We start from the raw sequence: 57,671 nt of genomic DNA, 5'->3' as shown, positions 1-57,671 counted from the left end.
TACCTGGTCTTTTCGCAATAGGAGAAGCAGCATGTGTTTCTGTACATGGTGCAAATCGTTTAGGTTCTAATTCATTACTTGACTTAGTTGTTTTTGGTAGAGCTGCGGCTATTAAAGCTAAGGAATTAATAAAACCTGGAATGTTGCATGCTCCTATAAACAAAGCTAATGAAGAAAAAATAATTGCTCGTTTTGATGGAATAAGGTTCGCTAAGGGAAGTTTACGTGTTGCAGAAGTACGTAGTAGAATGCAGCATGTTATGCAAAATCATGCAGCTGTTTTTCGCACAGCAGAAGTGTTAGATGAAGGAAAAGTCAAGATTAAGGATGTAGCTAAACTTATGCCTGAGATTGTCATACAGGATAGAAGCATGATATGGAATAGTGATCTGGTTGAAGCGTTAGAGTTAACTAACATGATGCCACAGGCAGTTGTAACTATGGAATGTGCAGCAAACCGTCAGGAAAGTAGAGGAGCTCATGCACGGGAAGATTTTCCTGACCGTGATGATGAAAATTGGATGAAGCATACTTTAGCTTGGTATGATGCTAATAATTGTTCTGTAGAAATCAAATATAAGGATGTTGCTAAGACGACTTTAACAAGTGATGTTCAATATTTCCCTCCGCAGAAAAGAGTATATTAGTTATCCGTATAGGAATTGTGTAAAAGGGTTTGTTATGGTTCAGTTTTTTTTACCTAGGAATTCTAAGATTAATAAAAATGGAGAAGTATATGATGCTCCTGAAGGTGCAAAAAATGTAAAGTGTTTTAAAATATATAGATGGTCTCCGGATGATGATAGTAATCCAAGAATTGATAAATTTTTTATAGATCTTGATCAATGTGGACAGATGGTTCTTGATGCGCTTATAAAAATAAAAAATGAAATTGATTCTACATTAACATTCAGGAGGTCGTGTAGAGAAGGTATATGTGGTTCTTGTGCAATGAACATTGATGGTACTAATACTCTAGCATGTACAAAAGCCATATCAGATATTAAGTCAGATGTTGAGATTTATCCTTTACCACATATGGATGTCATTAAGGATTTAGTACCTGATTTAAGTAATTTTTACAAACAATATGAGTCCATTACTCCATGGATGCAAGCTGAGGAACCTAGTCATGATAAGGAAAGATTGCAGAGTATAAAGGACCGGAGTAAGTTAGATGGAGTTTATGATTGTATATTATGTGCATGTTGTAGTACTAGTTGTCCTAGTTATTGGTGGAATCCAGATAAATATTTAGGACCGGCTGCGTTATTACAAGTATATAGATGGTTAATTGATAGTCGAGATGAAGCATCAGATAAGAGGTTGAGTATGCTTGATGATGCATTTAAATTATACCGCTGCCATACTATTATGAATTGTACCAATACTTGTCCTAAGGGTTTAAATCCTGCTAAGGCGATTGCTAATATTAAGCAAATGATGGTAAGAAGATAGAAAGAGTAATTGAATCTAGGTTGTTGTCGAACGTTTTTATTATAATAATTCTACTGTTGTATATCTACTCATCAATTACATTACATGAGAATTATCCCGTAAATTATTTATTATGTACTATAGTAGTGTTTTTTCAAGATTTGGGTTCTGTTAAAACAATTATTTAGTATTGGATGATAATGTGCCTTAACATGAAACATCTGGGTAAATTCTTATATATATTATTGGTAGCTTTTGTGAGTAGCTTTATAGCTTTTTTGTTAAATACTTAATAACAATCTTTAATTAGGTGTAAATGAGGTGTAATATTATGTAATGTGGGTATGCAGTCTTTATCTTTACTTATTTGATATGAAGTATATGTATATTTATTATATTTATATGGCATATTAGTATAAGGTTTAAATTTATATATAGTATATTTCATGTAAGGTGCATAAATTATTGGTCTTAGCTATGTGGGTGTGTATATGTTAGGATTAGATAGGTATTGGTAGTTTGTTTATAATACATTTCTGGATATGTGTAAGGTTTCTATTTAATCAACATTTGAAATATAGGTAGTATAAATTTGTATAGAACTTATAAAAGTAGTAGGATGTATACGCTATAAGTTATAGTTGTATATGTTGGACTTAAGTAAGTACAAGTAATTCTTCGTATTTTACATTTCTGGATATGTGTAAGGTTTCTATTTAATCAACATTTGAAATATAGGTAGTATAAATTTGTATAGAACTTATAAAAGTAGTAGGATGTATACGCTATAAGTTATAGTTGTATATGTTGGACTTAAGTAAGTACAAGTAATTCTTCGTATTTTACATTTTTGGATGTGTGTAAGGTTTCTATTTAATAGACATTTGAGATATAGATAATATAAGTTTGTATAGAACTTGTAAAAGTAGTAGGATGTATACACTATAAGTTATAGTTGTATATGTTGGACTTAAGTAAGTACAAGTAATTCTTCGTATTTTACATTTTTGGATGTGTGTAAGGTTTCTATTTAATAGACATTTGAGATATAGATAATATAAGTTTGTATAGAACTTGTAAAAGTAGTAGGATGTATAAACCATAAGTTATAGTTGTATATATTGGACTTAAGTAAGTACAAGTAATTCTTCGTATTTTACATTTTTGGATGTGTGTAAGGTTTCTATTTAATAGACATTTGAGATATAGATAATATAAGTTTGTATAGAACTTATAAAAGTAGTAGGATGTATAAACCATAAGTTATGGTTGTATATATTGGACTTAAGTAAGTACAGGTAATTCTTTGTATTTTACATTTTTGGAGATATGTAAGGTTTCTATTTAATCAACATTTGAAATATAGATAGTATAAATTTGTATAGAACTTGTAAAAAGTAGTAGGCTGCATAAACTATAAAGTTATAGTTGTATATGTTGGACTTAAGTAAATACAGGTAATTCTTTGTATTTTACGTTTTTGGATATGTGTAAGGTCTCTATTTAGTAGACATTTGAGTTTTAAAGTATAGATTCCTGTAGGAAGATTGTGAATATTAGTGAAATACGTAAGTTATGAGTTATAGTTGTGTGTATTGAACTTAAAAAAGTATAGTAATTTTTCTTATTATGCATTTGTATGTGTGTGAAATATTCTATAATGTCTGGTTATATTTTTAAACTTGATCTAATGTAACCAATTGTTAGTATTAAGTATTAATAATTAAAATATGGCAGGTTATGGAGTCAGAAATTACAAAACGTATAGTTGTTCCTGAATTGGAGGAGATACTTTATAAGGAATATAAGGTTTTAGACCAGGGGTTTGTCAGGTTAATAGATTATATGGGGTCTGATGAATCTGTAGTACAAGCTGCTAGAATATCCTATGGAAGAGGAACTAAAAGTGTAAGCCAAGATGCTGCATTAATTAATTATCTGATGCGTCATTCGCATACTACACCGTTTGAAATGTGTGAGATCAAGTTTCATATTAAATTGCCTATATTTGTTGCAAGACAGTGGGTACGTCATAGAACTGCAAATGTTAATGAATATTCTGCTAGGTATTCTGTTTTGGATCATAAATTCTATGTTCCTGAACTTGATCAAGTAGCCACTCAATCTGAGGATAATGCGCAGGGTAGGGGAAATAGTTTATCTGATGAGGATGCTCAATATGTGATTGACCTTTTGAAAAATGATTCTAATATGGTCTATGAAACTTATAATAAGTTTTTAGATAAAGGTGTTTCAAGAGAAATATCGCGTATTAATCTTACTCTAAATTATTATACTGAATGGTATTGGAAAATAGATTTACATAATTTATTACATTTTCTGAGGTTGAGGTCTGATGTACATGCTCAGTATGAGATTAGGGTTTATGCACAGACTATGTTAGAAATTGTCAAAAAGTGGGTACCATTGACTTATGCAGCGTTTGTTGAATATTGTTTAGAATCTCAAAGTTTTTCAAAAAGTGCATTAAATGTTGTAAAAAAACTAATTGCAGGAGAAGAAGTTGCTAGGGAAGATACTGGCATTGGTAAAAGAGAATGGAGAGAATTAATGGATGTTTTAGCATCTAAATAAAATGGTATTTATAGTGTGTAGACTTGTATAGGACAGTTCAAAATGGTAACTTGTTATTAGGTGGATAATATGAAGTAGGTGCTTGTAAATTACAGAGGTAATGTAAAGAAAGCTGGCCCTATATTAAAAAGCTGGGTGCTTTGTTATAGTACGTAAACTGATTAATGTGTAAAGTTGAGTTATTGTGTATATAGCTGGTCTTTGCACTTGTAAAAGCTTGTTGCGGAAGGTTTGTGTAATAAATATGTAGTATACAGGTTGTATTATAAACTTAAGTAATGGTCATTTTATAGTGTATTAATCTGTTGTTATTGCAGAATTATTTAGTTATGTACTGTTATAAAGGAATATTGTGGTACATTTAAGTAGACATTATGATACTGTATGAGTTGTATAGTATAATAGGTTAAGTTTTTAGTAAGAGTCATTGGTATGGATAGTGTTTTTGCAAGAGAAAACCCTGCAGCAAAAGAGTATACATAGGACTTGGATATCAGTTATTTTGAATATGTATGTTTAGGTATGTAAAACCACAATCCTATAATATATAGGTATGTTTGAAAAAGGATGATCAATATAATATGTTTTATAGGAAGAACTACATTGGCAAGTATTGTAATGTAAAAAGACTTTTTAGAAATAGTTTTGCCGTACAAGGTAATTAAAGAGTGTTGTATGGACTTTAATAATTGAAAGTTATTTAAATATGTAAGTTATAGTATGTGAAATTATGATCCTGTAGCATATCATTATGTTTAAAAAAGGATAATCAATATAATATGTTTTATAGGAAGAACTACATTAGCAAGTATTGTGATGTAAAAAGACTTTGAGACATGGTTTTGTAGTACAAGGTAATTAAAGAGTGTTGTATGGACTTTAATAATTGAAAGTTATTTAAATATGTAATTATAGTATGTAAAATTATGATCCTGTAGCATGTCATTATGTTTAAAAAAGGATAATCAATATAATGTGTTTTATAGGAAGAACTACGTTAGCAAGTATTGTGATGTAAAAAAACTTTTTAAAAATGGTTTTGCCGTACAAGGTAATTAAAGAGTGTTGTATGGACTTTAATAATTGAAAGTTATTTAAATATGTAAATTATAGTATGTGAAATTACGATACTGTAGCATGTCATTATGTTTAAAAAAGGATAATCAATAATAATATGTTTTGTAAGAATGGCTACATTAGCAAGTATTGTAATATAAAAAAACTTTTTAGAAATGGTTTTGTCGTACAAGGTAATTAAAGAGTGTTGTATGGACTTTAATAATTGAAAATTATTTAAATGTGTAAGTTATAGTATGTGAAATTACGATACTGTAGCATGTCATTATGTTTAAAAAAGGATAATCAATAATAATATGTTTTGTAAGAATGGCTACGTTAGCAAGTATTGTGATGTAAAAAGACTTTTGAGACATGGTTTTGTAGTACAAGGTAATTAAAGAGTATTGTGTAGGCTTAATAGTTAGAAATTATTTTTAGTATGTAAATTGTCTGATATATAAGATTATGATCCTGTAGTGTACATTGTGTTGATAAAAGAAATTATCAGTTTGGTATTTTTAATAAGATATGTATTGCTTATAGTTATGTTGTAAAGTGAGTACTATTGATTATAGCTTAGTCATCTCTAATGGGATATTTATATATTATAAAGGGAATATCATAATATATATAAACATTTTGACATAGCAAAGTGTTAGGATATTTATGTAATGTAGTACATTAACCCAGGCATAATTTTTTTGTGTGGGTAACTAACAGTTATCAATTATATCACGAGAAAAAAGTATATATAGTATAAAAGTAGATATGTAATAAAAAATATAGAATTCATAATGTTGTACTTTTTTATTAATTTTGTATAGTTCAAGCGGATATTTATAATTAGTTTATTTTACTGATATTGTACTTTTACCGATTAAATAGTATTATGCTTATGTTGTTAACTTAAGTTTTATATGTAAGTACTATTTTTATTGTGAATAATATGTATAATTTAGCATAACCATAGTTTTGTGGGAGTAGTGTTTTTTATACTGCTGGTGTTGTTTTTCTATTACTATGTTACATTAAGATGAAATTAAGCCTAGCTATTATAGCTTTGGCTTATGCTAGTGTTATGTTATTAATTGAGGGTTTAGTTTTTTATTTATGAAAATTTTTAAAAGGAATATTTTAGTTCTTATTATTATAGTGATAGTGATGGCTGAGATGTCATCAGATATATATTTGCCTAGTTTACCAAAAATTAGTGATTTTTTTCATATAAGTTATTCTGTTGCACAACTTACAATTAGTTTTAACTTAGTTGGACTTTCTATTTCAGGTTTGTTATATGGGCCCCTGTCTGATTATTATGGACGTCGACCTGTTATGTTGTCAGGTATTATGATATTTACTATAGCAAGTATAGCATGTTGCTTTGTTCATGACATTATAATGTTAATTGTTGTGCGTTTTATTCAGGGCTTTGGCACAGGTGTTGCTGGGGTTATTGGGTATGCTATTGTTAAGGATATGTATTCAGGTGATGAATGTGCTAAGAATATTTCTATAGTAAACATAGTAACTGCATTTTCTCCAGTATTGGGACCGATTTTAGGCAGTACAATAATATCTTATGGATATAATTGGAACATACTTTTTATAATAATATCTATAGTATCTGTGATAGTATTGATATGTTTGTTTGTTTTTCTAAAAGAAACATTGGTTGTTGATCGATCTGGTAGTAATATTTCTTTTCGATCAATTATGTGTAAGTATAAGGGACTTTGTTGTAACTACAGATTTTGTGGCTTTGCTTTAATTCATAGTCTTACTATTATGTGGATTTGGGCATGTGTAGCTAGTCTGCCATTTATTTTCATAAATGATATGAGTGTACCTGTTGGTTACTATGGTTACTTTGTTGCGATTAATGTAACAGCATATATTATAGGAGCTGTGATCAACCAAAGGTTTGTTACAAGATTTGGGATGAGTAATATGTTGATTCTAGGTTTAGTTTTAACTACTTTATCGGATTCTGGTGTTCTTATTTTATACCAGATGTTTGAAATAACTCCTCTGCTAGCAGAAATTATGTGGATTCCATCTGGTATGGGTATTGCATTTATTCTTGGAAATAATATGACTTGTGCTTTTTCTGAAATTAAAGAGACAGGTATAGGTTCAGCGTTTATTTTATGTTTGCAAACGATTTTTGGTGCTATTGGAATTTATATTTTAAGCTGTTTCTATAATGGAACTTTAGTTCCTGTAGTAATCTTTCCTATAGTTTGCTCTATACTATGTATTGTTGTGTACGTAATTCTTAAGGTAACCAACAAGAGATCTCTAGATGTAAAAATTTAGTCCTATTTTTGATAATGTTGTAGATTCTAGTAGGTTTTTTAAACGCCTCAAAAATATTAATCTATTATGTTAGTTGTGAGAAGTCGAGTTGGGTGGTTTAAATTAAAATATTTAGTGTGTAGTTGTTATAAATTTTCATAATAGTTGTTGTGAAAAAGTGTAATTGTGTGGTGTATAACATTGTGATATTAATATTAAGAGGGTGGTATAGTATTTAAGGTACTGTTTTTTATGTTATTGTAATCTGATTGTTATTAAAATTATTTTAGTATGACTTTTTAATCGCTTAATGTTGTTATAGCATATTAGTTATTAAAGGTACTTTATGGAAGAAGGTTTTTTTAGTATTACAATGTTAGAAAATTTTGTTATGAGTTACTGTGTATTAGTATAAGTCATATTTTGTGTCATTTTGACATAAGGTGTTAAGTAAGTATTGTTTTATAATTTTAGAAATTAAGTTGGCTATTTATCGATAGTCAATAATTCAAGGCATTTATAGGTATATATTATTTAGGAATCTTGTTTTTAAATATTGCAGAGCTGCTTGTAAACTAGTGGGAAAGAATATAAATGTTGTATTCTTAGGGTTATAATGAGTTAATGTTTTTGTACAATGTATTTATAGCTGGTGTAGTATATTCTCAATTGATGTATTACTGTAAAATCTTAGTATGTTGTGGTGGAATAGCTATTATGATTGTTTATTTAAATATTATAGAGCTGCTTTTAAGTTAGTGGGAAAGAATATAAATGTTGTATTCTTAGGGTTATAATGGGTTAATGTTTTTATACAATGTATTTATAGCTGGTGTAGTATATTCTCAATTGATATATTACTGTAAAATCTTAGCATGTTGTGGTGGAAACTATTGTGGTTGTTTGGTTAAATACTATCAAGTTACTTTTAAGCAGGTGAAGATGGATAGGAATGTTGTGTTCTCAGAGTTATTATGTGTAAATACTTTGACAGTGTAGTTAGTGTGTATATTATGAGTTTATGTATTATTTTGAAATCTTCTGTATTGTCATGAGGGCAATTACCTAATTGTTAGAACTGTTGTTAAAGAAGTGTGACTGGTGTTTATATTGATTATTTTAAAATCTGGTTATATTTATATAGTTGTATTATATATTCTAGAGTAGAATATCCGTAAACTTAGTATATTGTAGCAAGCATTTTATAGGAATATGGTACTTAGTGTTTAAAAGTCTATATGAATCTAAAAGGTATTTAAGTTTGTATATAAATCTGTATGCAAAAGTTTTGTGAGAGATATTTTATATATTACGTAGTTACTTGTAATATTGGTTAATGTATATGAGTGTTATGGTATTACTGTTTTTGTATGGAGTATATGTAGTCAGTAGAACATTAATTGTATATATCAGGTAATACTTTATCTATAATTTTGTGATGATATTTAGTTATGTATTATATATTTGTTCGTTTAGATAAGATATTGCTTTTTGGGTGATTATCCTACCACGTGGTGTACGTTGTATAAAGTTTATTTTGATTAAATATGGTTCTATAGTTTCTTCTATGTTGCCAGTGTCTTCTGACAGTGCGGAAGATATGGTATCTATTCCTATTGGATTATTAGCTTCATGTATAAATTGTAGATATTTTATATCTTGTCTATCTAGTCCAAGTTTATCAATGCCCAGGCGTAATAGTGTCTGATCAGCAAATTCATGGGTTATGGTATCTTGTTTTGTAACTGACATGAAATCTCGAATACGTCTTAGTAATCTTAGTGCAATTCTGGGTGTACCACGTGATCTTAAGGATATTTCTTCTGCTCCGTTACTAGAAATATTAGTTTTCATGACTTTTGCAGCACGTTTTATTACTTTTGTTAACTCTTCAGTGGAATAGAACTCTAAATGCATTGGTATTCCAAAGCGATCCCTTAAAGGATTTGAAAGTAACCCTATTCGTGTTGTTGCTCCTATTAATGTGAACGGTGGTAAATCTACCCTTAAAGTTCTTGCTCCACATCCTTCACCTACTATTATGTCTAAAGAAAAGTCTTCCATTGCTGCATATAATATTTCTTCTATATTACGGTTTAAACGATGGATTTCGTCAATAAATAATACATCTCTAGCTTGTAAATTGGTTAATATTGCTGCTAAATCTCCTGCTTTGCTCAATAGTGGTCCTGCTGTTGATCGAAAGTTTACTTTTAGTTCTTTAGCTATTATATGTGCTAATGTTGTTTTGCCAAGCCCTGGTGGTCCGTATAGCAAAATATGGTCTATTGCTTCTTTTCGTGCATAAGCTGCATCTATAAAAATTTTTAAATTACTAACTACACTGCTTTGCCCTATAAACTCATCAAGAAGATTTGGTCTCATTGAAATATTTTGTTGATCTTCTATACATTCACTACTTTGCAATATATCTTTCATAAATGCTCATTATTTTGTTATGATTGTAACTTTTTGTATGATAGCACATTAAATTATATTTTATATCTTAAGTTTAAGATGTTATTTTTATTAATTTATTATTGAATAATAGATCATACTAATTAATACATATATAAATAATTTGGCTTTTTGTAAGCAGAATTTAAGAAAACAAATCTCAATTTCTTTTTACATATAGGTGTAAAAAGTGCAAGTACCTATAATGCTGTATAATTACAACTTAGTTATATTGGTCTTCAGTGTATATATTATTGTATTTTTTGCTTTCTAAAACTTATAATATATTCAATTAATATAAGCCTATACTTATATCATTATAGGAAAATTGTTATTAGTGATGTGTCTATGTTTGTGACTATTAAACATATTTTTTTAATTGTAAGAATAATGTTAGTGGGTATTTTTATAGAAAATAACCGGAAGTTATTGCAGTGTATTTGTGATAAAATGTGGAGTATTTCTATTATTACTGTAGTGGTTGTGTAATATTGAGAATCAGCTAAGTTTTTTAAATAGTTAAGTTATATGCATGATTCACAATAGTTGGAATGTATTGTAGTGTATTTATTATTGGGTTGTAATGTACTTTGTCACTGTAGTGGTTGTGTAATATTGAGAAGCAGTTAAGTTTTTTAAATAGTTGGGTTATGTACATGATTCACAATAGTTGGAATGTATTGTAGTTTATTTATCATTAAGTTGTATAGTACTTTGTCACTGTAATGGTTGTGTAATATTGAGAATCAGCTAAGTTTTTTAAATAGTTAAGTTATGTACATGATTCACAATAGTTGGAATGTATTGTGGTTTATTTATCATTAGATTGTCATGTACTTTGTTACTATAGTGGTTGTGTAATATTGAGAATCAGCTAAGTTTTTTAAATAGTTAAGTTATGTGCATGATTCACAATAGTTGGAATGTATTGTAGTGTATTTATTATTAAGTTGTAATGTACTTTGTCACTGTAGTGGTTGTGTAATATTGAGAAGCAGCTAAGTTTTTTAAATAGTTAAGTTATATGCATGATTCACAATAGTTGGAATGTATTGTAGTGTATTTATTATTAGGTTGTAATGTACTTTGTCACTGTAGTGGTTATGTAATGTTGAGAATCAGCTAAGTTTTTTTAATGGTTAAGTTATGTGCATGATTAGCAATAGATAGGATGGCGTTGTAATTTATTTATTATTAACTATGTAATATTTTTATTATTGTACCAGTGGTGTTTGAATGACAAATTAATAACTGCATTTTTGGGTAGTTAGAGGTTGTGTACATTATTAAACAATAATATTTTATGAAAATGAGTAGTAAATAGATTTGGTCCAAATTTGTCATGTATGTATTAAGTAATTCAGTGTAAAATTGTACTGTTCTTCACTGTAGGAAATGTTATTGAAGCAAAATACTTATTATTATTTAGAGTATTCTAATTTTTTAATGTATTTTCTATTAAGAAAGCTTTTGTAATGCTTTACGTATTAGTTCTTGCGTGTTAGCACCTGGAAATTGGGATTTTATCCCCTGTATTACATTAAAAGCTTTTAGTTTTTCATATCCTAAGCTTATAAGTGCAGCTAGGGCATCGTCGTTTTCTATTGGGAATGTCTCTTCTATAGGTATTTTATTGATTTTATATTGTAATTCAGTTACTATACGTCCTGCAAGCTTATCTCCTATACCATTCCCTTTAAATACTGCTTTATCATTATTTACTACTGCATAGAAGATCTGTTCAGGTGATAATTTACTTAGTATTGAAAGTGCTGTTTTGTAATTAATACCATTTATTGTGACTAGCATTCTTAAGTAATCTTGTTCTTGCCTGTTTAAAAAACCATATAATTGTGTTATGTTGTCTCTGTTAACGTAAGTTTCTATGTAGAGTTTAATATTATTTCCTATTTTGCAGGTTTGTAGCACTTTGTGTGAAATGTATACTATATACCCTATGTTACTTACGTTTACTATAATGTAAGTATCATGTATTTCCTCAATAGTACCTGTAATACTACCTATCAATGTTGTCCTCTCAAAACATATTATTTAGTAAAGCAAGTCTGCAATTGATTTTTCTTAAGTTGATTAATGTATGTGATCTTAATATTAATAATATACAAAACAATAACCCAAGTGTTATGAACATCGAAATAAGAGGCATAAGCATTGAAATATCTATAGCTATACCATTTTTTCGTAATATGCTTGCAGGTTGATGTAATGTTGTCCATATATTGACAGAAAATTTTATAATTGGAATGTTGATTGCGCTGAATATTGCAAAAATGGACGCAGCTTTTATTGATCTTGCTTCATTATCAAAAAAATGCCATAACGATAAGTATCCTAAATAAAGAAAGAATAAAATTAACACTGATGTTAATCGTGCATCCCAGACCCACCATGTACCCCAGGTACATTTGCCCCATATGCTGCCTGTAATCAAACATATGGCTGTAAACACTAAACCTAAAGGTGCAATTGCATGTGATATAATTCCTGCTATAGTGTTTTGCCAAATTAACACTGCAAAGCTTAACACTGCTATCAATGTATATGAGCCTAGGGATATCCACGCGGATGGTACATGTATATACATAATTCTTACGAATTCTCCTTGCTTATAGTCTGCAGGAGATGCAATGAATACCATATATAAACTACATACTAGACAGATAATAAATAAAAATACCACATATGGTAGAATTAGTTTTGTATAACGAACGAAACTAGTCATAGCATATAAACAAGGTAGTAATGGTAGGTAAAAGTATCACAGATTGTAATACCAAGCAATGTATAAATATGTAAATAAAAGTTATATAACTAGCTATTTTATCTTTTAACTTGTAAGTACAATGTATAATGTATATTACAATTGTGTTTTAGAAGGATGGTGTAGATTTAAAACATAATTGTTGTCTTTTAGTTTAAGATAGTAGAGAGTTTAAATCTTTAATCTGTATTGATTTAAATACTCATGATTGTTATTTCTGTATTTATAATGTCTGGAGTATTATTTAATGTATCTTACTAATATTAAGATTACATACATTAATCAACTTAAGAGAAATTAATTGTAGGGTTGTTTGATTAAATAAATATTTATGTGTAGTTATGAATAAATCAAAGTTACTTGTTGTAAGTTTTGTGATATTGGTAAGATTTGTTATCGTATATGTGTGGGTTTAATTTGTGGGTGTGATGTACGTGATGATGTGGTTTTATATATATGAGAATAATGTATTCAGTAATTTAGGTTTTATTCGTAAGTGATAATCATGGTAGTGTTGTGAGTGATATAATGTTTCAGTAGGCCTACATTGATGTAATTGGTGATGTAGTGTGATTAAGTGTTAGGTTACCTACTACTGTTTATAAAAGTATGTACTTGTAACAATTCTTAGTTTTGTAAGGTAAGAAATGTTTTTGACAATTTTTAAATTGTGTAATGGTTAATCAACTAATGGAATTTATAATGTCTATTTAACACATAAGATATTAAGTATATACATATTTAGTGGAGCATTTGCTACTATAAAGATATGTATTTTTATATGAATAAAGAGTTTCTTGATATAACAATTATTTGATTCTAGAATAACAGGGTAATAAAACACATTCAATGAGCTTTACATATGTTGCGTTGTATTGCAAAATAAAAAATATTTTTTAATCATGGTTTTAGTTTGCAAGAAAAAATTATATAGACAAAAATCATGAATAATTTTCTTTTTGTTAAATAATTTGTAATGTACTGTATTATTATATGAGATTGTATTTATAATCGTAGTAAATCTTTTATCAGGAAGTATGCAGTGAATAATAATCTAAAAAGTAGGGGTGTCTTGTTAGTTCTTTCTTCTCCTTCTGGAGGAGGTAAAACTACTATATCACAGTTATTAGTTAGTGAATTACAGGATGAGATTGTTCGGTCAGTTTCTGTAACTACTCGTGCACCTAGAGATGAAGAAGTAGAAGGTAGGGATTATTTTTTTGTTAGTGAAAGTGAGTTTCATCACTTATGTAATGCAAATCAGATGTTAGAATATGCTAAAGTTTTTGGAAATTATTATGGTATTCCTCGTAGATTTGTCATGGAGAATATAAATAATGGTATTAGTATATTGTTGAGTATAGATTGGCAGGGTGCATTTAAGTTAATTGATATTATGAGTGAACATGTAGTGAGTGTTTTTATATTGCCTCCATCTATTGAAGAATTGAAAAGACGTCTATATAATAGAGGTGGGAAAAGTGAGATAATTGATCAAAGATTAAAAGAAGCTGCATTTGAGATTAGTCATTGTTATCGTTATAACTATATTATTGTTAATCACAATATTGAAGAAAGTGTCCAACAAATAAAGAGTATTTTTATTGCAGAAAAGTTAAAGACACACCGTAAAATGTGTCTTGAACAGGTTGTGAGAAGTTATTACATGTAGTTTGTAGTTGAGAAATAAGTTTTCTGTATATTTATAAATAACGCTAGTTGAAGAAAAATTTAATGTTTTGTTGTTTATCCTTTGATGTAGTAATTTTTGAAAAAGATCTTCTAAATTTTATTCATTCTCTGTAATTCAAGGAAAAAATTTTCTCTATTTTAACTATAAAATCTCTCCTATAAATATTGGTATAATTGTACTGTGTGATATTGTGGAGGCTTTTAAAAATAAATTTTTGTATGGTTAAAAAGCTAGATATTTATCAAGTAAACTTGATTTATTTACTATCTCATAGTTTTTTATATCAACGGAATTTTACTTATTTAATACATGCTTGAGATGTGATTCAATGTTATCATTACCTTATATGTTTTATGATGCTTATAAAAACGATGAATTTTTAGGTGATTAGAATTTATCAAGTATATAATATGAGGTCTATTATTTGATAATATTGTGTAGAATGTATAAGAAATTGAGATTAGATGAGTTTGTTATGTGTTTATCAATCAGAAATGAATTTATAGAATTTCAGTGATCAGTAAAGATGAGTATAATGCTTGGGTTGTATAATATGTATTACCTTGTTTACATGGTATATTTGTAAAATGGGATTAGCATGTTGTGAAACGTACTACACTAGTTTTTGGACAATACATGAGTAATTGAAATTTTGGTACTATAAATTATTGTTATGATGTGATTATGATAAATAATGGTAATTTGTGTATAAAGTAGGATAAATTATAATGCTAAATAACGTTATCAAAATATTTTTGTATTATATAATTCTATGGATAATGTAATTTAATGATAAAATGTTATATATGTAATGTTGTAAAGTGGTGATTTAATATATTATTATTATAGCATATAAAATCTGATTTATGATTATTATAAAATATATTGTTAATGTTTATTGAAATTTTCTGTAAAATGCACTAACCTTTAGGTTATGTGGTAAAAATGTTTAAGCTCTTATGACAGGGAATATTGTAAGTGGAAAGGCGGTTGGTGATAGTATTACCAGCACTCTTGCTACGTGTATTAGTGATTTAAAGGTGCAGCATAGTCTGACACCATGTTTAATAGTTGTACTTGTTGGAGACGATCCTGCAAGTCAATTATATGTGCGTAATAAGCAGAGAAAAGCAGAAATGTTAGGGCTTAAATCTGAAACTATGGTACTTCCTAGTACAATATCTGAGAGTAGTTTAATTGAAAAGATCCATCAGCTTAATAATGATGATGGTGTCCATGGGATTTTAGTACAGTTACCTGTGCCTAAGCATATTGATAAGAATCTGATTATTAATACTATTGATCCTAAAAAAGATGTTGATGGTTTCCATAATGAAAATGTGGGTAGGTTATTTACTGGGCAGAAAAAAGATTGTTTAGTTCCTTGTACACCACAGGGATGCCTTTATTTAATAAAAACTATAACTCGTAACTTATCTGGGGCTGATGCTGTAGTTATAGGAAGATCAAACATAGTAGGAAAGCCTATGGCTTGCTTGTTATTAGGTGAAAACTGTACAGTTACTACTGTTCATTCAGCTACTCGTGATTTGCCAGATTATTGTAAGAGAGCTGATATTCTTGTTGCTGCTGTAGGAATACCTCGTTTTGTTAAGTATTCCTGGGTCAAACATGGAGCAATTGTTATAGATGTAGGTATCAATTCTATAGAAGAAGATGGAACTAAAAAATTTGTAGGGGATGTAGACTTTGATGAGGTTAGTAAAATAGCTTCAGCCATTACTCCAGTTCCTGGTGGTGTTGGTCCTATGACTATTGCATTTTTAATGGTTAATACCATTATTGCTGCATGTAATCAGTCAGGAATTCATGGTTTTGTTGAAAAATATTTGGATTTATAATTCTTTAATTGCAGTTAAACTATTTATAGTTTATAAAGATATGTGATAGGGCGATTAGCTCAGTTGGTAGAGCATCTCGTTTACACCGAGGAGGTCAGCAGTTCAAGTCTGTTATCGCCCACTCTTGATGTAAGTCTAATTGTGCTTTGTATACTTAATAATTGTAACACTATAGTAATTGTTTGCATAAACATTCAGGTTGCATTTGTCCTCTTGTTACTTTTTTTAAGTATTATGTGATTGCGTAAATGATTTTATAAGGTTCTAGATTACTACAGTTATTATAAAGCATAAGATATTAGTATTGTAAGCAGTGTTCGTGTTTTTCTAAGTCACTGTTGTTAGTTATTAATTGTATCATGACTATATGTCTTAGAGTTTTTTAGTTGTTCTTTTTAAGAAGTTATCACCATATAGTGTAGTATAAAATATTTTTTATTAAGAGTCAGTATATGGTATCAATGTGTTGTATAAGAAAAAGTAACTTAATGTTGTATGAAGTATAATTGGTTTTTGTTCTTTTTAAGAGGTTATTACCATGTATAGTTTAGTATAAAGTATTTTTTTATTAAAAGATCAGCAAGTGGTATTAACATGTTACATAAGAAGAAGTAACTTAATGTTATATGAAGTATAGTTGATTTTTGTTCTTTTTAAGAGGTTATTACCATATATAGTTTAGTATAAAGTATTTTTTTATTAAAAGACCAGCAAGTGGTATTAACATGTTGTATAAGAAGGAATAACTTATATATATACTTAAGCTAGATTTTGTATGAAGTCTAGATTTGGTATACATAACCATTTATTGAGTAATGGTTAATTTTAATAGGTGTGTTTGTGATTATTGGGATGATAATCTTGCACGAAATATAAGCGATATAATATTGCTTATAAAAAATGTCTAAGATTTATTAAAATAAAAACATTTTTAAGTACTATATAGTTTTAAATAAATTACTTATAATTTGTTTCAGCTGATGTATTTTCCTAAGTACTTGGGTAACAATGAATTAAAAGACGTATGGGTTATACTTGTATGGTATAAATTGGGTATAGTTTGTATAGTGATTATTAAGATGTAATTATAAATTTACAACTTAGTATTATGTTACTTTTTCATTGCTTAGGTTTTGATTATTTCCTACTGGATTTTACTTTGCTTATAATATTGCTGCCATTGTAGTTTTATTTAATATTAAAGGGATAATTGTGATTTGGGAGTAGTTCTGATTCAAAAATAGTGATAAATAACTTTATAATTAGCAAAGGATTACTGTATGGATGTTATAAATCTCAACGTGTTTTTTTGTATTAAACATAAAAAGTTATAGAATCTGTTTTTTCATATAAAAGACTATTATGTGTTGTTAAATCCTAAAATTACTGCTTCAAGTATTGAGATGATGTTCTGCATTTTTATAAATCTTGTTAGGAAATTGAAATATTATCTAAATTATATGTTACTAAAAAGCCATGTTATTTGTTGACTATAGTTAACTATTATATTACCCTAGAACGATACGATTATAGTTAGTTATAAGCTAGAACTGCAGAATAATATGGATGGGTTTAATTTCAACAAAAAGATTACAGCCATTTTGTTTGCGTCATTTATCGTGTTGTTTGTTAGTAATGTAACGGATTTATTATATAATCCGAGTACCCATACTGAACCGGCAAGAGGGTATAAGGTAGACATAGAACAAGAACAGAATGCTTCTGTGCAAGATGCAACTGCTGCTAATGTGCAAGTAGATATTCAGGCTCTTATAGCCCAAGCTAATATAGCAAAAGGGAAGGAAGTTTCAAAAAAATGTGTGTCATGTCATACTTTTGAAAAAGGTGGAGCAAATAAAGTAGGTCCAAATTTGTGGCATATAGTAGGTAATAAAAAGGCTCATTTAGGGGATGCTTTTAATTATTCAAAAGCAATGCTTAGTGCTGGTGGAACATGGGAGTATCAAGATTTATTTCAGTTTTTAACGAAACCTCAAGCTTATGTTAAGGGTACGCGTATGGCCTTTGCTGGGATTTCGAAACCTCAAGATATAGCAGATTTGATAGCATATATAAAATCCTTAGAATAAGTTTTTGTGTGGAGTAATGATATATGTTAAATAAGGGAAGGTTAAAGTTATCTTATGCACCAAACTTGCATATAGCATATAAGCAATTAGTTACTGATAGTAATGTATCTATTGTCTTCTTTTCTGGTTTTCAAGCAAATATGCAAGGTGCAAAAGCAGTGGCATTGTATGATTATTGCAAAGCCCATAATTTTAATTTGATTTTATTTGAATATTTAGGACATGGTGAATCAGATGGACAACTTTCTGATTGTTCTATAAGTGATTGGTATAAAAACTGTGTAGATGTTATTGATCAGTTAACTCCTCCTGATAGTAGCCACATTATTATAGGATCTAGCCTAGGTGGTTGGATGATGTTTTTATTTGCAATGTCTCATCCACATAGAGCATCTTATTTAATTAGTTTAGCTGGAGCACCTGATGCTACAGAGCGTTTGTTTAAAAATCTAACGGCGAATCAGCATGAGGAATTGCTCAGGTATGGTCGAGTTTCTCTAGATAATGGAGATAGTCGTTCTCGTGTTATAACTAAGTATATGTTTGAAGATGGGAGAAAACACTTAATATTAGATAAAGAGTGTATTAATATAAAATGTCCAGTTACCTTAATTCATGGTATGGCTGATACAATTGTTTCCTATAATATTTCGATAACTTTAGCAGAGAAAATAAGGTCAAGTTATTTGACATTGAGATTGATAGAGTCATCTGATCATAGTTTATCAGATGATATTTCTTTAGGAATAATTTTTAGATCTATAGAGGAAGCAATAGAACAACAGGGCTTATAGGGTATGTTAAATATCAAATAATATGTTAATCGAGTAAAATGTAGTGCCTCTTATATTTATTATCATCTAAGCTCCTTCTAATGTTATTATATTTGCAGTGTTTGGATTATTAATGGTTAGTATGGTTATATGTGAAGTAATGTATTAGATTATTAATTTTTAAAAATTACATTATTTCATAAATTTAAGTCTATAATGTGTAAGTTTTGTTATGGTTCTATTTTTTATGATCTAGACACTTAATTTTCTTTATTATTAGTAGTTTGTTGGCAGCTTATGTAGTGAAGTGATGTTATTTTAAGGTAGTTTGGATGAGTAGTGTGTTGCAGTACTTATTGTCTGTGATACGGTACATAATTTGCAGTAGTGCTGGTGTATTTATAGGTTCTTTATTTAGTACTAGCTTATGTAGTGAAGTGATGTTATTTTAAGGTAGTTTGGATGAGTAGTGTGTTGCAGTACTTATTGTCTGTGATACGGTACATAATTTGCAGTAGTGCTGGTGTATTTATAGGTTCTTTAATTTAGTACTAACTTATGTAGTGAAGTAATGTTATTTCAAGGTAGTTTGGATGAGTAGTGTGTTGCAGTACTTATTGTTCGTTATACGTTACATAATTTGCAGTAGTGCTGGTGTATTTATAGGTTCTTTAATTTAGTACTAGCTTATGTAGTGGAGTAATGTTATTTCAAGGTAGTTTGGATGAGTAGTGTGTTGCAGTACTTATTGTTCGTGATACGTTACATAATTTGCAGTAGTGCTGGTGTATTTATAGGTTCTTTAATTTAGTACTAGCTTATGTAGTGGAGTAATGTTATTTCAAGATGGTTTGGATGAGTGTCACAGTATTTATTTGTAATAAATTACATAATTGTTAAGTAGTATTAATCTATTACAGGATTATTTCAATTTAATAATGGACATTGTGAGGTAATTTATACAAAACTGATTACAACGGTAAGATACCTATAATTCTTTGTTAATATAATAGGACACCTCTTCTTAACGAAATAACTTTATAGCACAATTTAAATCTACAAGCGTTATATGAGAAATCTAAAGGCAATATTAAGAAACATAATATAAACTAAATTTGACAGAAACTAATATACTACAGGAAATAAGTAGGTTGAACTTAATCAACAAAAATACTCATTTGATAAAATTATTGAAAGGTATATTTGTTACTATGAGTAATGAATTGTCAAATAGATGTAATAGATAACCCAAGGCATTATGGTACTAACATATATATTCCAAATAAATCTTTGTATTTTTTTATTGTTGAAAGTTTAATGTTAAGTTAAACAGGGTTTAATTGTAAAATAGCATTTTTATTAGGTAGTGTTATTAAAAATGGAATTAAATTATAGTGTTTTAGTAGTTGGTGTAGTATGTGTTTCTGAATGTTAGTTACTATATAAATAGTATTTATGTAAATGTATTTGTTATGTTATCTAAATATTTGAAGTATAGTGATTATAGTAGGTAATTAGCCTTGATAGTAAGTTTTTTATTGTTAATTGTATGTGAAGTTTTTTTTTTAAGTAATAATCTAATTTGTTGTATGTTTATTTCTTTGAGATTTGGCATGCAATATTTGTAGTATCATAGTGAACGTGATTCTTTAATTTAAATAGCTATTTTGTTTTAGTGTACTTATCGTCCATTGTTTGTTAAAAATACTAAGTGGTGCATCTAATATTTTTAATTTGTAACTTACTATGGGCAATCTATGCTTGGAGAAATAAGGGGTAATTTTGTCAGTAGTGGCTCAATACTATGTTGTGAATATATGAAATAGTATTTTTATGCTGGATCTAATTTTTTTGTATTCCTATGTAACAAATGTAGTTGTAAAAATAGAGGATGAGTTTATTTAATGTGATTTATTATGTTGAAGACTATATCAGGGTATAAAAATAATATTATTGTACATATTGTTGTTACAGTTGTGGCAACTAACATAGGCACAGGAGCTTCGTTATATTTAGCATTGCAAGTTGCGTAAAATGCATTATATATTATAGGAACGAAATATATCGTATTTAATATAGTGCTTAATACTAATACTAATACTACAGATAAAATGTCTTGACTGAATGATTCTGATATGATGAAAAATTTTCCCCAGAATGTTGATGCAGGAGGAATACCTATCATTGCAATAGCTCCAATAGAAAATGTAATCATAGTTATTGGCATAGATTTGCCAATACCTTGGAGTTCATGTAAGTATTTTTTTCCTGTTTTGGTATATATTGCTCCTGCAGTAAAAAATAATGTTATTTTTGCAAATGCATGAGATATCATTTGAAAGATAGAAATATCAATGGCATATTCTGTGTACAATGATACTGTCATTATTATATAAGAAAGCTGTGAAATTGTTGAATATGCTAATACTTTTTTTAGGTTTGTCTGTTTAATTGCTATAAAAGATGCTAGGATGATTGTGATTTCTGAAACATACATCAATATGTTATGATGTGTTTGAAATAATGCTTGTAACTTTTCTAGTCCAATAACATATAGTAAAATCTTTATTAGTGCAAAAATTCCAGATTTTACAACTGCTACAGCATGTAATAATGCACTTACTGGTGTAGGTGCTACCATAGCTTTTGGTAGCCATGAATGTATCGGCATTAGTGCAGTTTTTCCTATACTATAAATAAATACCGATAATAATGTAAATAGAAACAAATTAGAGATGCTTGATGGCAATATACCGCCGTTTGTAAAATCTAAAGTACCACTCACGTTATAAGTAATTATGATTGCTGGTAAAAATAGTAACATTGAAGTTCCTAAAAGTATTCCAATGTAATGCCTACCAGATATTTGTGATTCGTGGTTTGTATAATATGTAACTAAAGGATATGTACTGATAGTTAATAACTCATAAAATATAAATAATGTTAGTAGGTTTCCTGAAAAAGCAATTCCCATTGTACACCCAATACTTGCTGCAAAGCATGCATAGAATATAGGTTGCTTTTTGTTACCTTTATCGTTGTGTGTCATATAACTAATGGTATAGATAGTAGTAACTGTCCATAAAAATGATGCCAATAGACTAAATATTATACCTATAGGTTCTGTTTTTAGTATTAGTTGTATTTTAGGAGTAAACTCGCACAGTACAGTATATAGTACTGGTTTATCAGCAGTTATTTTAGTGTAGATGTTAAATACTGTGTAAAACAAAGCACATGAGAAAATTATGCTAAGTGTTTCTTGTGAATATTTGAATTTTTTTAGTAGTAATACCAACACTGCACACATGTATGGCAATAAAACTGGCCAGGTTATTAAAAAATCTGATGCTAAGTTTTTGAAAAAGTGCATAGGCCTCTGTACCACTACGCTAATATGTAATATATAGATATCAATAAAGTTTTTTAAAGTAAAGAGTCTTAATTTATGATCTTTTTTTTGTGGGTTGTATAGTAAATTGGCTAAGTATATAATTAGCAGTTAATCATTTTATTATTTAATGTTATGTGGGACATATGAAACTCAAAGATTTTATAATATTACAAACGTAATTATAATGGCAAAGAATACATAACTGTTTATAATTATTGTATTTACCTTGAGAAAATGTTACTATGACTTGAATATTATTTGTGTAACTTGGTTTGTGTCATTGTTATTGTATTGAATACAGTATATATCTTATTAATGAATAGAAAAATAGGTATGTTATTGATTGGCATATAAATATGCTAGCTTACTGTGCTAATTATTATTACATGTTATTATGCTAATCTATTCTTGTGGTATGGATGATAAATTGTATATGTAATTTTGAGTACAATATCATATATTTAAGTGTGTATTGCCAATACATAAAAAAGTGGAAGGTCCTTTGGGGTTGTTAGCTATAAATATGCTGGTTTACTGCTCTAGTATATTATTACATGTTATTGCGCTAATCTATTCTTGTTGTATGGATGATAAATTGTGTATGTAATTTTGAGTACAATATCATATATTTAAGTGTGTGTTGCCAATACATAAAAAAGTGGAATGTCCTTTGGGGTTGTTAGTTATGAATGTCCTAGCTTGCTGCTCTAGTATATTATTGCATGTTATTGAGCTAATCTATTCTTGTTGTATGGATGATAAATTGTGTATGTAATTTTGAGTACAATATCATATATTTAAGTGTGTGTTGCCAATACATAAAAAAAGTGGAAAGGTCCTTTGGGGTTGTTAGCTATGAATGTGCTAGCTTGCTGTGTCTAATATATTATTGTATGTTATTATTCTAATTCATATATTAGATGTATCTCTTGTAGTATGAGTGATAAAATGTGTATATCTAATTATTAGATACAATAGTCATATATCTAGATATATATCTCACTAACACTTAGGAAATAATTATTAATATACTTTGAGTATGTTTGATAAATGCTATGTGTGCTGATTAGGATATCTTGTACAATTGTACTTATGAAATCTAATAAATATGTGGTTGATATATTGTCTAGATCTACGATAAAGAATATAGCAATATCTGTTTATGTATTTATACGGATTTGTTATAGTGATATTACGTTTTTGGTACTAATGCGTTTTAGCGTAATTATTGTGTGATTACTTGTGAGATAAATATTGGACAGTGAATATCACATTAATGTGTGGTTCTAATGTTTGAAATAATTCAGTTGATATTTTTATTGAGTATTGTACATTGTGCAGCTATTAGCCTTGCTATTGGAATCCTGTATGGTGAACAAGAAATATAGTCTAGTTTTAGTTTTGCAAAAAATTGTATTGATTCAAAATTTCCACCGTGTTCTCCACATACTCCAATTTTTATATTTGGGGATTCCTTTTTACCTAAGCTTACAGCAATTGATATTAACTTTCCTACTCCATCGATATCTAAAGTTTCGAAGGGATCATGCTTTATAATTCCTAGGTCTCTATATGTGCCTATAAAATTTGCTGAGTCATCTCTAGAAACGCCTAAGGTGGTTTGAGTTAGATCATTAGTGCCAAAGCTAAAGAATTGTACATGTTTTGCAATTTTATCTGCAATTAGTGCTGCTTTTGGTAATTCTATCATTGTGCCAATTAAGTATTTAGGATTATCAAATTGTTTCGCGATATTACTTATTAGCTCTTTGATTACAATTAGTTCTTCTTCGGACATGATTAAAGGTATCATAATTTCGGGAACTATTGTTTTTATGTCTGTTTCTTCTTGTAATTCTTTTATTGCAAGAAAGATTGCTCTAACTTGCATCTCGTATATTTCGGGATATGATATTGCAAGTCTACATCCTCGGTGTCCTAACATGGGATTTTTTTCTAATAGGTAGATAATCCTATTTTTGAGTTTTTCTAAAGACTTTCCAGTTCTGACGGATATTTCTTGTATGGCATCATCGTTATCTGGTAAGAACTCGTGTAGTGGAGGATCGAGAAGTCTAATGGTAACTTGTTTGTTAGATGTGCATATAAATATTTTCTTGAAATCTTCTTTCTGCATAACTTCAAGTTTTTCTAATGCTATTGCTCTTTCTTCTTTTTTATCTGATACAATCATTTCTTGTACTATACTTATTCTTTTATCTGAGAAAAACATATGTTCTGTCCTGCATAAGCCTATGCCATCTGCTTGAAAGTTCATTGATATTTCTGCATCTTCTGGTGTATCAGCGTTTGCCATAACTTTTAATGTTCTTATTTCATCTGTCCATTCCATTAGGTCGTAGAAACTTCTATCTAATTTAGGTAATGTTGTCTTAATAACACCTAAAATAACTTCCCCAGTGCATCCATTTATTGTTATGTTATCACCTTTATGTACCTTAATTCCTGTGTCTGTATAAAAAAACTGTTCGCTTTTATCTATGAAGATGTTGTTGGCACTGCAGATGCATGGTTTGCCCATCCCTCTTGCTACTACTGCTGCATGGGAAGTCATGCCTCCTCTTAGTGTAATAATACCTACGGAACTATTCATCCCATTTATATCTTCTGGATTTGTTTCCTGACGTAGTAGTATTACATTTTTTCCTTCTTTTTTGAGTTGTTCTGCGTCACTCGGTGTGAAAACTACTTGGCCTGTTGCTGCTCCTGGAGATGCCGGTAGTCCATATGCGATAATATCAGCATTTGTACTGTTTTCAAGTGTTGGATGAAATAGCTTGCTGAATGATTTGTGATCGATCCTAATAATTGCTTCTTCTTTTGAAATCAGTTTTTCCTTTACCATATCTGTAGCAATTTTGACAGCAGACTGAATACTGCGTTTTCCTGATCTAGCTTGTAGAATCCATAATTTACCATTTTCTATTGTAAATTCTATATCTTGCATGTCACGATAGTGCAATTCTAGTTTGTGACACACTTGTTCTAATTCGTCATAAATTGTAGGCATTAACTCCTTCATTTTATGTAATGGTAATGGACTATGGGTACCTGATACTACATCTTCACCTTGTGCACTTGTTAGGAATTCTCCAAAAATTTCTTTTGTTCCTGTTGATGGGTTGCGTGTAAAAACAACACCTGTAGCTGAATTTTCACTCATGTTACCAAATACCATGGATTGCACATTTACTGCTGTACCTAAATTGTCTGGTATATTATGTATCTTTCTATAGGTAATTGCTCTTTTGTTCATCCATGATCTAAAAACTGCATATATTGCATTATACAGTTGTTCATTTACATCTTGAGGGAAATCTTGATTTGTGTGAAGCTTAACTATTTTTTTAAAGTCACCTATTAATTCTTTGAGTACATTAGGATCTGATATTTTGTCACTTTTTAATGTACTAACACTTTTCCTTTTATATATTGCTTCCTCAAAGAAATTGTTTTCTATTTGTAATACTGTATGGGCATACATTTGTATAAGTCTTCTATAACTGTCATATGCGAAAAGTTCACCGTTTTTTTTTGCTAATCCTATAACTGTTTTATCATTTAAGCCTACGTTTAATATGGTGTCTAACATTCCTGGCATAGAAGTGACACTACCTGATCTTACTGAAAGTAATAGAGGATTATTATCATCACCAAATTTTAAGTTTACTTCGTTATTTAGATATTCAATAGCATTTTGTATCATGTGTGATATTTTGTCTGGTAATTTATTATCATGATAGTGATTGCATACTGCTGTTGATATTGTAAATCCTGGAGGTACATCTATACCAATATTACACATTTCTGCTAAATTAGCACCTTTGCTGCCTAATATATTGCTTAATTTTAAATTTCCATCGCATTTGCTTTTACTAAAATGATATATTAACTTTTCACTCATATAGGAGAACCAGAAAAATTTGTTTTGTTATAATAATTATTGAAAACACTAATATCTATACTATAAAACCTAATTTTATAGAGTGCAACTGTTGTAGAATAATTAGTCAATGCAGATTGTGTATAGTGATGTATTTTTGATACTAATAATAGAAAAGTGTAGATTTGAAAATTAATATTATTATTTATATTCCTACTAATATGAGAATAATTTGTATTATTTTGTTATGTGTTTTTGTAATTAGTTATGTATGATATGTGCTAAATATATTATTAATATGTTCTGTTTCTAGTGATGCAACGTAGTTTGATTTTATAGTGTTATAAGATTTATCTTAAACATCGCTTTAATAGTTTGGGAAATACTATGTGTTTGGTATCTGTAAATGTGCCTAGGGTTATAATAAATACAAAGTACTTTGGTAATTGTATTTGTGTGTTTTTAATTATATAAAGTTTTAGTATTCCCTTATAAAATATTATCCTAGTGCTTGTAAATATGGTATTGCTGTATAATATTGTGTAGTTTCTAATAATTTATTAAGTACCATAGATTAGTAGTGTAATTCTACAAATGTGGCAAATGGAAACTATTTCAATGTGTATATAACTTATTTACTTGGTGCTTATCGAAAGAGAAGTACACATGTATTGCTATTAATAAATGTTGCCAATAAGAATGTTGGTATTATTGTATAGTGTGTATGATGCTGATAGCTAATAAAGTATTATAGATTAGTAGTGTAATTCTACAAATGTGGCAAATGGAAACTATTTCAATGTGTATATAACTTATTTACTTGGTGCTTATCGAAAGAGAAGTACACATGTATTACTATTAATAAATGTTGCCAATAAACATTATTATTTATTTTGTAATGCTAAGCTTATGTTATAATTTTAACAATACAATAAAATATCAATAAGTTAAGTGACATAATTGTATAAGTGTTGATTTTAAATATAATACTGATCTTATGATTTAATCAATAATATTGGTTGCTATTATTTATTTTCTACTACTGTAGTATCAAATATAATGTCATGAATGGTTTGATTATTTGCTGAAAATAAAGCTATAAAATACCAATAAATTGATAGTATTAGTGTAAGTGTAGTGACTATGAAAACAGCTATAGTAATGAAACTATTGTTAAAGTCCATGTTAACAATTTGTATATTGATCATAAAAATGCTGGGACATAAAAATTCTGACAGTGTTCTATCAAATGCCAACTTAGTATCAATTTTTTTGTGGTCACAGCGTATAGTATGAATTTTTAATAGCTTTTGTCCTATAGATGCTTGAGCTTCAGAGGATAAGAAATACATATAGTAACAGCAATGGCTTACTATGTTAATTATGAAAGATATAAATGTTATTTCACCTATAAACCATGCAATTTGGTAATTGATAAGTGATAATATAATTTGATCAATTATATTTGCGGTAATTCTTTTTAGTATAATTGTTGTTTTATTTTTTTTCATAGGTTCAATAGTTGGGAAATAAATTTGTTGATTTCGTTGAAATTTTTAAATGATAAAACATTATCTACAGTACTGCAATCCCCATATTTTATTGGTAAACATCCTGCATCAGTTGCACTTTGTATGTCTGATATACTATCTCCTATGAAAAATACGTCTTTGCTGGGTTGAATATTTAAATAAGATAGTGCTGCTAATACAGGTTCTGGAGATGGTTTAGTACTTGTTGTATCGCCAGATCCAATTATGGAGTTAAAGTAATGTGAAAGATTTTTATTCTGTATTTCTGATCGCAAGCTTTTTCCGTTTTTATTACTTACAATAGCCATTGTGATATTATTTTCTTTTAAAGTATCTAATAATTCTATTGCTCCATCGTTTAGTACAAAATTGTCTAATTTTTGTGATTTTTCTAAACTGTTCTCATATAAGGTTATTCCTTCTTTCCATTTGTCTCCTAATAGCATTGCGAGATACTTTAATACTGTAGCATCTGGTAAGCTATTAAGGTCAATATCTTTATATCCCATTTTGTTTAATACTTGGTTAAATATTGTACGGTCAATACTGACTTTTGTGTTAATTAACGTATTATACCAGTCAAATATTACTGCTGTAGGTCGCTTTATCATTATTCGTTTTAATCTTTATAAACTGCTATTTTTATAAAAAACTTATTAAGATACTATAAAAGTAAAAATTAATTTTGGTGTTTAATTTGTATGCATTTTGTATCAGATATGCCCTATTATTTTGTGAATATGTGTGGTAAGCACATGGCAGATTATACCTTTATTAGCATATAATTCAAGTGATATTATTTTATCTATGGATAATTGTGTTTATGTAAGAAGATTTGGATTAAAAGTTGGAGAATAAATTTTAACTTGTTGACATGTAATTTTTTTCTGGAATATCAAATGTTTTTGTGTGTATTTTGCTATAGATATTGTGTAATATTTTTAAGTTATGTCTATAAAAGTGTGTTTTTTGTAAGAGTGGATTGTTATGTCTAATGTATTTGATATTAGTGGAATTAGTTTGGTGTTTTAATATTGACTATTGTTCTAAAACATTGAGTGATATTATTTTTTGATTTATTGATATGTATTGCTGATGATAAGTTTAGTAGTTTCTAGTTATTTATTAATATATTAATAATAATACTTATGGCAACATTGTATGAAATAACTTATATGTTTTGTAGATGTGTAGTTTTTTTATTATTCTTTTGTATATATTAAATAGAAGCAGACTTTATGTTGTTTAAAGTTGTATTTATATTATAACTGTTTATAGTAAAATATGTTTTTAATACTCATGAGTGTGTTATATATTCGTTGCTAAAATGTTCTAAAAAAGTTAGTGCATATTGAAGAAAACAGGCTTTATGTGTGTGAACGTTGTATTATATTATAGAAGTTTGCATAAGGGTATGTTTTATATTCATGAGTGTATTATATATTCGTTGTTAAAATGTTCTGAAAAAGTTAGTGCATATTGAAGAAAACAGGCTTTATGTGTGTGAACGTTGTATTATATTATAGAGGTTTGCATAAGGGTATATTTGATATTCATGAGTGTGTGTTATATATTTGTTGCTAAAATGTTCTAAAAAGGTTAGTGCATATTGAAGAAAACAGGCTTTATGTGTGTGAACGTTGTATTATATTATAGAAGTTTGCATAAGGGTATATTTGATATTCATGAGTGTGTTATATATTCGTTGCTAAAATGTTCTAAAAAAGTTAGTGCATATTGAAGAAAACAGGTTTTATGTGTGTGAACGTTGTATTATATTATAGAAGTTTGCACAAAGGTATGTTTTATATTCATGAGTGTATTATATATTCGTTGTTAAAATGTTCTGAAAAAGTTAGTGCATATTGAAGAAAACAGGCTTTATGTGTGTGAACGTTGTATTATATTATAGAGGTTTGCATAAGGGTATATTTGATATTCATGAGTGTGTTATATATTCGTTGTTAAAATGTTCTAAAAAAGTTAGTGCATATTGAAGAAAGCAGACTTTATATGTGTGAAAGTTGTATTATAACAGTTTACAGTAGGATATGTTTCTAATATTCGTATGTGTAATTGTATATTTAGTGTTAAGGTTTTCTAAAAAAGTGATTTAATAATCTACTGCTAATCATCTTTTTCTTAAAGATAATTCATAAATTACTATTTCTATGATTTATTTAGTATGGAGTAAGTTAAGTTAGTGTTGGCATTTTACTGGCTATTATATTATAGATATATATTTTAAGTATAAGTACTAGTGTCATAATGTATAAGAATATATTGAGCTTAGCAATCTAGTACATTTGTAACAAACAAATCTAAAAATATCAAATCATGTGTCATGATATAATTTTATAGTACAATATACCATGACATGTAATATATAGTGTCTATAATATAGGTACTGATTGCGTACTATACTTTTTCACGGTATTTGGTATAAAATAAGTTTTAATGTGGTATCAAGCTTTTTTAACAATATTTAGTGATAGTAATTTTAAATGTTCTAGATCTACTTCTGATGGAGATCCCATAAGTAAATCCTCTCCAGATTGATTTAATGGGAAACAAATGACCTCTCTTATGTTTGGTACATCTGCTAGTAACATTACTATGCGGTCTATTCCTGGAGCAATCCCTCCATGTGGTGGAGCTCCAAATTTAAAAGCACGAGTTAATGCTTTAAATTTTTCATCTACCATCTCTTGAGTATATCCTGCTATAGAAAATGCTTTATACATAATATCAAGTTTATGGTTACGAATTGCTCCACTTGATATTTCAATGCCATTACAGACTATATCATACTGGTATGCAAGTATGCTTAAAGGATCTTCAGTCTCTAATGCTTTTAGTTCTCCTTGTGGCATTGAGAAAGGATTATGAAAGAAATTTATAGTATTTTCTTTATTATCATATTTGAAATATGGAAAATCAACTATCCAGCAGAATTTAAAAACATTTTCTTCTATTAAATTTAATTCTTGACCTAATAAAGTTCTTACTTCTCCTGCAAAATCTGCAGCTCTGTTTGCCATTTCTGATACAAAGAATACACTATCTCCAGGTTGTAAGTTACAGATGAGTTGTATACTGTTTAGACGGTCCTTATCGAGAAACTTAGCTATTGGTCCTTTTACTACTGAGTCATCATTAAAGGTAATATACCCTAAGCCTTGTGCTCCTAGTGTTTTTGCGAATTCAATTTTATTGTCAAAAAAACTTCTAGGATGATGTGCTGTTTTTGGTGCAGGTATTGCACGTACTACCATACCTTGTCTTATATTTGAACTGAATATTTTAAATTCTGAATCTCTGAAAATTTCTGTTACATCTTTGATTATTAGTGGATTGCGTAGATCTGGCTTATCAGATCCATAATGTAATAGTGCATCATGATAAGATATTCTAGGAAATTCTTTATGAATGGCCTTATTGGAAAACTTGGTAAATATGTTGATCATTATTGGCTCGATTACGTTAAATATATCTTCCTGAGTTACAAAAGACATTTCAATGTCTAGTTGATAGAATTCTCCAGGTGAACGATCAGCCCTTGCGTCTTCATCTCTAAAGCATGGGGCAATTTGAAAGTATTTATCGAAACCACTGACCATTAATAGCTGTTTAAACAGTTGTGGTGCTTGTGGTAAAGCATAAAACTTCCCATGATGAATTCGGCTTGGAACTAAGTAGTCTCGTGCTCCTTCAGGAGATGATGATGTTAATATTGGAGTTTGTATCTCAATAAATCCAGCATCTTCCATATTTTTTCTCATTTCTGTAATGACTTTAGATCTTAAAATTATATTGTTTCGTACTTTGTCGCGCCTAAGGTCTAAAAATCTGTATTTTAATCTAATATCTTCTGAGTATTCCTGTGTAGAACTAATGCTCATTGGTAAAACATTAGACTCTGTTTCAATATTAATTGAGTTTACTACAACCTCTATATAACCTGTGTCTAATGTATAGTTTATAGTAGCACTATCTCTAGCCTTTACTGTGCCTTTTATTGTAATAACACTTTCGAGTCTTAAAGTAGTGATTAATTGAAAGATATTACTATCAGATTCATTGAATACTAACTGTGTTATTCCATAGTGGTCACGTAGATCTATAAAAATAATCTTTCCATGGTCACGTTTTCTATATACCCATCCTGAAAGTGTTACTGCTTGATTAATATGCTCTTCTCTTAATTCATTGCATAAGTGTGTTCTGTATACATTCATAATATATTAGGCCAATTCATTTATACATAGTATATACATTGAAAAGTATTTTTGATAGGCTATTAATTGTATAAATAGTAAAATTTATTAGTTATATGATCTAATTTGAAGGTATAGATAGTCTAGTTGTTTTATTTTATATAATGCTGATAAGTTTTTCATATTAGAACTTATCCTTGAACTGTTGGTTATTATGTTAATAGGATTATATTATAAGTTATGTTTCTAATCTAGATTTTGATTTACATGTCTTGGTTAATGATGGTGTCTGAGTTTACTTAAGCTGCAATAATTTATATTAATGCTTGATTGTTTTGTAATGGGTTTAACATATTACTTATGCAGCACAACAAACGCACTTTTTAACTTAGTAATGATTTTGTGGATTAATCATTAGTGCCAGTAAATTTGGTATAACATATATTCATGTATAGCAGTTGATATTATTACTTTAGTTGTAATGAGAGTCACTATATAATTGTTTTCTACTGAATTTTATATGATGTATGAAAATTGTTTTATTATTTAAAATTATATCAAAGTGCAAATTGTTCATAAGCTAGTAATGGTAATATTAATGTAAAAGAATAAATCATATCAATTCAATGTCTAAAGGAGTTTTTAAAGCAAGTACTTATTTGTTCTATTGTGCTGAGGTGTATTAGTTGAAATAAAGTCTTATGATGATATTAAAATACAGTTGTGATATTACATACATTGTAATAGAAAGGAATATTGTCAATATTGAAAACAATTTGTATTTGTAGGTTAAAAAAATTCTTTTATGCTGGTTAATTGTTAATCAATTATGTGTTAAGTAATAAACAGTTTAAATCATAATAGTTGTTTTATAGTTTAATATAGAAGTCAGAATTGTTGAAGTTAATTTTCAGCTTATCATTTATATGCCAAGTTTTTAAGATGTAAGATTTAGTGTGAATGTATTTTTTATGTTGTTATATACTTATTCTATGGTTAATATTGCTTAAATATTCATTGGGATGTTATTTGATAAACTTTTAATGTACTAATTTAAAGGATTAAATATTTCGGAAAGATTAAAAATCATATGATACTACTAAAACCTAAAATATTTTACTGTTTACACACTGTAAAAAGTTGTATAGCATGAAGCTGCCACTTTCTATATTTACTTTTTTTAAGTTATGCGTTTTTTAGTAAATTTTTTATTAATAGTTCTACTTGTCATTAACCAGACTGGTTGTTCAGGAATAATGGCTGGTCTTGCTGTTACTACAGGTGCAATAATTACGTTACAAGATAAATCAATTGGTGATACTATAGATGATACTGCAATATTAATCAGAATTAATAAGGAATTATTTAATGTTGGGTTATTTCCTATAGTGACAGTTAAAGTTAGTGAAGGGCGTGTATTATTAATTGGTACTGTTAAATCATTAGAAGATCAGATTAAGGCTGAAAGAGTTGCTTGGCATCAAAAAGATGTAAAAGAGGTTGTTAATGAAATAGTTGTGGATAAAGCGTCTATTAATTTAAAAGAAGCTGCAATTGATGCCATGATTAGTGCTCAGGTAAAAGCAAGAATTCTTTCTCAAAGTAAAGTTAGATCTATGAATTATAGTGTTAATACTGTTAATGGTACTGTTTATCTTATGGGAATAGCTCAAAATCAAGCAGAATTAGATAAAGTAGTAGCAATTGCACGAAAGGTAAAAAAGGTAAAGCAAGTAATTAGTTATGTCAGATTAAAAGATAGTAGGTTACGTAATCAGTAATTATATTTTCAATGGAAACATACTTTTGAACAATGGACTATAGTATAATGTGTATGATCTCTTACTAAATAAATGTGTTTTGATATAAGGAGATTAGTTTAAAAGAGGTTATAAATATTTTTATGAGTAGTATATGTTCATAAAACTATAGTTTTTTATAAAAAAATTGATCCTTAAGCATATGAATTTTGTACTTTCTGGTATTAAAATATAGAATAAGTTATCTGCTATATGTTGATGTTTTTCGAATATATCAGTTAGGTTTATAGGTAATGTACAGGTTAATATATGTAATTACATTGTTATCCTTAATTTTATTAACTAATACAGCATAATGTTTATATAAATTGTAAAAATATATGCTGATAAGTTTTATTAAAACTGGTACTTGGTAAAATGTAATATTATTGCAAAATGAATTTGAATATTTTTATTAGTAATATGTAAGTTAAGTTGATACATATGGTGTATGGAAACTAGTATTTGTTATTTTTAAAATATATAAAAAGACTCTTAGGTTTATAGGTAATGTACAGGTTAATATATGTAATTACATTGTTATCCTTAATTTTATTAGCTAATACAGCATAATGTTTATATAAATTGTAAAAATATATGCTGATAAGTTTTACTGAAACTGGTACTTGGTAAAATGTGATATTATTGCAAAATGAATTTGAATATTTTTATTAGTAATATGTAAGTTAAGTTGATACATATGGTGTATGGAAACTAGTATTTGTTATTTTTAAAATATATAAAAAGACTCTGTTAGAGGTTGTTGCCTTGTATAGTAGAAAATATTAAGTTTGATAAATTCAAGAGAGAAATAAGTATGACATTGGTTGTAGCTTTTCAGATGGATAAGGATGTTGTTGTTGGTAAAGATGTATCAGTGAAATTTATACAAGAAGCACAAATAAGAGGACATACTGTATTTTTCTTTACTCCTAGTCAGTTGGCTATAAAAGGTACTGTACCAATTGCTAATGCTTGTTTAGTGACTGTGGAAAGTGGGGCTCTGAAGTTTGGTGGTGTACAAGAATTATTTCTTGAAAATGTGAATATAATATTTATTCGTCAAAATCCTCCTTTTGATATGCGATATATTACTTCAACTTATATTCTAGAAAAGTTGAAAAATCCACTTATAGTAAATAATCCTAAGTTTCTACGAGATTGTACTGAAAAATTATTACCATTGTTATTTCATGATTTCATTCCAAGTACTTTAATTACTGAGGATTATTCTATGTTACAGGATTTTTATCGTGAGCATGAGGATATTGTATTAAAACCTCTATATAGCTATGGTGGAAACGATGTTATGAGGGTAAAAGATGGTATTGATATTAAAGTAATAGTTGCACTTATGGTAGAAAAATATGGATGTCCCATTGTTGCGCAGAAATTTATAAAAAATATCAATGATGATAAAAGAATTCTACTTTTAGATGGTAAACCAATAGGAGTTTTTAAGCGTAAAATATTGTCTGCTGGGGAAATAAGAACTAATTTACGGGTTGGATCAGTTCCAGAACCTGCTGAATTGTCAGATAGAGATCGTAATATATGTTTAGCAATAGAACATAAATTAACAGAAAAGGGCTTAATATTTGCTGGAATAGATGTATTAGATGGATATCTAATAGAAATTAATGTTACTTCTCCTTGTGGAATTTTAGAAGTTAATAGATTATATAATATGTGTTTGGAAAAAAAATGTTGGGATTGTTTTGAAGAAAAATTTTATGCAAAGTGTAATAGCTGATAAATTGTTATTTTATCATACTGGCAGTTTTTTTTATGTGTTGTACATTATAATCATGGTTGTATTTAGTATATTTTAATTATGTATTAAATGTTGTTGATTAATCTTAGTCTATGAGTTAACTACTTGTATTAATAATTTTAATGTGATATAAAGCGTGTTATATGTTTTACGAGATTTGTGTATTGTTATATACATGTAAAATGCTTTATTATTCCTGTGGCTAAGTTTTTGTTAGAGATAAGCTTATTATTGGTGTTTTGAATAAAATTTTGTAAGTGATTTTTACAGGTAATGTTTTTATTTAATATCAAAATTGCAATATTAGAATAGGATTCCATTATTTGATTAGTCGTTGATTTTGATGACTGTTGTTATAGGTTAACAACAAAGAACTAATGTCAGTGTGTAATTATGGCTTGTAAAAGTTATTTGATGTTCTTATAAAAATATGTTTATGTTATGGTCTTGTAAAAGTAATAAAAAGTCTTTTTAGGGTAAATTTATTTATTGTGAATATATACATATGTTAGTATAAAAATACCTTTGGTTATTTATTACATTTCTTTGATAATTCGTTATTCATATTAGAAAAATATATCTTTTTATAATTTTATCAAATGAGTGTTTTTGTTTATTGGGTTAAATCTGTTTCTTGCCTTTAGTATATTAGTTTTTATCAACTTTAGTTTATATCTTGTATTATGTTTTTGATATTGTCTTTGGATTTCATATAATGCTTGTAGCTTTAAATTGTACTATAAAGTTATTTTGCTAAGGAGGAATATTTTATTATATTAAGAAGGATTAGAGGTGTCTTACTGTTGTAATCAGCTTTGTATAAGTGATTTCATAATATAGTAGCTGGTTAGATATTTTGCTTTTTGTTAGTATAGTAATCAGTTAGTAGTTTGAATGAAAATATGCATTATTATATTTGTGCTATTAGTAAGTACTGCTGAATTATTAGGATGTTTGAATTGAGAGGCGTAGTACTGTTATGAAAACTATTATAAAAGGAATTGGTGATCTTATAGGTATAAACGAGCGTCAATTTTTAAATAATGTTGAGAATTCTTATACCTCTAAGGTGGATAAAAAGAAGGTAAATGTTTCTTATAAGGGTTTAATTGTTGCAATTGTTATTAGTGTTGTGGTTACGTGTTTTCTTACAACTAAAATCACTAATAAAATAGAAAATTATTCTCTTGTTATGCTATATAATTTATCAGATCAGCTGGTGAACTATGGATTTGCTGTTAATGAAATAATTATCAATGGTAATGAACATGTAAATTCAGATGATATACGAAAGCTTGTTGATGCAAGATCTATCTTTTTTGTGTCTTTAAGTGAGTTGAGGAATAAAATAATATCTAGTCATCAGTGGATTAAGGATGTATCAGTAAGAAGAGTGTTGCCTAGTACTTTAGAGATAGCAATTCAAGAGTATTCTCCTTTTGCAAATTGGTATCATGATCGTAAAAATGCTCTAATTGATGATTTAGGGCATGTGATTATTGATGATTGTAACATACGTGATGATTTGACTTCAATATATGGAGATAAAGCATTAAGTCATTTAGATTTTATCCGCAAGATAATAAATGATAATAGTATTGTTAGTGGTATGGTATCTTCTGTAACCTATGTTGATAATAGTTGGTGGGATATAGTTTTATCAAGTGGTTTAAATATAAAATTACCTAAAGAAGAAGCTTATGTTGTTTGGTGTAATTTATTAGATATGTATAAAGCTTCAAGTGAATTTTTGGTATGGAAAACTATAGATATGCGTATTCCAGGTAAGGTAGATATAGTTAAGTAATTTATTAATAATTGGTTATTATAGGTTGACAAAATTAATGATAAGTTCTTTTTTCACTGGTTTATTTACTTTTTTGGATATATAGGAAGCCTATGTTTGATAAATTAGTAATAATGATAACTAATTTTTATAATGTGTTTAAATTCATAAATAAAAAATAATGAATTTAATATATTGGTTGTTGATCATTAATGTGTGTGATAGTATTATGAGGTGTACTTTTAAGGAGTACATTGTGTTTGCAGTATTTCATTAGTATTGTAGGTAATTATGGCACAGGATTTTGAAATGTCCAAGGAAAGATTGTATATTTCTGAAGTATTAGTTGTTGATGATGAAGTTGATATCAGGAATCTAATCAAAGATATATTAAGTGATGATAATTATGTCACTAAGTTGGCAGTTGATGGTTTGTCTGCAATTAAGATGGCTTATGAAAAAGAGCCTGATGTTGTATTATTAGATATATGGTTGAGAGGATCTGATATTGATGGGCTAAGCGTTTTAGAGAAATTAAAGGAGAGGTATCCTTATCTACCTGTTATTATGATTAGCGGGCATGGTAATATTGCTACTGCTGTAAAATCTCTGCACATGGGTGCGTATGATTATATAGAGAAGCCCTTTACAGAAGGTAGACTAAAATTGGTTGTAAAGAGGGCTATAGAGTCTGGTAGATTGCGTAGGGAAAATGATGAATTAAAATCAGCCTTTGAAGATTATGAGATAGTAGGTAACTCACCTGTTATACGTAATTTGAGAAGTATGATTAATAAAGCATCCACTACGTCTAGTCGTATACTAATTACTGGTTCACCTGGGGTTGGGAAAGAAGTAGTTGCTCGATTAATACATAAGAAATCAAAAGGATATGATACTCCATTTATATCGATGTATTCATCTATGTTACCAGCTAATAATTACTTGGTTAATATATTTGGCAGTGAAGAAAGTAATAATATATTGTCTCATAGGGTACCTCCTCATATTGGGATCATAGAACAAGCAAATCATGGGACATTGTTTATAGATGAAGTGACGGATTTGAGGTATGATACTCAATTGAGGTTGCTCAGATTGTTGCAAGAAGGGAAAATATATCGGGAAAATAGTAAAATTCCTGTCAGTGTAGATGTGAGAGTTATTGTATCATCTTCTAAAGACATTGAAAGTGAAGTAAAGGCTGGAAGATTTTGTGAAGATTTGTATTATAGATTAAATGTTCTTCCGATTAGGGTTCCATCTTTAGTAGAGTATTGTACTGATATACCGGAGTTGTGTAGATATTTTATGAATAGTATCTGCAAGAAGATAGGTTTATGTACTCATGTATTAAGTGATGAAGCTTTAATAGCAATGCAATCGTATGAATGGCCAGGTAATTTAAGGCAATTGCGTAATGTGATAGAATGGATATTGATCATGAAATCTCCTAAAGAAGTTATTACTGCAAAGGATTTACCAGTAGATATAGTTTCTAATTCCCCAATTAATGATGTTTTAAGTGCTAAGGTTATTTCTGTACCATTACGCAAAGCTCGTGAAGAATTTGAAAGACAGTATTTAAAAACCCAGTTATCACGTTTTGGAGGTAATGTATCAAAAACTGCTGAGTTTGTTGGGATGGAACGTTCTGCATTACATCGTAAATTGAAAATTCTAGGATTATGTAATATCTCTGAATAACTTTTTAGGGTTATTCTTAGTTATGTAGGGTGGTTTACATGATGATGTTTTTTAAGTGTGGGGTATGTGATTACAAACTTGATAGTTTAGTATATAAAACATATGTACTAAAAGTTGTGACATTTATTTATTGAATAGGGTATGCTTAACTTGTATTATAGCGAAGTATACCCTTATCATGTTTTTGATTAATAGTAACTTTCTTACTAGTTATATTTGCTGTCTATGGTATTATATGGGAAATATAATAATATAAAGAAGCTTGTCACATTTTTGATGTGTAAGATATGTATAATGTTATAACCTGTAATTTTAGTCACTTATATCATTACATACCCAAATTGTGGTTTGTGCATATTAATGTATAAATAGTTCATGTTTGTTAGTCGCTTGTCTATAAGATGATATTATAGTATTTATAAGTAATTGTTGATGTTGTATAGTACTTTAGGATGTATAGTTCTGCAAATAAATAGAAATTTAGTTTTACTAAATAGTCAATTTAGGTAGCATTATTAATTGTAGTAAGTAGTAAGTAGTAAGTAGTAAGTAGTAAGTAGTAAGTAGTAAGTAGTAAGTAGTAAGTAGTAAGTAGTAAGTAGTAAGTAATAAGTAGTAAGTAGTAAGTAGTAAGTAATAAGTAGTAAACTTTGTATGCTAGGATTATGTGACGGTTGAATTAGATTATACTGATGGTAAAGTTTAAGAAAGGGATGGTTACTACATAACTGAGTTGATTTAGTATTTTCAGTGCTTTTTAGTATATATGTAGATGATATTAAGTCCCATTTGTGCTTTTGAAGATTTGTATTCTAAAGCTTATCAAAATATTAAAAAGTAAGTGTTACTTAAGATAGTATATTTGAAATGGTCTTATCTAATGACATGTCCTTATACAATAAGTTATAAATAGATGAACAAATTGGTAGGTCTATATTAAGTTTTTCTGCTAATAATATCAATGGTTTGACAGTACTGATACCCTCTACAAGGTTGAAGTTATTATCTCTTAGTTTGTGTATATTTTTACCTTTGCCGATTTCCAATCCAAATGACATATTGCGTGAATATGCAGTTGTACATGTTAATATTAGATCTCCAAGACATGATGGTCCAATTAGTGTATGAAAATCTATGGAGTTATTTTTTGCTATATATAGTGTTTTAATTTCGTTCATTCCTTTAGTGATGACAGTGGCAATAGCATTGTTACCTAAATCTTTTCCAGTGATTATGCCACAGGCAATTGCAATAATATTTTTTAAAGCAGCGCCAATTTGTATGCCTATGATGTCTTGGCTATATGTTATTTTGAATACGTTACTACTTATTTTATCTATCAGTGATAAACCCAGTTCTTGATTATCTCCAGCAAGAACTATACTACAAGGAAGGTTTTCTGCAATTTCTTTGGCAAAACTTGGACCAGATAATATAAAAATCGGGTTATTTGGTAAAATTTCCTTTGCTATTTCACCAGGAAATTTAAGAGATGTGATTTCAATACCTTTGCTACAGATTAAAATAGGAATATTTTTACACATGTGTTGTTTCTGTTGTATGTGAAAACATACACTACGTAATTGTTGTGTTGGAATTGTTATAATTATACAGATATTATTGTCAGATAATACTTCATCTATGTTGCTGGTTACGTATATGTTATCTGGTAGTTGGTATTTAGGTAAATACTTTAGGTTTTCCCTATGAGTTTTTATAGATCTGATACTTTCGTGGTTGCGTCCCCATAGATTAACAGGTATACCATATGATGAAAGTACAATTGCTATTGCTGTTCCAAATGATCCTGCACCTAAAATAGTGGTTTTCATTTTTTACCTATTTATATTAAGAAACCAGTTAAAAAGTATATATTATTTGTTATATATTATCTAGTGTTAAGAGACGTAGAGCTGTTGCTGATTGTATTTGGTATTATTTTATGTGTGATAGGTAATATAGTAACTTTGAAATATATCAGTATGTATTATATTTGTGATGCTTTTATAAAGGCTATTGAGTGTTTTTTTATTGGTTGTGTGGTATTTTTATTATATTACTATTTAATTTTAAATGTATGTCAAGTAAAGAGCTTTGTAATGTAGTAACTGATTGGACAGTATGGATGGAAAAGGAAAAAAGATATTCTTTGAATACAATTGTTTCTTATGTACGGGATCTTAATAAGTTTATAGAATTTTTGCATAAGTATCTGAAATGTTGTGTAACATTAGATGATATTGTTAATATTAAAGTTGTAGATTTAAGAAGGTGGTTTGCTTATAGATATACGAGTGGAGTCGAAGCAGCTACAAATGCAAGATCATTGTCTACTTTGAAAAATTTTTTTCGTTATTTATCACGTACATATTGTATAGATAGTCAAGCAGTATTTTATTTATCTAGACCACATCTTAAAAAGCCATTGCCTAAGGTGTTAACATCATCTCACATTGAAACAATACTTCATTATTATAAGCAATTGCCTCAAGATTGGGTAGATATGCGTAATTTTGCAATTATGATGTTGCTTTATGGATGTGGTCTCAGAATTAGTGAGGCAGTTAATTTAAAATTTCAAGATATTAAGCAAGATGGGATTTTTATTACTGGTAAAGGTAATAAGGAGAGAGTAGTCCCTATTTTGTCATTGGTAAATGAAAGCTTATACAAATATGTAGAATGTTGTCCGTATTATTTAGGTTCACGACCTAATGATCAATACATTTTTGTTGGAGTAAAAGGTAAAAGACTTGGTAGAACTTATTTTGCAAATGTAGTGCAAAGACTGCGTAGGGAAATAGGATTACCTGATATTACAACTTCTCATGCATTCCGTCATAGTTTTGCTACTCATTTATTTTTAGGTGGGGCTGATATTAGGTCAGTTCAAGAACTGCTAGGTCATGCTAGTTTATCTAGTACACAAATTTATACTCATTTAGACTATAAGAGTATTATTGAACATTATAAAACTTTTCATCCTCAAACGGTGAAGAAAATTACTGATTGTTAAAAATATTTTGATCATCATTTACTAGTCAGTATTTTTATATATTTATAAAATATGCTAACTAAGTTGTATAGGAATGAATTGCTAGATATCTATGAATTATGTAAGAAATATAAGTTTTGTATTTTTAATTGACAAGGTGCTTAATTATTAGAAATATTCTGGTCATTATGTATAGGCTAATATCTAATATATTTATTGAGAGGTATGTTAGCTGAAGTTATTAGGGATAGATTGCTAAATATCTATTTGATTAGGTAGAAAGTAGAAATTTTATGTTTTTAGCTGAAAAGTTTGTTATTATGAGAAATATTTCAGTCATTGTTCTTAATATATTTGTTAAGAGATATGTTAGTTGAAGTTATAAGGGATGAATTGCTAGATATCTATTTGATTAGGTAGAAAGTAGAAATTTTATGTTTTTAGCTGAAAAGTTTTTTTATTGTGAGAAATATTCCAGTCATTGTTCTCAATATATTTGTTAAGAGATATGTTAGCTGAAGTTATTAGAGATAGATTGCTATATATCTATTTGATTAGGTAGTAGGTAGAAATTTTAGTTTTTAGCTGAAAAGTTTTTTTATTATGAGAAATATGTCAGTCATTGTTCTCAATATATTTGTTAAGAGATATGTTAGCTGAAGTTATAAGGGGTGAATTGCTAGATATCTATTTGATTAGGTAGAAAGTAGAAATTTTGCATTTTTATTTGAAAAATTTCTTATTGTTAAAATACTTCGGTTATCATGTACCAAGCTTCTATGTGGGTTTATGTTATTTGTAATATTAGTATTCTACCTAATGTTGAATAATTGCTTTATGGTTTACTTTGTAGTGTTAGTGGTCAATTTTGTTTTTGTGTTGTAATAGTGGTGTACTAGTATAATAAAAGGTATTGGTACATAATGTAAGTAGTATTCATTATGTTAACATTAATATAGGTACAATATCTGTTGTATATGTGAAGAATATAGTGAAAGTTTGTCTAAAATGTTAATATTAGTATGTGTGGTTGTGTGAAAGATTTAATATAAAAAATCTTGTATGGTTTGTATATAAAATGTGTTTTCTAATTATGTTATGATAGACATGTATATTTTTATAGATAATAGAAAAGATCCTTATTGAAACTATGTGACAGTTAAGGCTTGTATAGAACTTTAATATATATAATTGTGTGAGAAATTCAATAAAAGATCTTGTATAGTTTGTATATAAAATGTGTTTTCTAATTATGTTATGATAGACATGTATATTTTTATAGATAATAGAAAAGATCCTTATTAAAACTATGTGACAGTTAAGGCTTGTATAGAACTTTAATATATATAATTGTGTGAGAAATTCAATAAAAAATTTTGTATAGTTTGTATATAAAATGTGTTTTCTAATTATGTTATGATAGACATTTATATTCTTATAAATAATAGAAAAGATTCTTATTGAAATTATTGTACAATTGAGAGTTGTATATAATGTTAATATGTATTATTGTTTGAAATGTTTAATATCGAAGTTTTATATGACTTCTATCTCAAATATGTGTTTTTAATCATATTTCTGTCATTTAAAAGGTTGCGTATATTTATTTATAAGTTTTAAAATTTATGTTTGTGATGAAACTCATTTATATTACTAATGTTTGATAGTTATATATATGTCCTAAAGATTTTTCTATTTTTTATATGATTGAATTATTTAATCCATAGTAGGTTATCTAGATTTTAAGTTTGTTAGGTAGGAATCGAGTTGATAATTTTCATTCTCACGGTACTATAGTTTAATTTATAAAAAAAACTATATTCTTGTTGTAATTAAAATTAGTTTATTATTGTATGACTGATGGGGTATTTTTGCAGTGTCAACTGTATTTGTAAGTATAAACTTTTGTAGAGTTATTATTATATAAAGTATCTATATAAATAAATTCTACAGTACTTTATTTATTTCTGTTTAAAGCCGGCTTGTTTTATAAGTTATTGGACGAGTTGTTAAGAATAAAGGTATCTATATAGCACTGTGCGTATGTTTATATATGTTGTATCTTTATTGATTGAGTGCTGCTACTAAGATCTTAGTTTTTATTATTCTGAAAATAATAGCCATACCTTAATAGACTAATTATGTTTATAACTTGTTATATTATGTTTTATGAGTAGAATAAAATTTGACTTCCAGTGACGTTATCTATAATTTTTCCAATATTGTATACAGTTTCACCTGTAGCTTGTAGCATAGATAATACTTGTTTTTCATTTTCTTGTGATACAATTATTACCATTCCAATACCACAATTAAAAGTTTTTAAAAGTTCTGTATGTGGTACTTGTACTGTGGTTTGTAACCAATGAAATATTTCTGGCATTTTCCATGAGTTTAAGTTTATTTGTGCCGATAAGTGATTGGGTAAAATACGTGGTATATTATAGATAAATCCTCCACCAGTAATGTGTGCTAATCCACTGACTAGTGGTATTATAGGTAGTAAACTGCTAACGTAAATTCTAGTGGGAGTTAATAAGTAGCTTGCCCATGTTTGGTCCGACCATGGACACGTATCGTGATAATTGATATGATATTCATGTATTATATTTCTTATAAGAGAAAACCCATTTGAATGTAAGCCACTTGATGCTAAGCCAAGAATTGTATCACCAATCTTGATATTGTCGGTTTTTGGTAATATGGAATCTGCCTCTATAATGCCAACTGAAAAACCTGCTATGTCATATTTACTGTTATCGTACATTCCAGGCATTTCAGCAGTTTCTCCACCTATTAGTGCGACATTTGCTTCTTTGCACCCTTTTGCTATACTACTAATAACTTCTAAAGTGACATCGTGATGAATTTTTCCTGTTGCAAAGTAATCTAAAAAAAATAGTGGCTCTGCTCCTTGTGCTAGAACGTCGTTAACACACATTGCTACTAAGTCTATACCTATAGTTTTATGGTGATTTGTGTCTTGAGCTATGCATAGTTTTGTTCCCACTCCATCAGTTGAAGATACTAAAACTGGATTACTGTATTGTTTAACTTTTGAGATATCAAAAAGAGCTCCAAAAGATCCTATGCTGCTGATTACACCAGGCCTAGATGTTAAAGATGCAATTGGCTTAATTTTTTCTACTAGACTGTTGCCTGATTCAATATCAACTCCAGCACTTGAGTATGTCTTCATAGGTACCTTAGTAATGTTAAATCTTTACATTTAGTTAACTAGAATAGCATTAAATGCTTGGACTTCATATAAAAAATTGTTTACTAGTTAATAAAGTTATTTGTTTGATATGTTAACGTGTAGACACATTATATAAGATTTAGGATTTTTATGCAAAAAGATGATGTTTTATCAAATATTGAGCTAATATCTGCAAGATTGTTGCATGATTTAGCTGGATCAGTTGGTGCTATAGTAAATTATATAGAATGCTTAGGTGATGATGAAAATTTATCTGGAAATATGATGCCTTTACTGTCTGATGCAGCTAATGATGTAATGAATAAATTTAGGTTGTTAAAGCAGGCTTATAGTATTTCAGATGATAATGGTGATTTTAATAGTACTAAATGTAACGTAGAGAATTATCTAGCAAGAAAAAAAATTAGCCTTGAGTGGGATATTAATGTACAGATTTTTGATGTTGAGTTGGTTGAAAAAGTTAATAAGTTGCTGACTAATATAATTATGATATTAATGCTTTTTATGATTGGTGGCAATAAAGTAAAGATAATGCTGTCTAATATTGGAGTTAGTGATCTCTTGATTGAGGTAATTGCAGATGCACAGAGTATAGAAATACATGAAAGCATTAGGAAAATTCTTAATGGAGAGGTGAATCCTGGAGAATTAACAACTAGAAACGTTCAAGTAAGTTTTCTTATGTTACTTATCAGCAATTACAATGCACGTATTACATATGAAATACAACAAGCTGTCTTTAAATTTATTATTAATTTTCCATTATAGAGTAATGAGAATAGGTATAATATTTTGTAAATATGATACTTTGTTATAGTCTGTTGTCTAAGATTTAAAATAAGATAAGGGATGTTATAATATATGATAACTTTATGTTGTTACATAACATAGTGTTTTTAAGGCATTAGTGTAAAAACATTAAAATCTGATGTAGTATATTATAAATATCTGTACAAATTTCATGTAATTCATATCAACTTTGTATTAATAATAATCAGTGTATATTGGTAATTTTATTGGCAGTACCTAATTGTATGTGCTTTATTAAAAATAAAAGTAATTTTTAGAACGTAGAATTATATCAATTTAATATTTCTGGAATATGTTACTAGGAAACATAGTCTTTTGTTGGTTGTATGTAAACTTTCTATTTTGGTGAAGTTTAAAATATAGTATTGCTGCTTGTTGTAGTATCATGAGGTTGTGTGAAATCGAGATTGCATGAACAAAAGGTACAAAATATAGGATTATATCAATTTAATATTTCTGGAATATGTTACTGGGAAACATAGCCTTTTATTGGTTGTATGTAAACTTTCTATTCTGGTGAAGTTTAAAGATATAGTGTTGTTCTTGTTGTAGTATCATGAGGTGTGTGAAATCTAGATTGCATGAACAAAAGGTACAAAATATAGGATTATATCAATTTAATATTTCTGGAATATGTTACTGGGAAACATAGTCTTTTATTGGTTGTATGTAAACTTTCTGCTCTGGTGAAGTTTAAAGATATAGTATTGCTGCTTGTTGTAGTATCATGAGGTTGTGTGAAATCGAGATTGCATGAACAAAAGGTACAAAATATAGGATTATATCAATTTAACATTTCTGGAATATGTTACTGGGAAACATAGTCTTTTATTGGTTGTATGTAAACTTTCTACTCTGGTGAAGTTTAAAGATATAGTATTGCTCTTGTTGTAGTATCATATGAGTGTATGGAATAGATATTATATAAATGAAGAAGCAATTTTTACGGAATGTAAGATTATGTAAATTTAGTATTTTTAAATAATGTATCATTGTAATATGTCACTTATTTTTTGATTGGTTATATAGCAATGAGTTTATCTTTATACAATTAAGTACCTTATAGTGTTTGTATTGTGTGTATATGGCCAAATAAAACAATCAATTTTTTAAAGTATAATTTTCCTATAACAATGATATAGTGTTACTAGCCTAGTGTTATGTAATGAGTTACTTAATTATATTTTAGAGTTCTCTGATTTTTACTTAATAATATTGTAATAGTTTTTGCAAGTGAATGTCTATTTTGTTATGGAATTTATAAGGTGTTAATTTACTATATTCAAATATCTGATTTGATAATCTTTAAACAATGTTTGTTGCGTCTTTGATTGATCCTCCTCCAGTTTCTTGTTGAGCAATGAATAGCATCTTATTTACTTTATTTATGAGTTCTGTCGCATCAATTTCGTTGTACATTTGAGCATAGCTTATTGATACTTTTGTATGAGAAGTTTCTAATTTGTTGTTTATATTTTTATGTAATCTGGAAACTACTGAGTATGCGTCTTCAGATTTGCATCCTAGTAATATACAAATTACTTTATATTCTCCAAAATAACCTATTATATCGCTTTCTCTTATATTTTTATGTAATAAATCTATAGTACTTTTTGTTAAATTATCTATTGTGCTACTATTATGTGGTGGATCTATGTTTAACATTACAATTGTGGCTTTTATATTATACTTATGTAAAAAATCTAATATAATCTTAATCTCTTCGATAGTTGATGATTCATCCATTATATTAAACATTGGATGCATTTGATATTTTGTATCCTCAAATATAGATTTTCTAAATATATCGAGTTTTTGAGAGATGGTGGTGTCTCGTATTAAAAATTCGTAGTTTATTATATTTCTATCAAAAGTCGTTGTGCGAAAGATTTTTGGTTTTACTGTTACATTATTATTATTTTTTCCTATGAAAGTTAAATTGCTCATTTTAGATATAATATCAAACAAATCAGTTCCATCATTTGTATATTCTAAATAGTTATTCAGGTCTTCTGCTAAGTTTTTGTTTAGAATTGTTGATAGTGGTTTATTAGAAAGTTCAGAATTTGTATAATTGAGAAGAAGTTCTGCTGGTTTATTTAGGCTAGTAATGGTTAGATTTTTAGTACTATTGTTTTGTTGTACTGAGATTACAGAATCATCAGCCCTTCTTGCAACTATAAAGTCATTCATATTTTTCTCTTATTCATGAGTTTTAGGGATTAAAAACTTTTTATTACTTTGTGTGTACAAAAATTTTATTTCTATTGTTCTGTTTATGTATCTAGTTAATGAATTGTTCATAAGGTTATTCGAAATTTATAAGGTTTAGTTTCATAAATATTTAATTAAATAATAAAATATAGTACTTAGAAAAATAACCTTGTAGTTAGAAAACACTAATATTCAATTAATCAAGATATAGCTTATGAGTATACATTTCCATATAGGATATAGTGTTAAATTTATTCGATGACAGACATACTATTTATTATAGTGATGATGAATTATTGGATAAAATATTATAGCGTACTTATTACTAACATATTAAAATTCTCTGAAGTCTACTATAATTAATTGTATTATTTGTATAATGTTTGGTATCAAGACTGCTGATCTGATATTTGACAATTCCATAGGCTTTCCAGCTGATAATATTCCCGTACTTCTGGTCTAAAAATATGGGCTAATACATTGTAACAACTTAGTATGACCCAGTTGCCTTCTTTTAGTCCTTCAACTGATACTTTTTTATACGGTTTGATTACTTTTCTTACTTTTTCTGTTAATGACTTTACGTGGTAATTTGATTGTCCTGAAGCAATAATCAAGTGTTTAGCTAAATTACTTTTGTTGCTGATATTGATGCTAATAATGTTATCTGCTTTATGTTGGTCAAGGATATGTATTATTAAATCTCTCAACTCTTCTTCAGAGCTAAATGGTGCTTTAGGTCCTTTTGAGTTCATAATTCCTCGCATTTATTAGAGCTTAATAACCTCATTTTACCATATGTTATATATAATACAAATATTATAAATGTACTAAAAGTAGTATACTTATATTCAAATATATATATATATGTTAAGTATTATTGGTATTATAGTTTAAGTATTAATTTTTTGGTACACTATAAGTTATATGTGGTATACTTTAATAGGTATAATTGGGTTAATTTATGAATATAAGAGTTTTATGCTTACCTCTAATTATCCTGCTTTATGGTAATATATCTTTTTGCCAGGATAGTTATATGATCTTTCGTGATAGTGAAGTTGAATCTGTAATAAAAAAAATGGCATTTCCAATATTTGTTGCTGCAAAGATTAATCCAGAGGCGGTTAGAGTGTTTATTGTCGATGATAGGATGGTAAATGCTTATGTTACAGGAAATAATAATGATATATTTTTAAATTACGGATTGTTTGAATTTTCAAAAGATCCTAATGTGCTTATTGGGGTATTGGCGCATGAGATTGGTCATATATCTCAAAAGCATGTTTTGCTACGTAAGGATAAAATGCAAGATTCTATGATTATGTCTGGAATTGGATATGTATTAGGCATTATTACGGCAATTACAATTAATCCTGATGTTGGTCAAGCAATTGCTTTAGCCACTAATGATATTACAAAGAGGATGTTTTTCCTTTATAGTCGTTTACAAGAAACAGCAGCAGATCAGTGTGCATTGCGTTATCTAGATAGTGCTGGATACAGTAAAGAAGGATTAATTAAAATGTTTAAACATTTCTACTTTCTGGAATCACAGTATAGGGGGAGTATTGATCAGTATTTGTTATCTCATCCTCTGAGTAGTGATAGGTTACTCCAAATGCAAAATTACCATAATGTTAATAAAGTGAATGGATTTACAGATGAATATATAAAAAAATTTCAACGAATAGTAGAAAAAATGAATGCATTTTTTACTCCGTTAGATGTTTTACTGAATAGTAACACAAGTATTGATCAATTGTCTCCATATATGCAGTCTATTATTTTTTATAGACAATCTAATGTTCAAAAGGCTTTAGATACGTTGAATAAGATGATATTACAATCTCCAGAAGACCCTTATCTTTATGAATTAAAAGCACAAATTTTGTATAAAGTTGGTGATATTAAGCAATCTATAGAGAATTATAAATTAGCTCTTCAATTTTCTTCTGATGATATTTTAATGAAACTTGAAATGTCTCAAGCGTTGTTGTTATATGATGAAAAAGAAGCAGTGAATTTTTTAGAGCAGGTAATATATCAAGAACCAGATAATGTTTTTGCCTGGAAACAATTAGCTGTGGGATATGGTATGATGGGAGATTTAGGAATGTCATACTTTTCGTTAGCAAATAAATCTTTTTTTGAGTATAACAAGAAGGATTTTGACAAATATTTTGATTTAGCTAAACGATATTTACCAAAAGATAGTGTACATTTAGAGTACATGCGTGATTTAAGGACTAATTTATAAAATTACTCTTCTGGTTCTAGTATATAGGTAATGTTAATTATCTTTATCTATAATGTTATGTATAGAAACAAATATTAAAAGTCATGATAATCGATAAATGAGCAGTACTATGTATGTACTATAGGATTTAATTTTTTTATAAGTGTGGTAATTTTATGAGAATAGTCAATTTGTTTTTGTTAGTGTTTTTTGTGTTGCAGGTATCTTGTAGTGCAGTTTATGAAACTAGATCAAAATACGAAGCTCCAGAGGATCAGGTTGGAAAAGCATGTGTACTGCAATGTAATTATGCGAAAAATGATTGCTATCGGCAGTGTCAAGTGAAGTTAACAGATTGTCGGTTAGCAGAGAAGATGATTGATGTGCAAGTTAATCGTAATCCATTTATTAATATAATAAATAATAATGTTAATAGAAGTAGTGATTATAAAGAAAATGATCGCAAAGATAATCTATGTGAGAATAATAGACAAAAATGTATGAAATCATGTGAAAATAGCATTTTTTGTGAAAGTGAATGTGATATGCAATTTAGTATGTGTAGTACTGAACAACGGTTTAAGTCTGATATGAATTCTTCTTCAGGATCTTTTCGTAAAGAAATGCAAAGTAGTAGCACTTCAAAGTCTTTTGGAGCTGGTATAAAGTCTGTAATTCCAATAAAACCTGTGAGTTTATGTAGGGTGAATGATTGTGATAGATTATGTAGGAGTGACTACGATTTGTGCTTTACTGGTTGTGGTGGAAAAATTACAACTTATACTAAATGTGTAGCATTTTGTGATAAGAAATAACTTTATGATAGTCAGCTAATATTAACTAGTGTTTATGATATCTTAGGTTTATAAATTACAATAGGAAACCTTATATATGATGCGAGTGTGTTAATTACACAAAATATGTTTAGGTTTTGTAATTAAGTAATGCTACTGTATGGTGTAGACTTACTTAGTACTTGAGTTATAAAGGTGGAGATTGATGTATTATTTATATTAAGAAAGTTATGCATAACTTATAACCAGTGGTATAGCTTTTGTAGTAAACAATAGTTATTTATAAAGTAGTCTTAATGTGTGTAATTTATAGTATATTATTTGAAGAATTCTGTACACGTATAAGGTATATAATATATGGGTAGATAAAGATTTATGTTTTATTATGGGTGAAAAAATTACAGCTTTATAAGTAATGAATATTGATGATAAGTGTCATATATTGTAGAAGTGTTAATCACTGAAAATGTCTTATAGTGATTATTTATCTTATGATAATACCATTACATATTTTTTATATAATTTACTGTATATTTATTATACATACCTTAGTGTAAAGGTTATGTATTCCATAAAATTACATAGTTATAGGTGATTGTATAATATATATTTGTTTTGTTTTATTAAATTAATTTCGTGTAAATTAAGAATCATCTCTTGGACTGATAGTTTTAATTTTGGATGGGGAAATCTTGCATGGATGTCAGATAATGGCACAAGTACAAAGTCCCTGTCTTGCATATGTTTGTGAGGGATAGATAAATGTTTTTCATCTATTATCTTGTCTCCCCATAGGATAATATCTATATCTATACACCTAGGTGACCAATGTTCATTATTAAATCTGCCTAGTTTTTTTTCAATATACTTAACTCTCTCTAACATGAAATTTGGTGAAAGATTTGTATAACCTGATACTACCATGTTAAAAAAAGGAGTATCCCAATCACTACTAGCATTCTCTGGTAATAAAGCCATGCTTTTATAAACATAGGAATATGTTATGTTATATAAGGGTAACATATTAATAGCGGATTTAATGTGCGATAACATATTGCCACAATTACTACCTAACGCTAGTACTACTATATTGTTATAAGATGGACACACCAATTCCATAAATATTACTTAAGTTAAGTTGTAATAAGATATACGAATTATAGAATAAGTTTTTAATCATTTCAACTACTAAAGTGAGAAAAATATAGTACAAGTACTACTGAGTATGCGAAAAACACTACACATATTCTATGTATATATGCACAAAATTTTAAATTGATGTGCCAAAATATCATTTGTAGATATGGTTATTACTTAAATAGATAGAAAATCAATCAAGTTTTTTATGGTTTGTTATTACCATACTTAATCCTATATTGTAAAATATTACACTTTTTTATGTTCTTCTATGTCTAAGATATCATGAGTTTATTATACATGTGTTTATCTTTGAAGATAGAAAATAAGTTTTTATAATTCTTACTAGTTTATTAGATTATCATCTGTGAATATACAAATTAATTAATTAAATTGATAGAATTACAGATTACGTTAACGTATACATACTTTTATAAAGTTAGTGAGTTTTTGTAACTTTGTTATAGATCATTTAATCAATGGTATATATTTTCAGCATCCGCAAATTCATTGTTTATAGTATTTATCAATATATAAACTATATGTATCATATCAATTGGATATTAAATATAAATTGGACTGTTACTAATATATATTTGTATATTTTGACATTATTAAGTTGTGTTGTTATTTATCTGATATCTATATGTTTTTAATAGTAATGGTGTTTATAATGATTTAGTATTAAGTTGGATAAACTGTTGATGTAGTAGAAGTGAAAATAGTCTCTAAATATGTTTGTTTATGTTTTGATATTGCTAGGTTTTGTATAGTTTTATCGTAATTCATTCAGGTTGATATTATCTACATTTTCAACAATATAATTCAGCTTAAGAGTAATGAAAGTAGAACCAATTACTCTTAAATATATTCTGCATCTGCGTATGCTTGCATTTTCATATTACTGAACTTTTTATAGCTATGTTTTATTTCATTTAAATTAATAGTATATATATTGTTGATAGCTAAGATATTTGTATCGGTTAGTATACCTATATTTGCATGTGGTATATCTTTAAAAAGATTTTCAAATTTCTGTTTATTATGTGGTGCTATTGTTACTAAGATTCTACTTTGTGATTCTGAAAATAAAATAACTTTATCTTTTATAGTATTATCTTCAATATTATGTGTTGGTACTAATGATATATCAACTTTTGCTCCTAGTTCTCCTCCAATTAGTGATTTTGTTAAACCTATGATTAACCCACCTAAATTTAATGCAATTGCTGATGCTATAATATTTGTATTAATGGCGTTGTAGTATAGTGTATATAATTTTTTTGCTTGTTCAGCATGTACTTGTGGTACATTATTATTTCCTAATCCACTGTATTTTTGGTACTCAGACCTTCCCAGTTCGTCATAAGTCATCCCTAATATATATATTAAATCTCCTGGATTTTTTGCATCAAGTGTTACAGCATTGTAGATATTTTCTATGATCCCTACTGTTGAAATTAGTAGTGAAGGTGGAGCAGAAATATTAATGGATTCTCCTTTATTATTATAACCTTTAAAATCATTAAACATACTATCCTTACCAGAAATGAACGGTGTATTAAAGGATACAGCATATTCATAACATGCTTGAGCAGCATTTTTTAATTGCCATAATCTTTGTGGGTTTGTGGAATCGCACCAACAAAAATTATCTAATAGTGCTAAGTGACGAAAGTTTCCTCCGATTGCAACGTAGTTACGTATTGCTGTGTCTATGGCACATGCAGCCATATGATATGTGCTGATTTCTCCATAGCTTGATCCTAATCCATGTGATTTTACTATTCCTCTATTTGACGATAATATAGGTCTAATAACTATTGCTTCTGCATCTACACGTCCTTTGCCCTGTATAGGTTTTATAACAGATGTACCTTGTACTTCATGATCATATTGTGCAGAGATGAATTCTTTACTACATATGTTCATTCTTTGCATCATTTCATTTAGTTCAATATCTAGTGGCTTATTGTGCTCTGTATATGTTGTTGATGGTATAGTATTTAGCCATGGTATGGTTTTTAAATGGGTTTTTGGGACACCATTATGTAAGAAATCTATGTCCATATCCATAATAATAGAGTCGTTATATGAAACTACTGCTTTTTTAGTATGATTGAATGTGCCAATGATACTGATTTCGACGTCATGTTTTTTCATAATTTTTTCGAAAGTTGGGAATTTGCTTGGAGGGATAGCTAGTGTCATTCTTTCTTGTGATTCTGAAACCCATATTTCCCATGGTTGCATGTTTTTATGTTTTAGTGGTACTTTATTTAATTCTACCTTAAATCCGTTATTTCCCATTTCACCTATGGAAGATGATAGTCCTCCAGCACCGTTATCAGTAATTGCATTGTATAAATTTAAATCTCTTGCTTCTTTGATAATGGCATCAGACAATTTCTTTTGTGTTATTGGATCTCCTATTTGTACTACAGTACTATTGCTGTTGTTTTCTGTTAATGCATTAGATGAAAAAGTTGCTCCATGTATACCATCACGTCCGGTTCTACCTCCAACTATTACTATGTAATCTCCATCCATAGGTCCCTTGAGATGTGATGGGATATTGTCTATTATGCGTGGTATGATTCCAGTACATCCGACAAATACTAATGGTTTGCTTTGGAACCTCTCGTCAAAGTATACGGATCCTAATCCTGTTGGAATACCAGAGCAATTGCCACCTGAATTGACTCCCTTTATTACTCCGTTTATTATTGTTTCAGAGGGTAATACACTTATGGTACACATTTTGTCCCGATATAACTCCTTTTCTAAATCGGAGAAGCAAAAGTAATAGGCATTTAATATTGGTTTTGCTCCTTTACCAAATCCAATAATATCTCTATTTACTCCTAATATACCAGTGATTGCTCCTCCGAATGGATCAAGTGCTGATGGACTATTATGGGTTTCAACTTTGTCTGCAATAACAAAATTATCATCGAATATTATAGCTCCTGCATTGTCGGAAAATGTTGATACACATATTTCTGAATTTATTTCATATGTTGCTCGTTTTATATAATACTTATATAACCCATCTGTAATATCATCTATAGGGGAAGAAAATATATTATGTTTACAGTGTTCAGACCAAGTTTGTGCTAGTGTTTCTAATTCTATGTCATAAGGATTTCTGTTAATTTTTTTAAAATATGCTTGGATAGCTTTCATGGATTCTAGTGAAAGATTTAGTGCTCCTCTCCCATTAATACCGTATTTACTTATTTCCATTAAGTCTTGATCTTGAATGTTTAAATTTACAGGTGTTGCACAAATATTTTGTGTTGTGCATTGGGAAGCAAGGTCTTCTTGTCTTACATATGGTATAATAAATATGGTATTATATGTTCTAGAATCATCATATAGTTTGTTCAGATCTAGTATCTGTTTATTACCAAAAAAGTTTACTTTAAATCCATTTTCTTTTTTAATTGATAGCTTACAATATTCTATAAGTGGGTTGTAAATTTTCAGTATATCTTTTGCGTGAGGTATTGGTCCCTGACCAAATGTAACTTGCGATGTTATAACATCTAGATTAAGGGTACATTTTAATGTCTCTTTTATTATACATTTGGCTGTATTCCCAATATTATCTGTAACTCCAGGTAAAAAGCTTTTTTCTAATGACCAATTTGCATTAAATACATTTAATAAATTGTAGTTATTTGTAGTGCTAACTTCTTGATAGTTTAATACTGCATCATTGTATACAAAGGCAAAAAACTTTTGTGTTATTGGATTTGTAAGTAGAGTACCAATTTTATTAATGGTTTCAACATCTAGATTGTTTTGAACATCTATTGTATAAACAACAACGCTGGTACTTCTATAGTTGTCTAATAATACTTTGGCTGCTACGCCAATCCGGATAATCATAATGTATTTTTGTTATGTGATGTATCTACACTGTATAGTAATTTATGGTAATTTCAAATTATTATTTGTTATATTGTTAATATATATTATTAATTATCACTTGTATAATATATGTTATTTTGTTGGTGTTTTATTGAGTGATATTAAAATATGTTGTAGTTAATATAATGTTCTTTAAAACGGGAAGTATTTTTTATAATATTTTGTAGTGATATAGTGAACTGTATTTCTTTTATTTGTAGTATTCAAGCATTGTATGATGTAATATCAGAATGTATTGAAGTAAGTTTTATCAATGAATTATATGAGTATTCTGTGTTATTACTATAGGGAAAGTTATTTAGTTCTTTGAAATTGCTTTTTTCTGTTGTTATAAATTTTATGATAAGATTTGTTATCAGTTAGTTCTTAAAACTAGTTATATTATAGTTATATCCTGAAATCAGCAAATCTTGACAATTTAAACATGATAAATAACTTAATAGTACATCTCACAATGCTAGATACAAAATCTAATAACTATTTATCCCTTGTTCATGGAAAGACCATGGTGTTTACCGGAGAACTATCAAGCATGTTACGTCGGAAACAAAATTAAAATCAGAAACTGCTGGAGCAAAAGTTTCTTTATCACTTTCAAAAAATACAGACTTTCTAGTTGTAGGCAACAATCCTGGTTCAAAATATAAAAAAGCACAATCTCTGAATATATAAATCCTAGCTGAGGACCTATGGTTACAATACATTTTAAATTATTGGACTATGATGAGCTGTAGTTTAAATATTCTGATCAGCTAAATGCTATCTATTATGAAATTGCTAATATTGTATGTTGTGGTTTTGAAATTGTGTATTAGATTGTTAATTATGAATAAAAAAAACTACTAACCAGTGTAATTAATATGGTGTTTTTTATATAAATTAATTATTATATGTTGTAAGTATTGGAACTGTAAATTGTAATTACTTGAATTGATGAAGTTATTTAAGCATTGCTGTTAATACACTTGAGAAATACTTTTTATTTAATGAGAAATATGCATAGTTAGTGTATATGAGTATAACATTGAGTAGTGTGCTTATAATGGTATGTCACAAGTTGTAATTGAACTTTAATCTGCTAGTGAAAGTTTTTTGTATACTTAGTATAGCTTTGTAGCGAAGTGTTGTAGTTTCTTATATTGAATTGTAAGTTTTGTTATATGTATGATT

At 28.3% G+C, this 57,671-nt stretch carries 30 protein-coding genes, 1 tRNA gene and 1 pseudogene (1 of these 32 cut by a window edge); 18 read left to right on the top strand and 14 right to left on the bottom strand.

Annotated features, from left to right (window positions below; all coding sequences use genetic code 11):
* The 4 genes from sdhA to EDL80_RS03765 form a co-directional block, all read left to right on the top strand.
* Positions 1 to 647: the 3' end of a succinate dehydrogenase flavoprotein subunit gene (gene sdhA / locus EDL80_RS03780; protein WP_158406847.1), read on the top strand. The gene continues 1,150 nt to the left of window position 1, outside the view; only the last 647 of its 1,797 coding nucleotides appear in the window; its start codon lies beyond the left edge, outside the window; it ends in the stop codon at positions 645 to 647.
* Positions 648 to 681: 34 nt separating this feature from the next.
* Positions 682 to 1,458: a succinate dehydrogenase iron-sulfur subunit gene (locus EDL80_RS03775; protein WP_158406846.1), complete on the top strand. Its 777-nt coding sequence runs from the start codon at positions 682 to 684 to the stop codon at positions 1,456 to 1,458.
* A gap of 1,719 nt (positions 1,459 to 3,177) precedes the next feature.
* Positions 3,178 to 4,032, top strand: coding sequence for an FAD-dependent thymidylate synthase (gene thyX / locus EDL80_RS03770; RefSeq protein ID WP_158406845.1), 855 nt, complete (start codon positions 3,178 to 3,180; stop codon positions 4,030 to 4,032).
* A 2,169-nt stretch (positions 4,033 to 6,201) separates the two neighbouring features.
* Complete coding sequence (locus EDL80_RS03765) at positions 6,202 to 7,407, top strand: multidrug effflux MFS transporter (RefSeq protein WP_158406844.1); 1,206 nt, start codon at positions 6,202 to 6,204, stop codon at positions 7,405 to 7,407.
* Between the two features lie 1,428 nt (positions 7,408 to 8,835).
* On the opposite strand, the gene ruvB is transcribed toward EDL80_RS03765, so the two are convergent.
* From ruvB to EDL80_RS03750, 3 genes are all read right to left on the bottom strand, one after another.
* Positions 8,836 to 9,825 (bottom strand): Holliday junction branch migration DNA helicase RuvB, encoded by a 990-nt coding sequence (gene ruvB, locus EDL80_RS03760; protein WP_158406843.1) that lies wholly within the window; start codon positions 9,823 to 9,825, stop codon positions 8,836 to 8,838.
* 1,476 nt (positions 9,826 to 11,301) lie between these two features.
* The gene (ruvA, locus tag EDL80_RS03755) at positions 11,302 to 11,871 is read right to left on the bottom strand and encodes a Holliday junction branch migration protein RuvA (RefSeq protein WP_158406842.1); all 570 of its coding nucleotides are present in this window, start codon (positions 11,869 to 11,871) and stop codon (positions 11,302 to 11,304) included.
* Positions 11,872 to 11,881: 10 nt separating this feature from the next.
* A complete protein-coding gene (locus tag EDL80_RS03750; protein WP_158406841.1) occupies positions 11,882 to 12,586 on the bottom strand; it encodes a heme ABC transporter permease in 705 nt (234 codons plus the stop codon).
* A 1,081-nt stretch (positions 12,587 to 13,667) separates the two neighbouring features.
* Here EDL80_RS03750 and gmk point away from each other — a divergent pair.
* From gmk to EDL80_RS03725, 5 genes are all read left to right on the top strand, one after another.
* Entirely contained in the window at positions 13,668 to 14,297 is a 630-nt protein-coding gene (gene gmk / locus EDL80_RS03745) for a guanylate kinase (RefSeq protein WP_158406840.1), read from the top strand.
* A 980-nt stretch (positions 14,298 to 15,277) separates the two neighbouring features.
* Positions 15,278 to 16,180: a bifunctional methylenetetrahydrofolate dehydrogenase/methenyltetrahydrofolate cyclohydrolase FolD gene (gene folD / locus EDL80_RS03740; RefSeq protein WP_158406839.1), complete on the top strand. Its 903-nt coding sequence runs from the start codon at positions 15,278 to 15,280 to the stop codon at positions 16,178 to 16,180.
* Between the two features lie 48 nt (positions 16,181 to 16,228).
* Positions 16,229 to 16,301: transfer RNA gene (locus EDL80_RS03735), tRNA-Val, on the top strand.
* A gap of 1,441 nt (positions 16,302 to 17,742) precedes the next feature.
* Positions 17,743 to 18,270: a c-type cytochrome gene (locus EDL80_RS03730; RefSeq protein ID WP_158406838.1), complete on the top strand. Its 528-nt coding sequence runs from the start codon at positions 17,743 to 17,745 to the stop codon at positions 18,268 to 18,270.
* A gap of 23 nt (positions 18,271 to 18,293) precedes the next feature.
* Positions 18,294 to 19,064 (top strand): alpha/beta hydrolase, encoded by a 771-nt coding sequence (locus tag EDL80_RS03725; protein ID WP_158406837.1) that lies wholly within the window; start codon positions 18,294 to 18,296, stop codon positions 19,062 to 19,064.
* Between the two features lie 1,876 nt (positions 19,065 to 20,940).
* On the opposite strand, the gene EDL80_RS03720 is transcribed toward EDL80_RS03725, so the two are convergent.
* The 5 genes from EDL80_RS03720 to aspS form a co-directional block, all read right to left on the bottom strand.
* Positions 20,941 to 22,416 (bottom strand): proton-conducting transporter membrane subunit, encoded by a 1,476-nt coding sequence (locus EDL80_RS03720; RefSeq protein ID WP_158406836.1) that lies wholly within the window; start codon positions 22,414 to 22,416, stop codon positions 20,941 to 20,943.
* Positions 22,417 to 23,740: 1,324 nt separating this feature from the next.
* The gene (gene ppdK, locus EDL80_RS03715) at positions 23,741 to 26,362 is read right to left on the bottom strand and encodes a pyruvate, phosphate dikinase (RefSeq protein ID WP_158406835.1); all 2,622 of its coding nucleotides are present in this window, start codon (positions 26,360 to 26,362) and stop codon (positions 23,741 to 23,743) included.
* 1,004 nt (positions 26,363 to 27,366) lie between these two features.
* A complete protein-coding gene (locus tag EDL80_RS03710; protein ID WP_158406834.1) occupies positions 27,367 to 27,852 on the bottom strand; it encodes an RDD family protein in 486 nt (161 codons plus the stop codon).
* Positions 27,849 to 28,481, bottom strand: a complete 633-nt coding sequence (locus EDL80_RS03705; RefSeq protein WP_158407099.1) for an HAD family hydrolase — start codon at positions 28,479 to 28,481, stop codon at positions 27,849 to 27,851. Before EDL80_RS03705 ends, EDL80_RS03710 begins: the two co-directional genes overlap by 4 nt.
* Positions 28,482 to 30,338: 1,857 nt before the next feature.
* On the bottom strand, positions 30,339 to 32,111 hold the full coding sequence (aspS, locus tag EDL80_RS03700; RefSeq protein ID WP_158406833.1) for an aspartate--tRNA ligase: 1,773 nt from the start codon (positions 32,109 to 32,111) through the stop codon (positions 30,339 to 30,341).
* A 1,166-nt stretch (positions 32,112 to 33,277) separates the two neighbouring features.
* Here aspS and EDL80_RS03695 point away from each other — a divergent pair.
* The 4 genes from EDL80_RS03695 to EDL80_RS03680 all read left to right on the top strand — a co-directional run bounded on the left by EDL80_RS03695 (position 33,278) and on the right by EDL80_RS03680 (position 39,156).
* Complete coding sequence (locus tag EDL80_RS03695) at positions 33,278 to 33,871, top strand: BON domain-containing protein (protein WP_158406832.1); 594 nt, start codon at positions 33,278 to 33,280, stop codon at positions 33,869 to 33,871.
* Positions 33,872 to 34,706: 835 nt separating this feature from the next.
* On the top strand, positions 34,707 to 35,642 hold the full coding sequence (gene gshB / locus EDL80_RS03690; RefSeq protein WP_158406831.1) for a glutathione synthase: 936 nt from the start codon (positions 34,707 to 34,709) through the stop codon (positions 35,640 to 35,642).
* Positions 35,643 to 36,642: 1,000 nt separating this feature from the next.
* Positions 36,643 to 37,470, top strand: a complete 828-nt coding sequence (locus EDL80_RS03685; protein WP_230957191.1) for a cell division protein FtsQ/DivIB — start codon at positions 36,643 to 36,645, stop codon at positions 37,468 to 37,470.
* A gap of 270 nt (positions 37,471 to 37,740) precedes the next feature.
* Positions 37,741 to 39,156 (top strand): sigma-54-dependent transcriptional regulator, encoded by a 1,416-nt coding sequence (locus EDL80_RS03680; RefSeq protein ID WP_158406830.1) that lies wholly within the window; start codon positions 37,741 to 37,743, stop codon positions 39,154 to 39,156.
* A gap of 848 nt (positions 39,157 to 40,004) precedes the next feature.
* Here the strand turns inward: EDL80_RS03680 and EDL80_RS03675 are convergent.
* Positions 40,005 to 40,988: an NAD(P)H-dependent glycerol-3-phosphate dehydrogenase gene (locus EDL80_RS03675; RefSeq protein ID WP_158406829.1), complete on the bottom strand. Its 984-nt coding sequence runs from the start codon at positions 40,986 to 40,988 to the stop codon at positions 40,005 to 40,007.
* Between the two features lie 245 nt (positions 40,989 to 41,233).
* Between EDL80_RS03675 and EDL80_RS03670 the strand changes: the two genes are divergently transcribed.
* Positions 41,234 to 42,172, top strand: a complete 939-nt coding sequence (locus tag EDL80_RS03670; protein WP_158406828.1) for a tyrosine-type recombinase/integrase — start codon at positions 41,234 to 41,236, stop codon at positions 42,170 to 42,172.
* 2,146 nt (positions 42,173 to 44,318) lie between these two features.
* Here EDL80_RS03670 and purM read toward each other — a convergent pair.
* Complete coding sequence (gene purM, locus EDL80_RS03665) at positions 44,319 to 45,350, bottom strand: phosphoribosylformylglycinamidine cyclo-ligase (RefSeq protein WP_158406827.1); 1,032 nt, start codon at positions 45,348 to 45,350, stop codon at positions 44,319 to 44,321.
* Positions 45,351 to 45,500: 150 nt separating this feature from the next.
* On the opposite strand from purM, the gene EDL80_RS03660 reads away from it, so the two are divergent.
* Positions 45,501 to 46,139 (top strand): histidine phosphotransferase family protein, encoded by a 639-nt coding sequence (locus EDL80_RS03660; protein ID WP_158406826.1) that lies wholly within the window; start codon positions 45,501 to 45,503, stop codon positions 46,137 to 46,139.
* A 1,347-nt stretch (positions 46,140 to 47,486) separates the two neighbouring features.
* On the opposite strand, the gene EDL80_RS03655 is transcribed toward EDL80_RS03660, so the two are convergent.
* Positions 47,487 to 48,374 (bottom strand): GGDEF domain-containing protein, encoded by an 888-nt coding sequence (locus EDL80_RS03655; RefSeq protein ID WP_158406825.1) that lies wholly within the window; start codon positions 48,372 to 48,374, stop codon positions 47,487 to 47,489.
* 410 nt (positions 48,375 to 48,784) lie between these two features.
* Entirely contained in the window at positions 48,785 to 49,150 is a 366-nt protein-coding gene (gene rsfS / locus EDL80_RS03650) for a ribosome silencing factor (protein WP_158406824.1), read from the bottom strand.
* A gap of 209 nt (positions 49,151 to 49,359) precedes the next feature.
* Here rsfS and EDL80_RS03645 point away from each other — a divergent pair, with 209 nt between their 5' ends.
* Both EDL80_RS03645 and EDL80_RS03640 read left to right on the top strand, forming a co-directional pair.
* A complete protein-coding gene (locus EDL80_RS03645; protein ID WP_158406823.1) occupies positions 49,360 to 50,655 on the top strand; it encodes a M48 family metalloprotease in 1,296 nt (431 codons plus the stop codon).
* A gap of 155 nt (positions 50,656 to 50,810) precedes the next feature.
* Positions 50,811 to 51,449, top strand: a complete 639-nt coding sequence (locus EDL80_RS03640) for a hypothetical protein (protein WP_158406822.1) — start codon at positions 50,811 to 50,813, stop codon at positions 51,447 to 51,449.
* A 564-nt stretch (positions 51,450 to 52,013) separates the two neighbouring features.
* On the opposite strand, the gene folK is transcribed toward EDL80_RS03640, so the two are convergent.
* Together folK and EDL80_RS03630 are read right to left on the bottom strand one after the other, a co-directional pair.
* Positions 52,014 to 52,547 (bottom strand): 2-amino-4-hydroxy-6-hydroxymethyldihydropteridine diphosphokinase, encoded by a 534-nt coding sequence (gene folK, locus EDL80_RS03635; protein WP_158406821.1) that lies wholly within the window; start codon positions 52,545 to 52,547, stop codon positions 52,014 to 52,016.
* A gap of 879 nt (positions 52,548 to 53,426) precedes the next feature.
* Entirely contained in the window at positions 53,427 to 56,459 is a 3,033-nt protein-coding gene (locus EDL80_RS03630) for a phosphoribosylformylglycinamidine synthase subunit PurL (protein ID WP_158406820.1), read from the bottom strand.
* Between the two features lie 457 nt (positions 56,460 to 56,916).
* Between EDL80_RS03630 and EDL80_RS03625 the strand changes: the two are divergent.
* A pseudogene (locus EDL80_RS03625) lies at positions 56,917 to 57,173 on the top strand (BRCT domain-containing protein); the annotation flags it as partial.
* Positions 57,174 to 57,671 lie beyond the last annotated feature (498 nt).

The sequence above is a fragment of the Ehrlichia ruminantium genome (genome assembly GCF_009728835.1).
In the GTDB taxonomy this organism is placed as follows: Bacteria; Pseudomonadota; Alphaproteobacteria; order Rickettsiales; family Anaplasmataceae; genus Ehrlichia; species Ehrlichia ruminantium_B.
The sequence above is the reverse complement of the archived record's forward strand: the minus strand, read 5'-3'. Positions and strand labels throughout refer to the sequence as shown.

What these genes read in the sequence shown, in the direction of transcription:
- EDL80_RS03775 (WP_158406846.1), top strand. Translation starts at nt 682, where the DNA reads ATGGTTCAGTTTTTTTTACCTAGGAATTCTAAGATTAATAAAAATGGA.
- thyX (WP_158406845.1), top strand. Translation starts at nt 3,178, where the DNA reads ATGGAGTCAGAAATTACAAAACGTATAGTTGTTCCTGAATTGGAGGAG.
- EDL80_RS03765 (WP_158406844.1), top strand. Translation starts at nt 6,202, where the DNA reads ATGAAAATTTTTAAAAGGAATATTTTAGTTCTTATTATTATAGTGATA.
- ruvB (WP_158406843.1), bottom strand. Translation starts at nt 9,825, where the DNA reads ATGAAAGATATATTGCAAAGTAGTGAATGTATAGAAGATCAACAAAAT.
- EDL80_RS03750 (WP_158406841.1), bottom strand. Translation starts at nt 12,586, where the DNA reads ATGACTAGTTTCGTTCGTTATACAAAACTAATTCTACCATATGTGGTA.
- folD (WP_158406839.1), top strand. Translation starts at nt 15,278, where the DNA reads ATGACAGGGAATATTGTAAGTGGAAAGGCGGTTGGTGATAGTATTACC.
- EDL80_RS03730 (WP_158406838.1), top strand. Translation starts at nt 17,743, where the DNA reads ATGGATGGGTTTAATTTCAACAAAAAGATTACAGCCATTTTGTTTGCG.
- EDL80_RS03725 (WP_158406837.1), top strand. Translation starts at nt 18,294, where the DNA reads ATGTTAAATAAGGGAAGGTTAAAGTTATCTTATGCACCAAACTTGCAT.
- EDL80_RS03720 (WP_158406836.1), bottom strand. Translation starts at nt 22,416, where the DNA reads ATGCACTTTTTCAAAAACTTAGCATCAGATTTTTTAATAACCTGGCCA.
- ppdK (WP_158406835.1), bottom strand. Translation starts at nt 26,362, where the DNA reads ATGAGTGAAAAGTTAATATATCATTTTAGTAAAAGCAAATGCGATGGA.
- EDL80_RS03710 (WP_158406834.1), bottom strand. Translation starts at nt 27,852, where the DNA reads ATGAAAAAAAATAAAACAACAATTATACTAAAAAGAATTACCGCAAAT.
- aspS (WP_158406833.1), bottom strand. Translation starts at nt 32,111, where the DNA reads ATGAATGTATACAGAACACACTTATGCAATGAATTAAGAGAAGAGCAT.
- EDL80_RS03695 (WP_158406832.1), top strand. Translation starts at nt 33,278, where the DNA reads ATGCGTTTTTTAGTAAATTTTTTATTAATAGTTCTACTTGTCATTAAC.
- gshB (WP_158406831.1), top strand. Translation starts at nt 34,707, where the DNA reads ATGACATTGGTTGTAGCTTTTCAGATGGATAAGGATGTTGTTGTTGGT.
- EDL80_RS03685 (WP_230957191.1), top strand. Translation starts at nt 36,643, where the DNA reads ATGAAAACTATTATAAAAGGAATTGGTGATCTTATAGGTATAAACGAG.
- EDL80_RS03680 (WP_158406830.1), top strand. Translation starts at nt 37,741, where the DNA reads ATGGCACAGGATTTTGAAATGTCCAAGGAAAGATTGTATATTTCTGAA.
- EDL80_RS03675 (WP_158406829.1), bottom strand. Translation starts at nt 40,988, where the DNA reads ATGAAAACCACTATTTTAGGTGCAGGATCATTTGGAACAGCAATAGCA.
- EDL80_RS03670 (WP_158406828.1), top strand. Translation starts at nt 41,234, where the DNA reads ATGTCAAGTAAAGAGCTTTGTAATGTAGTAACTGATTGGACAGTATGG.
- purM (WP_158406827.1), bottom strand. Translation starts at nt 45,350, where the DNA reads ATGAAGACATACTCAAGTGCTGGAGTTGATATTGAATCAGGCAACAGT.
- EDL80_RS03660 (WP_158406826.1), top strand. Translation starts at nt 45,501, where the DNA reads ATGCAAAAAGATGATGTTTTATCAAATATTGAGCTAATATCTGCAAGA.
- EDL80_RS03655 (WP_158406825.1), bottom strand. Translation starts at nt 48,374, where the DNA reads ATGAATGACTTTATAGTTGCAAGAAGGGCTGATGATTCTGTAATCTCA.
- rsfS (WP_158406824.1), bottom strand. Translation starts at nt 49,150, where the DNA reads ATGAACTCAAAAGGACCTAAAGCACCATTTAGCTCTGAAGAAGAGTTG.
- EDL80_RS03645 (WP_158406823.1), top strand. Translation starts at nt 49,360, where the DNA reads ATGAATATAAGAGTTTTATGCTTACCTCTAATTATCCTGCTTTATGGT.
- EDL80_RS03640 (WP_158406822.1), top strand. Translation starts at nt 50,811, where the DNA reads ATGAGAATAGTCAATTTGTTTTTGTTAGTGTTTTTTGTGTTGCAGGTA.
- folK (WP_158406821.1), bottom strand. Translation starts at nt 52,547, where the DNA reads ATGGAATTGGTGTGTCCATCTTATAACAATATAGTAGTACTAGCGTTA.
- EDL80_RS03630 (WP_158406820.1), bottom strand. Translation starts at nt 56,459, where the DNA reads ATGATTATCCGGATTGGCGTAGCAGCCAAAGTATTATTAGACAACTAT.